Here is a 57,456-nt window from a genome sequence, read left to right on the forward strand (position 1 = left end):
GCTCAGGCTGACGATGGAATGCCAGTGTGCGACATGGCCGCGCAGACGCTGGCTGACGGCGTCCTGGATGGCGTGATTGGAATAGGCGTGCAGCGACAATGAGGTATTCGAGGCCAGCTTTTCCAGCACCGGTTCGAGGAACGAGGCGACCGCGTGATTGCGCAGATCGCCGGAGACCAGGCCGACTTGCAGGCGGCGCTCGGGATCGCGCGGATTGCTGTGCAGCGGCCAATGCTCTCGCAGCGGCGCTTCGAACTGCTCGGCGAAGCGCAGGTGTTCGGCAAATAGTGCGGCCGGGGCGATATCGGCGTTATTGCTGGCGCAGAACAGCAGGTTGCTGTAGGCGGCGGCATAGTCGGGGGTAATCTGCAGTGCCTGGCGGAAGCAGCCCTGTGCGTCGGAAAATTTTCCCAGTTCTAACAGAGCGCTGCCTAGATTGACATATACCGCCGCAATGTTCGGTCGCAGCTCTAGTGAGCGGCGATAGCTGGCTTCTGCCTCTGTCAGGCAACCCTTGGCGCGCAAGGTATTGCCGAGGTTGTTATAGATGTTGCCGTGCAAATCAGGTTGGCTGGCATAATCCTGCTTGCGTTCCAAGGCGCTGCGGTAAAGCGCTTCTACTTCGTCCAGCCGTTCCAGTTGCTGCAGAGCGCTGCCCAGTATCATGCGGATTTCGGCGGATGCCGGCGCCAGCCTGAGGGCTTCACGCAGGCTCACTTCCGCGTCGTCGAAGCGAAACAATTCTATCAGAGCCACGCCGAGATTTTTGTGCGCTTCGGCATCCGTGGGCAGCAGCGCGACCGCTTTCTGCATCGGTTGCAGCGCATCCGCGGGGCGCTGCTGGCTCCATAGCGCCACCCCCAGCAATTTCCAGCAAAATCCATCGCGCGGAAAGCGTGCAAGTAGCGAGCGGATAGCTTGTTCCGCTTCGGCGAAGCGCTGGCGGGCAAGCAGCAGTTGGACTTTGTCGATTTGCTTACTGGACGGGCCGGCGCCGATGATGCGACCAGGCTTGCGGTGCGACGTATCGGCTGAATGCTGTGCGGCTGAATGCTGTAACGTGGAAGACGCAGTCATAGTGTCCAGGTAGTTCCAAATAAGAGTTGATCCGCCGGCAAGGAGTTGAAACCTTGCCAAGCGCGGAATGCAAAAAGCCATGGGATTCCCCCATGGCTTTGGATACTCTCACCTGCAACTGCTATTCAATCGCTTGAAAATACGCCCTAAGAAAGCTTACTTCGAGCAATAGGACCGGCCTTCCCAGTACTTACATAGGGACTTATTGCAGCCTTATTGCACTTTGCCCTGGGCAACATCCATGATCAGCCGCGCCGATAAATACAGGCGCGGGACAATCGATGTCAAGACCACGTACTCCGCGTCATTCGAATGCGCGCCATAGCCGGTCAAGCCCATCCCTTCGATCACGGCTCCCTTGGATTTCAATGCAGCGAACGCCGCATCGGTGCCGCCACCGCTGGCGACGTCCACTACCGTCAACGGCAGATCGAGTTCCTGATAGATTTTTTTGCCATAGCCAGCGATGGTGCGGGAAGCGGCGTTGGTTTCCAGCGGTGGCCGCCGCATTTCAAATTTCAGATGGACCTTGGCGTCGGGGATCAGTTGTTTCTTGATACGCTCTTGCAACTGCGTCTGCAACTGCTCGAAGTCGCTCATCTTCAAGGCGCGGGCATCGGCTTGTGCGCTGGCGCTGGCAGGAATCACGTTGCGGTTGCTGCCGGCTTGGGCCACGGTCCAGTTCAATTTCAAGCCGCGTTCCGGTTGCGACAAGGAATCCAGTTGCAGCAGCTGGTGCGACAATTCATACAAGGCGTTGACGCCTTTTTCCGGCGCCGCCCCGGCATGCGAAGATTTGCCGTCAACCGTCAGATAAGCGGCTGCGATGCCACTGGTGGACAGCCGCAACTGGCCCTGAGCGCCGCCGCCTTCGTAGGAAAACACAGCATCCTGTTCCGCGCCCAGTTTGGTATGCAGGCTGCGGCCGCCGGGCGAACTGATTTCTTCATCGCCGTTGATCAAGACGGTCAAAGTGTCGTAATCCTTGAAGCCGATTTTTTGCAGGATGGCGATGGTATGCAGGATGGTGGCGATACCCTGTTTGTCATCGGCAATGCCGAGGCCGTAGGCCTTGTCGCCGTCAACCCGGAATTGCTGGTCCTTCAGCATGCCGCGCAGGTATACCGTGTCCATATGCGCGATCAGCATGATCTTGCGCTTGCCGTTGCCCTTGAAAACCGCATGGACGATCTGCCCAATCTTTTCCGGCGTGTCGCCCATCCGATAAATTTCCGGCGCATCCAGCAGTTCGGCCTTGCCGCCCAGCTGTGTCAGGCGATCGCGAATCAGGCTGGCGATTTTGGCCAGGCCTTCAAGGTCTTGGCTGCCGGATTCGATATTCACCAGGTCGCGCATGGTGTCCAGCATCGCTGGTTTTTCTTTTTGCGCGAGGTCGTATACCGGCGCCACCGGTTCTGCCAGCGCCAAGCTCGCGCTTAATGCCAGCGTTGCGAAAACCAGGCGATTGAGCAGATTTTTTTTCAGGGAAAGGGATGTTTGTTTCAACTTCTGTCTCCGTTATGTTATTTGAATAATGTGTCGTGTTTGTGTTGCTAGACCTGCTGCAGATCAGCGTGACGTGTCTCTCGCATGCAGAGCACCGCGATCAGGCTCAGCGCCGCTGCCGCCGATACGTAGGCACCGACATAGGCCAGGCCGCCACGCTGCGCCAGCAATTGGGCGATGTAGGGCGCCACCGATGCGCCGAGAATACCGCCGATGTTATAGGCCACCCCGGCGCCGGTATAACGCACGCTGGTGGGAAACAGCTCAGGCAGCAACGCTCCCATAGGCGCAAATGTGACGCCCATCAAGAACAGGAAGATGATCAGGAACAAGGCAATCGCCAGCGTGTTGCCGCTGCCGAACAGCGGTTGCATGGTAAAGCCTGCCGCGATAGCCGCCAGGGTACCGGCGATCAGTACCGGGCGGCGGCCGAAACGGTCGCTGGCAACGGCAGACAGCGGTGTCGCCAGGGCCATGAACACGACCGCCAGGCACAGCAGCGCGAGGAATTCCTGACGCGGGATATGCAGAGTGCTGACGCCATAAGACAGCGAAAACACGGTCGCAATATAGAACAGCGTGTAGCAGACGATCATCGCTACCGCGCCCAGCATCACTGGCCGCCAATGATGCTTGAACAGCGTGACAGCCGGCACTTTGACGCGCTCGCGCTTCTCCAGCGCCGCTGCAAACACCGGTGTTTCGGCAATCTTCATTCGCACATACAGTCCCAGCACCACCAGCGCTGCACTGAAAATAAACGGCACACGCCAGCCCCAGCTCTTGAACTGTTCATCCGAAAGACCTAAGGCCAACGCCAGGAACAGACCGTTCGCCATCAAAAAACCGACGGAGGGGCCGAGTTGTGGAAACATGCCATACCTGCCGCGTTTTCCCGGCGGAGCGTATTCGGTTGCGAGCAATGCCGCGCCGCCCCATTCGCCGCCAAGGCCGATGCCCTGGGCGAAGCGCAGCACGCATAGCAGGAAGGGCGCGAGGGCGCCAATGCTGGCGTAACCAGGTAAAAATCCGATCAGCGTGGTGGCGACGCCCATCACCAGCAGTGAAATCACCAGCGTCGATTTGCGTCCGATCCGGTCACCGAAATGGCCAAATAGAAAGGCCCCGATCGGCCGCGCAATAAACGCGATGCCGAAGGTGACAAAGGCCGATAGTGCTTGCGCCGTTGGTGAATCGTGGGGGAAAAATATCGGGCCGATTACCAGTGCTGCCGCAGTTGCGTAAACATAGAAATCGTAGAATTCAATCGCGGTGCCGATGAAACTGGCAAAGATCACTCGTCTTGCGCTGTTTTGCGACGGGATGCTGGCTGTGATTTGCGGCGACGCTGCACTCATCGTTTCTCCTCTTTTTTTGGTTTGAGGTCCAAGCATAGCTGAGATGCGCTGGAAGCGACACTGCCGCTTAATCAGATCAGATCAGACCAGCGGCACGGGCAGGCGCTCCAGCACGCGCACTTCGGAACTGAATATGATCCAGGCTTGCACCACGAACCCTGCCAGCGCCAGCACCAGGCAAGCGGGTTCGCCCCAGCGCGCGCCTACCATGCCGCCAAGTGCGGCGCCAATCGGCCGCGCTCCCGTATTGACGGTGAGAAAAATCGCCGATACGCGTCCCAGCATAGCGCCGGGCGTGACAGTCTGGCGTAGCGTGGTCGAGGTGATGACCCAGATGATCGGGCCGACGCCGAACAGGAAGAAGGCCAAGCCCGCCAGCACGCCGCTCGGCGCCACCAATGTTGCCACCATGGTAAGCGCCGCCAGTACCGAGACCGCCGGGCCAAGCTGAATCGCCCTGCCAAACGGCAGCTTCGCCACCACGCGCGGCGTCAGCAGCGCGCCCGTCATCATGCCGACGCCATACGCGGCAAGTGTCATACCGACCGCGCCGGCGCTAAGTCCGAGCGTTCGCACCGCGTAAGGCACATAAGCCGCCTGTAACACGAACCAGGAGATGTTCCAGGCCACGGCGGTCAACAGAATCGGCCGCAGCAAGTTGTCGCGCCAGACCATGTGCGCGCCGTCGCGCAGTTCCAGAAGAGGATGACGCGGTGCTGCGGGCGCGCGTTGCGGCTCACGCAGTTGCAACAGCAACGCTACGGCCGAACCGGACAGGATGGCTGCCAGCACGAACGCAGTCGGGGCGCCGGCCCATGAAGTCAGCGCGCCGCCGAGAGCGGGGCCGGCGGCAAAGGCGGCGCTGCGCGCCAGTTCCAGCCGGCCATTGGCTTTCGCCAGCAGCTCGCGTCCTACCAGCGCCGGCACGATGGCAGGAGCGGCGACGCTGAAACCGACAGTGCCGACGGCGCCGATGAAACCGAGCACCGCCAGCAATCCGATCGACAGATGGTTGGACAGAAGCGCCGCCAGCACACCCAGCAAAGCCAGCATGCGCAGCGCCTCGGCGCTCACCATCAGGCGCTTGCGCGAGGTGCGGTCGGCCAGCAGACCGAACGGAATCGACAAAAGAAGGAACGGCAGCGACTGCACCGCGGCCAGCGTACCGATCTCGCCCGGCCCTGCACCCAGCAACAGCACCGCCATGATGGGCGTAGCCGCCAGGCTGAGTTGCTCGGCCGATTGCGCTGCAAGATTGGACCAGGTGAGGGCGACCAAAGAAGGGGGAAGGGCGCGCGGAAGTTTTGAAGTCATGGCATTCTTTGATTTTCTTGGAAAACGGAAGTGTCGCGCCGTTGCCGGCAGCTGACACTCCGTTTCTTGGTGCGCAATTCGCCGGGCTATCGGCGCTGCGGCGTCAGCACGGTGGGTAAAGCTTTGGCCAAGGTCTCTGGATAATCCTGGCTGTAGTGCAAACCGCGGCTTTCATGGCGCGACAGTGCGCTTTCGACGATCAGCGACGCCACCTGCACCAGGTTGCGCAGCTCCAGCAAATCGCGGCTGATGCGGAAGTGGGCGTAGTATTCGTCGATTTCCTCCTTCAGCAAACGGATCCGGTGCTGAGCGCGTTCCAGGCGTTTATTGGTGCGCACGATGCCGACGTAATTCCACATGAAACGGCGCAGCTCGTCCCAGTTGTGGGAGATCACGACTTCTTCGTCGGCGTCGGTCACACGGCTTTCATCCCAGGCCGGCAGCGGGATCGCTTTCGGTTTGTCTTGCTGGGCGATGTACTTGGCGGCAGCGCGGCCGATCACCACGCATTCCAGCAGCGAATTGCTGGCCAGGCGATTGGCGCCGTGCAAGCCGGTATAGGCGGTTTCGCCGACCGCGTACAAACCGGGCAAGTCGGTGCGGCCGTTCAGATCGGTGACGATGCCGCCGCAGGTGAAGTGGACTGCCGGCACCACCGGGATCGCCTGTTTGGTGATGTCGATGCCCAATTCCAGGCAGCGGGCGTAGATGGTCGGGAAATGCTCTTTCAGGAATTCCGGCGACTTATGGGTGATGTCCAGATCGACATGATCGAGGCCGCGTTTTTTCATCTCGAAGTCAATCGCCCGCGCCACCACGTCGCGCGGCGCCAGTTCGGCCCGTTCGTCATGCGCCGGCATGAAGCGCATACCGGCGTCGGCGCCTTCGGTGTCCGGCAACTTGAGCACGCCGCCTTCGCCGCGGATGGCTTCGGTAATCAGGAAGGACTTGGCGTAAGGATGGTACAAGCAGGTCGGATGAAACTGGATGAATTCCATATTCGCGACCCGGCAACCGGCGCGCCAGGCCATGGCGATGCCGTCGCCGGTGGCGCTGTCGGGATTGGTGGTGTACAGATAGACCTTGCCGGCGCCGCCGGTTGCCAGCACCGTGTGGTTGGCGGCCAGGGTCAGTACCTTGCCGGTCTTGACGTTCTTGGCGTAGAGGCCGAGGCAGCGCAGTGAAGTATCGCCAGTTTCGCCGGCCGCCACCTTTTTCGAGGTGATCAGGTCGATCGCATAATGATCTTCCAGTAGTGTGATGTTGGGGTGGGCGCGCACTTTTTGTTCCAGCGTCACCTGCACTGCATGGCCGGTGGCGTCGGCGGCGTGGATGATCCGGCGCTGGCTGTGACCGCCTTCGCGGGTCAGATGAAAGCCCAGCTCGGCGCTGGCGTCGGGAGTAAAGGGCACCCCTTGTTCGATCAGCCACTCAATCGCGGCGCGGCCGTTTTCAACGATGAAGCGGGTCGCACTTTCATCGCATAAACCGGCGCCTGCGATCAGGGTGTCATTGATATGCTGTTCATGGCTGTCACCGGAATCCAGCACGGCAGCGATGCCGCCTTGGGCCCAGTTGCTGGCGCCGTCGAGCAGCGCGCGTTTGGAGATGACTGCGACCTTGTTAGTCTCAGCAAGGTGCAGTGCGACCGACAGGCCGGCCAGTCCGCTACCGATAATGGCGACATCGAATTTCATGATGAATTGGTGGTTATTGTTTTAATCCGGATCGCCCCGCACCGAGGTAAGGGGCGATGTCTCTACTACTCGTTGTTACTGTGCCGCGGTACAGCGATGCAGCAATCCAATTATTCGACGATCACCGGCTTGACCTTGGCCGCGGCCTGTTTAGCCCGTATCCGTGCGGTCTCGACATCATCGGCTGTGGCCAGCGCCACTCCCATGCGACGCCGCTGGAACGATTCCGGCTTGCCGAACAGGCGAATATCCGCGCCTGGCACGCGCAATGCGTCCGCAACGCCTTCAAAGGCAATCCCCTTGGCATCGTGCTGGCCGTAGATGACGGCTGACGCTGCCGGGCTGCGCAGGGCGACATTGACCGGCAAGCCGAGGATAGCCTTGGCGTGCAGCTCGAATTCGCTTTGCTGCTGGCTGGCCATGGTCACCATGCCGGTATCGTGCGGGCGCGGGCTGACTTCGGAGAACCAGACCATCTCGTTCTTGACGAACAATTCGACGCCGAACAGACCCAGGCCGCCCAGATTGTCAGTGACTTTCTTGGCGATATCGCGCGCCTTGTGCAATGCTTCCGGATGCATAGCATGCGGCTGCCAGGATTCGACGTAATCACCTTGCACCTGGATGTGGCCGATCGGCTCGCAGAAATGGGTGGCGATGCTGCCATCCGCTTGCAGCGCTCGGACCGTCAACAGCGTAATTTCATAATCGAAATCGATGAAACCTTCAACGATGACTCGCCCGGAATCGACCCGGCCGCCGGCTGCGGCATAGGCCCAGGCAGCTTCTATTTCATCGGCGCTGTCGAGCTTCGACTGGCCTTTGCCGGACGACGACATGACCGGCTTGATCACGCAAGGAAAACCGATGGCTGAGCAAGCGGCTTTCAATTCTTCCAGGTTGTTGGCGAAGCGGTAGGGCGAGGTCGCCAGCGCCAGCGTCTCGCCGGCCAGGCGGCGGATGCCTTCGCGGTTCATGGTCAGCCAGGCGGCGCGCGCGGTGGGGATCACGGTGATCTTGCCGGCGGCTTCCAGCGCGACCAGGGTTTCGGTAGCAATCGCTTCGATTTCCGGCACTACCAGATCAGGTTGTTCCTGCGCAATCAGCGCTTCCAGCGCCGCGCCATCGGCCATGTTGATCACATGCGAACGGTGCGCGAGCTGATGGCCGGGGGCATTCGGATAACGGTCGACGGCAATCACTTCGACGCCCAACCGTTGCAGCGAGATGATGACTTCCTTGCCGAGTTCGCCGGAGCCCAGCAACATGACTTTGGTGGCGGAGGGGGAGAGCGGGGTACCGAGTCTGATAGGTGTCTTCATATTGGAAAGGAGCGGCGACGCATGAGGCGTCGCAATAATCGTTGAAAGGTGAGGAAAATGATGGCAGTGAAAATTCGCAAAGAGGATGTTTATTTCTTAAAGCAGGCCCTAAAGCTCGGCGTTATCGTTTACCAACCGTTTGCCAACGCCTGACAATACCAAATATCGGGGCGCAAGGACAGTTGGCAAAATGAAAAAAGCCGCCAGTATTATCCGGCGGCTTGGTTTGCGCTGCTCAGGCATAGCCGTAAGGATATGCCATATCTTTCATTAGCGCTCGGCTTGGTAAATATCGTAGTCCTTGGTTTCCTTGATAAACAGCATGCCAATCACGAAGGTCGCCGCGGCGATGATGATCGGATACCACAGGCCGTAGTAGATATCACCCTTGAACGCCACCAGGGCAAAGGCGGTGGTAGGCAGCAAACCGCCGAACCAGCCATTGCCGATATGGTAGGGCATGGACATCGAGGTGTAGCGGATGCGGGTCGGGAACATTTCCACCAGCATCGCCGCTATCGGACCGTAAACCATGGTCACGTAAATCACCAGGATGAACAGCAGCAACAGCACCATCGGTTTATTCATCTGATCCGGATCGGCCTTGCTTGGATAACCTGCGCCTTTGATATCGCCGGCCAGCTCGGTCGAGAATGCCTTGTCCTTGGCGGCCGCATCTTCTTTCGACAAGCCCTTAGCGTCATACGAAGTCAGGATCTTTTCGCCGATCTTGATGGTGGCAACTGAACCCGGCTCGCCGACCACGTTCTCATAGTTCACCGAAGCCGCCGACAGCTTGGCTTTGGCGATGTCGCAAGACGATGTGAATTTCTTGGTGCCGGTTGGGTTGAACTGGAACTGGCAGGTGGCTGGATCGGCAGTGACGATCACCGGAGCGCTTTTAAGTGCAGCTTCCAGGGCCGGATTGGCGTAGTGTGTCAGGCCGGAAAAGATCGGGAAGTAGGTCAGCGCTGCAATCAGGCAGCCAGCCATGATGATAGGCTTGCGGCCGATCTTGTCGGACAGTGTGCCGAAGATCACAAAGAACGGCGTGCCCAGCAACAGGGACAGCGCGATCAGGATGTTGGCGGTGGACAAGTCCACTTTCAGCGACTGGGTCAGGAAGAACAGGGCATAGAACTGACCGGTATACCAGACTACGGCTTGACCGGCAGTCAGGCCGATCAGCGCCAGAATCACCAGCTTCAGGTTTTTCCATTGGCCGAAAGCTTCGGTCAACGGTGCTTTGGAGGTCTTGCCTTCCGCCTTCATCTTGGCAAAGGCGGGCGATTCATTCATCGACAAACGAATCCAGACCGAGACCGCCAGCAGGATCACCGAGACCAGGAAAGGAATGCGCCAGCCCCAAGAAGCAAAAGCTTCTTCGCCGACCGCGCTACGCACACCCAGGATCACCAGCAGCGACAGGAACAGGCCCAGCGTTGCAGTGGTTTGAATCCATGAGGTGAAGGCGCCGCGTTTGTCGTCCGGTGCGTGTTCGGCGACATAGGTAGCTGCGCCGCCATATTCGCCGCCCAGCGCCAGGCCTTGCAGGATGCGCAGGGAAATCAGGATGATAGGAGCGGCAATCCCGATACTTGCGTAATTCGGCAGGATGCCGACGATAAAGGTTGACGCCCCCATGATCAGGATCGTCACCAGGAAGGTGAATTTACGGCCGATCATGTCGCCCAGGCGGCCAAACACCAGCGCGCCAAACGGGCGCACGATGAAACCGGCGGCAAACGCCAGCAATGCAAAAATGAAACCGGTATTGGGATCGGTGCCGGAAAAGAACTGCTTGGCGATGATAGCCGCCAGCGAGCCGTACAGATAAAAGTCATACCATTCGAATACGGTGCCCAGGGACGAGGCAAAAATAACTTTGCGCTCCTCTGGAGTGATGCCGCGCGCAGGTTTGATCCCGCCTACGGTTGGTTGCAATGTAGCCATGCCGGTCTCCTTGATTATTTATATATGGTGCAGCTAGTTTGGAGTGTGCAGGCGAAACCTTACGCGGGACTTGCTTGAAACTTACGAGAAACTTACATAAGGGGAATGGTGGTGGCCTCGGTTTGTTGGGCGCCCCCTGTGTTGTCTGAATCTATAAATGATAAAACAGCTTCATATAACGCGAAACGGGCCTTTTCCAGATGCATAACATGCGTTCCGTTCTCTATAACGACGTACTTTTTATATGATGCATTCTTTAATGCGTTGAGCAACTGCTTAAAATCATCGTTAGAAGGGTATTTATCCCATTCCCCACGCACTAGTAGTGTAGGAGCGATAATTTGACTTGGATCATAGTAGGGCAAGTTATGCAATAGATCGTCAATGTCCTGGCTGGGGCCAGAAGGGAAGCGAACGGTTTTCCTGGAATCAGCATTATAAGCAGCGTCAGAAATTAGCCATTCAGATCCCCATTTGTTAAACACATCTGCTGCCAATAGTCTTTCCGAATTTGCTGGCGCCAGACTGTTCATCCCGGAAATTCTCTCAGTTGGCGTCATTTCATCATACGGTCCCTCAACTAAATCGCGCTCCGAATTTTCATTTCTGTTAGTAATGGCGGAAAATAAAATCAACTTGCTTATCTTGTCTTTAAATTTTCCTGCATATAGTGCGGCCACAGTGCCACCCCACGAATGTGCAATCAGTACGACGCGACCCCGTCCCGTCTTTTTCAGTATAAATTCGACTGCCATATCAACGTCTTCTACCGCACTAGCGGCTCTTCCAACAACCTTGTGGCTTCCATTCAGCATTTCTGGATATCGATCAGAATGTCCGTACCCAAGAAAATCCAACGCATAAACATCATGTCGATGGGCTGCTAGTTGATCCATCCATGAAATATTGCCCATCTTAAAATCTGAGGCTAGTGCGGAAGGAAAGCTTGAACCATGAAGTATGAGTATTGGATCAGCGTCGAATTTTTCGGACGATTTGTGTAACAGCCGAATTTCAAGACCTTGTATGTGACTTGCTGTGCTTAAGATTTCAACCGTGTTCATCGTTGTCATATTTTGATTCTTTGAAATTATGTTTTGAGCCTGCGAACTTTCCAGAGAATAAAAGAAAGCTAGTAGAAAAATGGAATTTTTTATCATGAAATACCCTTTGCTTTGGATATCAAATATTGTGTGAGGTTGGAGTAAGTGTGCTCCTTGATATCGAGGAACAATTCGCTTACCATCAAACTATGGATGCTAATTTCGTTGATGCTTATTTGTCGGGGGTTGCTGGGGCTATTGCAGAACCAGCGAGGACCAGGATGCTGTGCTGCCTAATGGATGGTCGTGCCAGAACCAGTACCGAATTGGCTGTAGTCGCAGGAGTCAGCCCTTCAACAGCAAGTGTCCATTTAACAAAACTGAAAGTACAAAACCTGGTTCAAGTGCTGGCGCAAGGAAAACATCGATATTACCAATTGGCGAGCGCGGAGGTTGCCACTGCGCTGGAAGCTTTGATGCGCGTTGCGAATGTACCTCAGGCACGCTTTATACCAAATACGCCAGACAGATTGCGCAAGGCGCGCACGTGTTACGACCACATGGCTGGCGTGGTTGCGGTTGGGGTACACGACCACATGGAAAGCCAAGGCTGGCTGACGAAAATCTCTTCTGATCATACTGCCTATGAACTAAGCGCTGATGGGACTGCCGCACTGGAGCGATTTGGGCTGGATATCAGTGCCGTGCGCAAGGCGCGTCGTCGCTTTGCCTGTTCGTGCCTTGACTGGAGTGAGCGTAGACCTCATATCGGTGGCGCACTGGGAGCAGCACTGCTTGCGTTGATGTTTCGTCGTGCATGGGTTGAACGGGATCTTGATAGTCGTGCGCTGAGCATCACCCGCGAAGGACAGCGTCAGTTCACCAGGCTGTTTGGCATTACCGCATAGGTTTGTACCTCCGTTCCAATAAGGCATTTAACCAAACTCAGTCAAAGTTCGGTCGATAATCTATTTTTCCAAAACGTGACGCCTTAGTTCATGTGTGGCGGACGGAATGGCGTGAGATCAAGTTCGACAGGTTCCCCGATCCATTGAGCCAAACTTGTATGGTCAGCCAGATCGTCATCAGTGAGCGGGTGCACAAGTGCAGTTAATCCCGATGACTCGATGATGGGGAGAACGGTCTCAAAATTTTCTTTTGTGATGTGAATTACAAAATGGGGAATTGGATGCGGCGCCACTTTGCTGTCTCGCAGTTGTCCGACAAAATGAATCAAGGAAATGCTCCCGGATTCTTTTAATTTGCTCAGGCGAGAATGTAGCGCTTCTGCGACTGCGCGAATTTCGGGCTCGTAGTAAATATGTACATGGTAAAGCGCGTTTTTGTTGTTCATGTCGTTTTTATTTTGTGGATTGTAAAGACAGAGAACATGTTAACGGCGCAATAGCCTTGCCGACAAACGCATACTTTGTGTGTTATTTGTGAATTCAATTCACAAATGTTCATTGTCGCGCATGTCTGCTCGTTGCTGGAAATGCTTAAATGACGCTGCCTCGGTGATCAGCCAATTGCGGAACATCGTTACTTCTTCAGATAAGGTACCGTGTGGCGTCAAGACCCAATAACCGATGCCGTTCATCGGTATTGCCGGCCCCAGTGGTTCGATCAAGCGGCCGCTTTGCAGGTGCTCGGCGATCAACGCGCCTCTGCCCATCGCAACGCCTTGCCCCGCGAGCGCGGCCTGCAGGACGATGTTGTAATCACGCAGCGGCGTTATGCGCGCAGAAGCAAGGTTGACGCCGGTCATGCGTGACCATGCCCGCCACTCGTATTCCATTTTTGCATTTGCCATCAACAGATTGACAGCGGCCACATCTGAAAACTCGCGTAACTGCGGGTGTTGCCTGAGAAAAGCAGGGCTGCAGACCGGCGCTAGATGTTCCAACATAAGGCATCTTGCCTCGACTTCCGGCCAGCCGCCTCGACCGTACCGAATCGCAAGCTGGTTGTCGCTAGCAGAGAAATTGGTCAATTCCACACTCGGGTCGAGTCGAAAATCGATAGCTGGATATGCCTCTGTGAAACTATCCAGGCGCGGCATCAGCCAGTTGGAAGCGAATGAGGCAAGCAGACTGATGCGCAACGATGTTCTTGTCGATTGCCGTATATGCCTGCTGCCCTCTGTAAGCAGAGCGAAAGCCTGTTTGACCGTCTGCAGGTAAGTTTCACCGGCGTCGGTCAGCGTAATCGTTCGCGTACTGCGGCGAAATAAGGCAGTGCCAAGCTCATCTTCCAGTTTACGTATCTGATGACTGATGGCACTGGGAGTGACCGACAATTCGCATGCCGCCTGGCTGAAGCTAGAAAGGCGACCTGCGGCTTCAAAGGCGCGCAGGCCAAGTAAAGAGGGAAAACGTTGCATATAAGAGTACGGTAAGGATTGTTTCGGAAATGAGTAACGGATCATGCCGACAAATCTCGACACTTCTTGTCATGGGGAAACAGTCACCGTATCCTACACGCTAAAATAGTTAATGTATCGTTAGCTTGTTCCAAGTCTGCGCCCTTGGCGCTGTCAATTTCCATAAAGCGGCCGTTGCTATCGACGCCGCACCGATCGATGCACCTCCGGTGCGTCTGCCGCATTCATCTTCTGGATCACCAACCCGATGAACGCCGATACCGCGAGCGGCAGGTGGCGGCGGCTCGGATACAGCACGCTCATGCCGTGACCGGTGCGCCGGTATTGAGGCAGCACCGGGACGAGCACGCCGGCCTGAACGTCGAGCTTGGCCATCGCGGGCGCCAGCAGAGCGATGCCGAGTCCGGCCACGGTAGCCTTGCGCAGTGCCCGCGCGGTATTGCCGCTGAAGCGCCCGGTGACTTGCACTTCTTTCTCGCCATTCGGGCCTGCAAAACGCCATGTGGCGTGGCCGCTGGGACGCGCGGAGATCACACAGTCGTGGCTCACCAGGTCCTGCAGCGTGCTGGGCGAGCCGCGCGCGGCGATGTGAGCGGGGCTTGCCACCATGGCGTCGCTGAGGGGGGCGAGGATCTGACGGCCGACATAGCCTGAATCCATGCTGTTTGATGGAAAGCGGATGATGGATGATATATGGTGGGTTTGTGGTGGGTTTGAGATGATGGTTGATCTCGAAGGATGCTAAAAGGAGGCGCAACGTGAGCGTGCAGCTAAACCATACTATCGTCTGGTGCCGCGACAAGCAGAAATCAGCAACATTCTTCACGGAAGTTCTGGGCCTGCAATCCGCCACCCGATTCGGACCGATGCTGGTGGTTCAACTCAGCAACAAGGTTTCACTCGACTTCTATGAGAACAATGGCAAGATTTCCTCCCAGCATTATGCCTTCTTGATAGGCGAAGACGACTTTGATCAAACCTTCGCCCGCATCCATGATCGAGGGCTTCAGTATTGGGCAGACCCTGGTAAGCACCGGACTGGAGAAATCAACCGGAACGACGGTGGCCGCGGGGTGTATTTTGAGGATCCCGACGGCCATCTCCTTGAGGTCATTACTCGACCATATGGGAGCGGCGGGTAGATGGGGTGCAGGGTAAGGTGGACGTGAGTATTGAATGCCGGCTTCCTGGTGATGCGGCCGGCAGCATTGCCCTGAGTGGGGTGAATTGCAACTCTCGTGTCACTTTATGCCTGTCAATACTGACAGCTGTGTCGATTTCATGAGGGAGCTACAATGACTCCGTCTTCTACAACTCTCCCCGAGTTTGGATTCGACCCGTGACCGCAAGGTATCACGGGTCTTTTTTTTTCGGCTGTCCTGTATAGATGGAACAGGCGGTCGTCATGCGGCAGTCATACCATTGTCATGTTGGGTCGGTAAGATACGGGGTGTTGATTTAGTGCTCACTCATAAAGTCCAACCCAGTCGGGCAGGCGCTTTTCGAAGAGTGTTTTGCCATCAACAGGTTGGCCGGTAGCCTCGATCACCGGCACCAGTTTTGCTGTGTCCAAATCAACCCGCTCCCGTAAGGTGTGCGGGTTTTTGTTTTACTGTTAACAGCGTGTTAACGGCGCTTGCCGGCCGCTATAATGCTTGCTGCCTGCCGCGCGGCAGGTCGTTCCCGGACTTGTCCGGGGATTCGCTTAATTCCACACGCACCCACATGCACATTCCAGCCGATGTTATGAGCAAGACTGTTTTGCCCGCAATGCCTGAATCCATTTGCCAGGCCAGCTTGCGTTATACGGTCGACGCCGGACAACTGGCGCGCCTGACAGGCAATGGCATTGTTTTGCCCGAGAGCTTGGCAAACGCAGTGTTAAAACGTCAGGTGGAGTTTGCCGCAGGCAGGTTTTGCGCTCGCGAGGCGCTGCAAAAACTTGGCTGCGATAGCCAGGCAACGCTCGCCATCGGCCAGCATCGGGCGCCGCTCTGGCCGGCCGGCTACCTGGGCTCGATCAGCCACGGCGATGGTTTGGCGATTGCAGTGGCGGCGGTGGCTCGGGAATGGCGCGGTTTGGGAATTGATATTGAGCGCATCCTTAGCAATGAAGCGGCGCAGCCTTTGGTCGAGCATTTGATGACGGCGTCAGAACTGGCTATAGGCAGCAGCGCCGGCCTGACTCTCGAACATTGGCTGAGCCTGGTTTTCTCGGCCAAGGAGAGCCTGTTCAAAGCGCTTTATCCCTTTGTCGGCCGCTATTTCGATTTTCTGGATGCCGAGGTTTGCGAATTGCAAGAACAGCAATCCTGTCTCATGCTGAGACTGGTGACGAACTTGTCACCTTCATGTGTCAAAGGAAGTCTGTATTGCATTCGCTATAGTTGTTTCTCGAACAATGTAGCGACCTTATGCCTGCTCTGAAGGCTGATCTACACCTTGCGCAGGGCTGGATATTTGCGCGGCGGCATCTATAATAAAAGGTCTTCAGGAGGGTTTTATGAAGGCTGCGAAAATCATCGAGATGTGGGGTAGGGCAAGTCGCCAGGTACCGCTCACCAGCGACGACGATATCGTACAGATGTTTGCCAACGAAATCGCAAAATTGTCTTACAAGCTTACTGAGGAAGAGTTATATCGGCTGATAGCGGTCGGCGCGCTGGTTTATCAGCGAGGTTTCCGCGAGTTCGATGGAAATGTCATGGCTGATCTGCTGATCAGAACTCTGCGCGAAGGTGGACGAGCGTAGGGGGATTCCAATTCAATCCTGCTGGTCCAAAAAAAGCCTGCGTCCTCACGGTTCGCAGGCTTTCATAATGTTGACCAAAGCGCACGTCTAAAGCAACTTAAACCCGCACGATTTTTTCGCCAGTCTGGTCAATTACAAATTTTCCTTCCGCATACGGAGTCAGTGCTCGTCCATCCGCCAGCTTGTAGATTTCCCGGCCGGGCAGGGAAGCGACGGTGCCGTTTGCGGTCGCTCTTTCAATCGAGTCTTTATAGCACTCGACATGGTAGGCGTTCCCTGTTTCTTTGCCTTTGGCGTCAAATTTTTCTGCTAAATCCATAAATGTCTCCTTGTGCGCGAGGTTGGAATACCTGCGGTAACGATACCAGATTTTATTTAACGATTGTAGCAATCAATGCGTTGATCCGGCATCGCGCCCGCCCGCTTGGCTGCTATCCATTGCTGCTATCCGTTGCGGCGCGTACCATGAGGGTCGCAGCATGGCAAATTCTACAGAGGAAGCAGTAATGAACGACGGTTTGACAAGAGATGAATACGACGCACTGGAACAGATCCGCAAGGGCACACACGGCAGGGTGAGTGCTTGTGTGGCAAGGAATACCAAGCGCCTAACCGGGCTGAAGTACATTGCGTATGAAAAAAACGGCAGCCTGTCGTTGACCGACAAAGGGCAGCAGACCTTGTTTATCAGGAATTGCATAGACGGCCTGCGTGCCGTAGCCAGCGATCCTGGCGCCAAGCTTGCTGCTGACGTTGCCATGTTCCTCGGCAAAAAAGGACATGTCAGCGCCAGGCCTGCTGGCGACGGTTACGACATCACTGAAAAAGGGCGCGAATCCCTGGCAGATATTGATTCTTCGGCCACTTGAAGCACCGCATGAGTCACCGCTTGCGCTGCCGTTTTGAAGCTGTAAAACAGCAACGCAAGTTATGCCCGGAGTATTAAGCTTGTGCGTTCAGTAAAAAATCATATAAATCAAAGACTTGATTAAAATTCTTGATGGTTATCCACAGGACTGTCCACAATTTCTGTGGGTAACTTTCAGAGATGACTTATTTGGTCCTCCGTGGCTGAATCGATCAAGTAATCCACAGGAAAACCCATGTCCATGTTGAAAATAGGTCTTTTAGGCTACGGCTACGCTGGTGCGACTTTTCATGCACCACTGATCGGACACTCGGGCCGTACCGTGGTCAGCGCGATTGCCAGCAGTCAAGCCGAGGCTGCTGCGAAAGCATGGCCGGAGGCGCGCATCGTCGCCGATCTCGATGCCTTGCTGGCTGACGCCTCGATTGAATGCGTTGTGATCGCGACGCCCAACGACACCCATTTTAAGTTTGCTCTTAGTGCACTGGCGGCCGGCAAGCACGTGGTGGTCGATAAGCCGATCACGCTGAGCGCTGCCGAGGCCCGCATCCTGGCGCGCACGGCCGCCGACAGCAAGCTGTTGCTGGCGCCGTTTCATAACCGTCGCTGGGATGGCGATTTCCGCACCGTGCAGGCGTTGATCGCCAGCGGCCGGCTTGGTCAGGTCACGCATTTCGAGTCGCATTTCGATCGTTTCCGGCCCGAGGTGCGGCAGCGCTGGCGCGAGAATGCCTTGACCGGCGGCGGCCTGCTGTACGACCTGGGGCCGCATTTGATCGATCAGGCGCTGACATTGTTTGGCGCCCCGCAAAGTGTCAATGCGACCATCGGCGCTTATCGCGAGCATGCCCAGGCGGAGGATTATGTCCATCTGCAACTGGCTTACCCGGACAAGCAGGTGGTGTTGCATGCCAGCGCCCTGAGCGCGCTGGAGGCGCCGCGTTTTATGATCCACGGCCGGCGCGGCAGTTATCTGAAAGCCGGACTCGACAGCCAGGAAGATCAACTCAAGGCCGGTTTGCGTCCGGGGCAGGCGGGCTGGGCCAAGAACCCGCCTGGCTCGATCAGGGAAGTCGAGGGCGAGCTTGATCTGCGTGGTGAATTGGCGACCTTGGATGGTGCTTACGTGGAGTTTTATCGTGCACTGGCAGCGTCGATCCAGGATGGTTTGCCATTCCCGGTCAGCGCGGATGCTGCCGTCAGCGTCTCGGAAATCCTGGAACTGGCGCGCCGAAGCGCTGAAGAGGGCCGTCGTCTGCCTTATGTTGCGACTGGATGGTAACGCTATCATCTGTATGAATAACTGATATGCGTTAAATAAATTGGCGGCCGCCTGATCGCGTCTATATAGTTACACCTGTCTCCTCCAACACCTCCTAAGGTTTGGATTCAAGCCCGCACCGAAAGGTCTAGCGGGCTTTTTTTTTTGCCTGGCGGGTTGCGGTATAAATGGGTATATAGGCAGCATTGGCCCGCTAGCTTGCCTTATTAGAAAAATCTGTGTATAATTCAAAAATTGCCTGTCGCGTATAACGTCATTTCAAAGCGCTTTTTCAACGTGATTCGGGCCAATACAAGAGTAGATTCGTTACACGTCGGAGCCACTTTCCAGATAGGACTGGGTTTCGGGAATCTTCTCCTGTATTGAAAAATATAAAACCTGCTTACCTTACGGTCGCAGGTTTTTTTGCATTTGATACCGTATTTTTACTATGTTGCAATGCGCCATATTTCATCTTATAGTTATTCCGTCTCCTCCAACCCCCTATGGTTTGGATTCAGCCCGCGCCGCAAGGCCCAGCGGGCTTTTTTTTGCCTGTCGGAAAGGAAGAACCCAGCCAGCTGCCATATGGCCGCGCCTGGCTGCGATTTTTTGTCAGGAAATATGGCGCGCGTCCGCAGTGCCGGCAACGGTTTATTGGTGCGGCTTGATCGTCCGGCTTCGCAACCTGGCGTCGGAGCGGGCGTTGCGGTTGTACGTTGACAGAAAACCGCGTGTCTTGAACTCTTTGCGCAGCAGGAAAAGAGCAAGAAGAGCGGCAAAAGTGATGGAGGCAAGAATGATTAACATTTTTCGGCCGTTTGTTGGAGTGGTATCAGATAGCAGCAAAATTCGCGCCAGATGCCGTTCGTCTACTGATTCGCTGCAAGACACCTATTTATCGCGCCATCAGGGTATCCAGCAGCCAGCTGCCGGCCGGTCCCAATCCGCGTTGCCGCGACCAGACCGCATCGACCTGAATGCTTTTCGGCCAGCCGAGCACCTGCAGCTCGAGCAAGCTGTTGGCGGCAAAACGCTTGGCCAGCCAGTATGGCAACTCGGCCCAGCCAAAACCCAGTTCCGTCATTTCCAGCAGTAGCAGGTAACTCGATGCAGTCCAGACTTTGCCGCGCCGCCGCTGCACAGCATCGCCCGCTTCGTCGGCATAGGTGCTCAGGCGCAACTCGCGTGCGCCATGCAACATCTCGCTAGAGATGTGCTTAGCCTTGGCCAGCGGGTGCTGCTTGCCAACATACAAGCCGATGGCGGAACGATCAGGCACGGATTCAAAGCCGATATCCGGCGGGTAATCCGGCTGCGCCGCCACCAGCCCAAGATTGGCGCGCCCTTCCTGCACCAAAGAGACCACATCGTTACGCTCTGCAATCATGCATTCCAGCTCCAGTTCCGGGTAACGTTGCTCGAAACTGGTGAGGATATGTTCGAAGCGGTCCGACTGGTAAGTATCGGACAGCACCAAGGTCAGTTGCGGCTCTAGCCCGTCAGCCAGCCGATGCGCGGATCGTTGCAAGCGGTCGGTGGCTTCCATCACTTGCTGCGCATGGACCAGCATCGCCCGCCCTTGCTCGGTCAGTGTCGGGCGGCGAGTGCTGCGGTCGAACAGCATCAGTCCCAGGTCGATTTCCAGGTTGGCGATTGCCTCGCTGACCGTGGATTGTTGCTTGCCCAGCTTGCGCGCCGCCGCGGAAAACGATCCCAGCGTGGCCGCCTCGACAAACATGAACAGTGTTTCCAGGGATTGGCGCATGGCGTAGTGACTCCTATCAGGCGATGCCAACATATCGGTTTTTCCGATGGTTATCAGTTTTATAGTATCAGGTAAATCGAAGAAAATAGCCTCATCAGATTTTTGAAGCAACGGAGGCAATATGAATACGAATAAGACCTGGACTGAGCGCGCTACTCACGCACTGATATTTGAAGTGCTGGCAGTAGCTTTGACGGCGCCGATTTTGGCGTGGGTGATGAAAGTGCCGATGGCGCACGCGGGTTTGCTGACGCTGATGATTTCGTTGGTGGCGATGACCTGGAATATGATTTTTAATAGCCTGTTTGACCGTATCGAACGGCATTGGCGGCTGGCCCGCACCACGGCCATGCGGGTAGTGCACGCAACCGCATTTGAAGCCGGGCTGGTAGCAATCGTGGTGCCGCTGGTTGCGTGGTGGCTGGAGATGAGTTTGCTCGATGCACTGATTCTCGACATCGGCTTGCTGCTTTTCTTCCTGCCTTACACCTTCGTTTTCAACCTGGTGTACGACAAGCTGCGCGCATCCTTGCTAAAGAAACGCGCGTTTGCCGACTCGTGAAAATCCATCGCATGCGCAGGCCGCATGCGATGGATTGAAACGATCAGGCTAGCCTTGAAACTATAGGAAATAACCAGTGCCGATAACCAGCGGCTTGCCGACAATGCCGGCGCCGATCAAGCGTCGCGCGACGCCTTCGATTTTTGTCTGGAAAGCGCGGTAAGTGCCGAGCAAGTCGAGTTTTGGGTCTTTCGAATGCGACAGATCTGAGAGTGTGGTTGCTGGCACCAGGCACTGATACTGTTGAAATTCGACCATTACCGTAAACAGGATGCCGGCGTTGGTCAGGCGAGGTGCAGCAAGTACGTTGTCCATCATGGTCTCCACGATAATACGGTTGCGCAGAGTCAGACGGGATCGGTAAGGCAGGCTATCTGGCTGCTCTCCCCATGGTGCACGCAAACTGTCCGGCTGGCAAGGACAATACTGCGCCGAGAGGGGCCGCAGATTTGTTATATGCCTGTCGAATATCAGGTATGCGAACTCTAAAGCATACAAATGCGGGCCGCATAGTTATAGTCACGCCTGTCTCCTCCAATACCTCCTAGGTTTGGATTCAGCCCGCAACCGCAAGGTCTGCGGGTTTTTTTTGCCGCTCTCGGCCAGGCGTAAAAAAACCGCCGGGCCTGGTTGGCGCGGCGGTTGTGTGCGGTGTCGGAAATGCGGTTAACGAAATTAATGCGCCATGCAATAACCGTCCAGCTCCAGCAGCAATTGCTGCTTCGCCGCTGCCGGTAAAAATGTCGCTTCAAATGCATTCCGCGCCAGCATCACCAATTCAGTGCGGCTCAAGCGCAGGGCGGTTGCCACCGCCAGGAAATTGGCGTTCATATAGCCGCCGAAATAGGCCGGATCGTCAGAATTGACGGTGACCGCCAGCCCCGCGTGCAGCATGCGCGCCAGATTGTGCTTACGCATATCGTCGACCACGCATAGCTTGAGGTTGGACAACGGGCATACCGTCAGCGGAATCCGTTGCTGCGCCAGCCGTTTCATCAGGACCGGATCTTCCTCGCTGCGCACGCCGTGGTCGATGCGCTCTACATGCAGTACATCGAGTGCATCCTTGACGTATTGCGGCGGACCCTCTTCGCCGGCGTGAGCAACCAGATGAAACCCAAGTTCGCGGCAGCGCGCGAAAACCCGAGCAAATTTTTCCGGCGGGTTGCCGCGTTCGGCCGAATCCAGGCCTATGCCTATCCACAGGTCGCGATATTGGGCACGCAAAGGCAGCGCTTCCTCCAGGGTGGCGAAGGCCTCTTCTTCCGATAAATGGCGCAGAAACGACATGATCATGGCGCTGCTGAAGCCGTGTTTGTCACGCGCTTCACGCAAGGCGCGGGCAATCCCTGAAAACACCACGTCGATGGCGATGCCGCGTTCGGTATGGGTTTGCGGATCGAAGAAAATTTCAGCGTGGCGCACGTTGTCGGCGCGCGAGCGGACAATGTACGCCATCGTCATTTCATAAAAATCCTGTTCGGTCTGCAATACAGCGGCACCGGCGTAGTACAAATCCAGAAACGATTGCAGATCGGTGAAGGCGTAAGCGGCGCGCAGTTCTTCCACTGAGGCGTACTGCAGTTGGATGTTGTTGCGTTGTGCCAGTGCAAACAGCAATTCAGGTTCCAGCGTGCCTTCGATATGCAGGTGCAATTCCGCCTTCGGCAAACCTTCAATGAAGGAGATCAGATCGGCAGCGAGCGGCGGGGTGGTACGGATTGAATTCATGTGTACTTCCATGGTTAACAGGAGCTGATCCGCAATTTTACAGAATTGCAAAGCAGCTCCCCCGTTTGCCGATTTTACTGTTGGTTGGCGTTCAGTCGTTGCTTAGTCGAAGTTTAATTTGCCGCGCCCAGAAACTGCTGCAGTTCGACGGTTTTCGGATGAGCGAAAATCTCTTCCGGCGGCCCGATTTCATGCACCTTGCCTTGATGCATGAACACCACGCGATCGCAGACTTCGCGGGCAAAACGCATTTCATGCGTCACCATCAGCAAAGTCATGCCTTCTTCCGCCAGCCCGCGCACCACCGCCAATACTTCGTTCACCAGTTCAGGGTCAAGCGCCGAGGTAATTTCATCGCACAGCAGGGCTTGCGGCTGCATCGTCAGCGCGCGTGCAATCGCCACCCGCTGTTGCTGGCCGCCTGACAACTGATCGGGATAGGCATCGAATTTTTCAGCAAGACCAACCCGCGCCAGATTTTCCTGAGCCGATTTGCGCGCCTCGCTCTCTGTGGTTCCCTTGACGATCATCGGCGACAGCATCACGTTGCGGCCGACAGTCAGATGCGGAAACAGATTGAATTGCTGGAAAATCATGCCGACCTTGAGGCGCAGCGCCCGCAATTCCAGCTCGGATTTTCCCAGATGCGCGCCGGCGACGCTGATATTGCCCTCGTCTATGCTTTCCAAACCGTTGATACAGCGCAGCAAGGTGCTCTTGCCGGAGCCGCTTTTGCCGATGATGGCAATCACTTCGCCGGGTTCGACATCGAGTCGGATGCCTTTCAGCACCTGGTTATCGCCGAAGCTTTTCTTTACGTTATCAATGGCGATGAGCGGCATTGAATTTCCTTTCCAGAAACTGACTGTATTTGGACAGCGGCCAGCACAACGCAAAATACATCAGCGCCACCAGTGCATATACGGTGAACGGCTGAAACGTGGCGTTGGTGATCATGGTGCCGGCTTTCGACAGTTCGACGAAGCCGATGATGGAGGTCACTGCGGTGCCTTTGACGATTTGCACGCTAAAGCCGACGGTGGGCGGAATCGCGATGCGCAAGGCTTGCGGCAGGATCACGTGGCGCATTTGCTGCATGTAGCTCATCGCCAGGCAAGACGATGCTTCCCACTGGCCGCGCGGGATGGCGTCAACGCAGCCGCGCCAGATTTCGGCCAGATAGGCGCTGCTCCAGCAAGTCAGCGCCAGGCCGGCGGCGAGCCAGGCCGGCACTTCCAGGCCAAACAAAGCCAGGCCGAAAAACGCCAGGAACAATTGCATCAGCAAGGGCGTGCCTTGAAACAGCTCGATGTACATCTTGGTCAGGCGCCGCAGCCAGGCTTGCTTAGAGCTGCGCAGGAACAAGACGATCAATCCCAGCATGCCGCCCAGGGCGAACGACGCCAGCGACAGCAATACGGTCCAGCGCAGCGCCAGCAACAGGTTGCGGACGATATCCCATACCGAAAACGAAATCATGCGGCCTCCCTGGCGACGGGCCGGCCAAACAGCCGGTTGCCAATCAAGCGCAACAACTGCCGCAAGCCGATCGCCAGCAGCAGATAGATCGCAGTCGACAGCAGATACGATTCAAATGAACGGAAATTGCGGCCCTGGATGAAGTTGGCGGCGTACGCCAGTTCTTCCACCGCAATTTGCGAACATACGGCGGAACCCAGCATCACGATGACCACCTGGCTCGACAATGCCGGCCAGATTTTTTGCAGGGCAGGCGGCAGGATGATATGACGGAATATCTGCATTCTGCTCATCGCCAGGCTCAATCCGGCTTCGATCTGGCCGCGCGCCACGGCGGCGATGCCGGCGCGGATGATTTCGCAGCTATACGCGCCGAGATTGATCACCATAGCCAATAGCGCCGCCTCCATCTCGCTGATTTGCAAGCCTATCCCCGGCAGCCCGAAGAAAATGAAAAACAGCTGGATCAGGAACGGTGTGTTGCGGATCAGCTCAACGTAGGCGCTGACCAAGGGCCGCAGCCAGCGCGGGCCCTGGGTCCGCGCCCAGGCGCCAAAGATGCCGACCGCTATACCCAGCAGACCGCCGATGACGATCAGTTCGATCGTCACCAGCACACCTTTGATGAGCACGGCGGGATAGTCGAACGGCGCCAGAAAATCGAATTGGTAACTCATGTCTCGGCCTAAGCTTGCAAGCGGCGCTTACAGATTGGCCGGCAACGGCAGTCCCAGCCACTTCACGCTCAAGGCATTCAATTCGCCGTCTTTCTTGGTTTGCGCCAGGATCGCATTGACCTTGTCGAGCAATTTCGGTTCATCCTTGTTGAGACCGATCGAGCATGGCGAATTCTTGATCAGGAACTTTGTTTCCGGCTTCTTGGGCGGATTCTTGGCGATGATCGCCGCCGCCACCACGTTGCCGGTAGCCACCAGTTGCACCTGGCCGGACAGGAAAGCACTGATAGTGCCGTTATTGTCTTCGTAGCGCTTGATGGTGGCGCTGGCCGGAGCGATCTTGGACAGTTCCAGGTCTTCCACAGCACCGCGGGTCACGCCCACGGTTTTGCCAGCCAGGTCGGCCGCATTGCTGACTTTTTGATCGGCGCTGCCGAAGACACCGTTATAAAAAGGTGCATAAGCATCGCTGAAGGCGATGACTTTTTCCCGTTCCGGATTCTTGCCCAGGCTGGAAATGATCAGGTCGACTTTTTTGGTTTGCAGGTAAGGCACGCGATTGGCGCTGGTGACCGGCACCAGTTCGATCTTGACGCCCATTTTCTTGGCAATCAAGGTGGCGACATCGATGTCCAGGCCCTGTGGTTTGAGATCGCTGGTGACCGAACCGAATGGCGGGAAATCCTGCGGCACCGCGACTTTCAGGACGCCGTTCTTGACGATTTGATCAAGCGCATCGGCCCTTGCGGCGCTGCTGAACAGGGCGGTCGCGGCCATCGTGACCATCGCGGCCAGCAAGATCTTTGGAAATTTCATGTTAAAACTCCTTCAGCTGAGGTGATGTTGCAAAGTCGGTATTCTGTGTAAGCGGCGCCAGTGCCTGTCCTAGCGGCGACAAGGGATCGCTGCGCAGCGATTGTGCCAGGCCAGCTTCAACATTGCACAAATGATCGTGCATCAATTGTTCTGCCAGCGCCAGATCGCCATCTTCCAGCGCGGCGACGATGCCGACGTGTTCGGCGCAGGATTGCCTGGCGTGATGCGAGGACTGGTACTGCATGGCGGTCAGCGTGGTGCGGGTGGTGAGGTCGCGCAGGGTATCGGCCAGCAAGCTGTTGCCGAACGATTCGCACAGGCAGACATGGAAATCGCCCAGCAGGAAACTGCGGGTGGCGACATCTTCCCCCTCTAGCGCGGCTTGCTCGCGCTCGACGTGCTGGCGCAATGTGCGGATCGCGTCCTTGCTGAGCGGCCGCGCATGACGTAGCAGCCCCAGCTCAAGCACCCGGCGCGCTTCGAAGGCGTCGCGCGCGTCTGCCGGCGTCGGTTCGATCACATACCAGCCGCGGCGGGCGCTGACGGTGACGATGCCACGTGTCACCAGGCGTGTCAGGGCCTCGCGAATCTGGGTTCGGCTGACGCCAAACAATTCTGCCAGTTGCTGCTCGCCCAGCCGGGTGCCCGGCGCCAGTTTACGCGCCAGCATCGCTTCGGTAATCCGTGCGGCGATCTGGGTTGATGATTTGGCGGTGGCGGTCATGCTGTCGTACCAGCAAGTCGTATGCCAGGCCGTTATTGCTAGCTGATGCACCAATCTGATATACAAGATTGGTGTATCAGTTCACCAAATTGGTAAGCGCTGCCGATAATTGTCACTAAAAAGGGGAGTGGTTGCTCTTTTTTGGCACCGTTTTTGGCTCCGCCTTTGGGTCCGTCTGTGGCACCCATCAGGTCTTGCCAGGCGCTGATATAAAATCGCTGTCAGAGATACATCAATCACATCAATCGATATGCGACCAGGATCCAGGACATGACTCAGATAGTGAACGCCGACTTCTCCAATGCGCGCCATGCAAGCGCGATTGTCCAACTCTTGAATGGCTACGCCACGGATCCCATGGGCGGCGGACAACAGCTTACCGATTTCGTTAAAAGTAATCTGATCGCCACCATCAGCAAGAGAAGCGATGTGCATGTGGTGCTGGCTTTTGTTGACGACGAGCCTGCCGGCGTGGCGATTTGCATCGAAGGGTTTTCCACCTTTGCTTGCCAGCCGCTGCTGAATATCCATGATCTGGGGGTTGCCGAAAAATTTCGTGGCCAGGGAATTTCGAAGAAACTGATCCGGCAGGTGGAGCAGGTAGCACTCGGATTGGGATGCTGCAAGATTACGCTGGAGGTGTTGGAGGGCAATCAGCTTGCTCAGGGCTTGTACAAATCAAGCGGCTTTGCCGGTTACGAACTGGATCCGAAAATGGGGAAAGCCCTGTTGTGGCAGAAGAAGCTATAGTGCCCAAGCTTTGACAGCTTGCAGCGGGGGAGCAGGCCTGATTCGCGGATTCGACTTTAGATAAAAGAAATCGTAAAAAAATGCCCTTGTGTGGACAAGGGCTAAACAACGGGTAAGGATCCACGTTGCTAGGGAAGAAATTTAGCGTTGATGGAGGAGAGATAGTCGGGATTGCGCGAGAATGCGGTTAACTATCTTTTTTGAGATCGCGCTTTAGATCGCCATAGTCTGCTTGGACCTGGCCTATGGTTTTTTCAATATTGCCCTTTTGTTCCAGATTCTTGTTGCCGACGATCTTGCCGGTAACTTCTTTCACTTTGCCTTCTGCCTCTTTAACACGGCCTTTGACTTGATCTTTGTTCATGTCTAGCTCCTGGTAATTTTCTGACTCATGGATCGAAGCGTCCCACCGGGTTTGTGGCACACGCTAAGGCAAGCATGCGCGCACGCATAAGTACCGTCTGTGCGTCGGTACACATTAGAAAAATAAATTTTTGAGAATTGCGGACCCGGATTCGATTTTTTTCTATGTCTCCTAGCGTACAGACCCAACTCTGTTTCCGCGTTCAGATATGGACTCCATATCAATCATCGCAGGAAATCCAAATGTATATAGGCCTAGGTACCATTGTGATCGTCCTTATCTTGTTTCTCATTTTGAGATAGGCGCAGCGCAGATTTTTATAGTTGGGGGGGCACGGTTTCCGGCTCACCGCGCAAGCGATGAATTGCGCCGGACTGTGCGCTTGAGGCGCATGCCGCCTCGCTCGGCCTGCTATTCTATGAGGGAAAACTATTGCTTACGAGCCTGGATCGGCTGCAGGGCAACGATCTGGTGATGACGCAAGAATTGATCGCCAACATGCTCGGCGTACGCTGTGAAGGCGTGACCGAGGCTGCCGGCAGTTTGCAGAGCGCGGGATTGATCCGCTACGTGCGTGGCCACATCATGGTGCTGGACCGGCCGGGGCTGGAGCAGCGCACTTTTTCATAAATCGCCTTACTGGTTTTCACCTAAGAGCAAATCACTATTTAAATGCCAAGCGCTTTGCCTAGTGCTGCTGTTGCTTTAGCAATATTCCCTTCTTGGCAATCGTAGGCGGCCAGTTGTCCCGCTTTAATTAGTGCAATGCCCTCTGGCGTTCTTGCCATCCTGTCCAAGACACTGAAAGTCATTGCTCCGTCTTGATGAGGCAAGCCTGTGATTTCGACAAAAAAAACCTCAAATGCGTCAATGCATTCATCGTCAGAAAGCCCGACTGCCAAACCGCAATATTTAACGAAACCTCTAAAAAAAATCATGATGTCGTTAACGTTTTCATGGAACAACTTTGGTGATATGGAGTGGACTGACATTCCGAAAATAGTGGCCGCATACTCGGCAACTCTGGCGTAGTCTTTATTCTTCTTCGGCGCCCCTTGCAAACCTCGTAACAAAGCGCCTGCTAGATCACTTAACTCAGATTGTTCGTTCATCTCATTCTCCTAGAAAAACACGCGCGTAGCACATATCTGGCGGCCTCGACGTCGAAGTCTAGGCAATAATTCTGATGTCAAAATAGTCTCGCTGAAATAAAGCTTAAAACGTGAGTTGGCCGACGTCTGTTCGTTATCACACGCAGGAACGCTGGTATCGGTCAGCTGCTCATGTCAAACGTTGAACGTCCGGTTTTTTCGATGCTCGACAGACGGCAAGGGGGCGGATCTTGCCTCCCAAGGTTTAGAAATCGGCCATTCAAAAATCTAGAAAGCCAATGACCGCAACCGCATGCCTGCCGTTGGAGCCGCGAGCCGTGACAGGCAGTTCAGGGGTTGTACAATTCAACCGGCTTTACCGGTTTCGTACTGGATCCGAAAATGGGAAAAGCCCTGTTGTGGCAGAAGAAACTATAGTGCCCAAGCTTTGACAGCTTGCAGCGGGGGAGCAGGCCGGATTCGCGGATTCGATTAAATTACAGGAGTCCTTGGATGAATTTGCGCATTTTCCCTGAGTTGCAATATCTGGAGTTTGACCTCTATGTACTTGGCGTTGCCCTTCTGGCGGCGTTGCTGGCCGGCGTGCTGCACCATGTGGGTGTCAGGCTGCTGCGCCGGCTGATCGGCAATCGGCCTTACCTCGCCAACCTCAGTTTTATCGCTTATCACGCCAGCCAGGTGTGCCTGATTCTGTTCGCGGTGCGCCTGGTGCTGACCGGGGCGCCGGACGATACTCGCTGGCTGTTGCCGTTGTCCCGCCTGACCTCGGTGGCGCTGATCATCGCCTTGACATGGCTGGCAATGCGCTGCATTCGCGCCTTAAGCGTCACCGTTGTCCAGCTCAACCCCGTCACCGCCGCCGATAACCTGAAAGCGCGCCGCATCGTGACCCAGACCAGGGTGTTGACGCGCAGCGCCTACTTCATCGCGACACTTCTCGGCCTGGGCTTCGCCTTATTGACGTTACCCGGCGCCCGCCAGTTCGGCGCCAGCTTGCTAGCCTCGGCCGGGGTGGCGGGCCTGGTCGCCGGGATTGCGGCGCGGCCGGTGCTAAGCAACTTCATCGCCGGCATGCAGATCGCATTTTCGCAACCGATCCGCATCGACGATGTCTTGATCGTTCACGGCGAATGGGGGCGAGTCGAAGAAATTACCGGCAGCTTCGTGGTGGTGCGGATATGGGATGAAAGGCGGCTGATCGTGCCATTGCAATGGTTTATCGAAAACCCCTTCGAAAACTGGACGCATAAATCCGCGAACATCCTGGGCACGGTTTTCCTATGGCTGGATTTCGCCGTCCCGGTGCCGGCCGTGCGCGCTGAATTCGAGCGCGTGTGCCAGCAATCCTCTTTGTGGGATGGCCGGGTTTGCGTGCTGCACGTGACCGACGCCAACGAGCGCGCCATGCAAGTGCGGCTGCTGGTCAGCGCGAAGGATTCCGGCACCGCGTTCGACCTGCGCTGCGCCATCCGCGAAGCCATGATCGGTTTCATCGCTCGTGATTATCCGGAAAGCCTGCCGCGCTTGCGCGCGGCGCTCGACGCCGAGCCAGCCAAAACAACCGACCTCGGCGTTGAGCAGCCCGGCGCACCGGGCTAGTTGCCTAGTTGCGGCTAGCCGGTATTGCGCAAACCGGCGGCGATGCCATTGATACTCAAATGGATGCCGCGTTTCACCCTTTCCTCCGTGGTCCGGCCGGCCGCGGTCACGCTGCGGTGGCGCTTGATCAGTTCGACCTGCAAGTGATTCAGCGGATCGAGATAGGCGAAGCGGTTTTTGATCGAACGCGCCAGCAAGGGATTGCCCGACAAGCGGTCCTTGGCGCCGGTGATGGCAGACAGGATGCTGCTGGTGCGCTCATGTTCATCGACGATGCGCTTGAAAATGCTGTTGCGCAGCTTGCGGTCGGTGACTAGTCCGGCATAGCGTGAGGCCACCGCCAGGTCGGTCTTCGACAGCACCATGTCCATGTTCGACAACAGGGTGGCGAAGAACGGCCATTCCTTGTACATGGCGCGCAGCGTCGCCAGTTTCTGGGTTCTGAGTTTGCTGTCCTGACCTTCGTCCAGCCAGCTCTCGATGGCGCTGCCGAAGCCATACCAACCCGGCAGCAGCAGACGGCACTGGCCCCAGGAAAAGCCCCAGGGGATCGCCCGTAAATCTTCGATGCGGCGGGTTGCCTTGCGCGAGGCGGGGCGCGAGCCGATGTTCAGTTCGGCGATTTCGGCAATCGGCGTCGCTGCAAAAAAATAGTCGGTGAAGCCGGGGGTTTCATAAACCAGGTTGCGGTAGGACTGGTAAGCCCGTTCCGATAAACCATCCATCAACTGTTCGAATTCGCCCAGCTTTTTGGTCTGTTTGCTATCGGCGTTATTCGGCATCAGGCTGGCTTCCAGCGTCGCTGCCACCAGCAGCTCCAGGTTGCGGCGGCCGATTTCCGGATTGGAAAACTTGGAGGCGATGATCTCGCCTTGCTCGGTCAAACGGATCTGGCCGTTGACCGTGCCCGGCGGTTGCGCCAGGATCGCCTGGTAGCTCGGGCCGCCGCCACGGCCGACGGTGCCGCCGCGGCCATGGAACAGGCGCAGCTTGACGCCGGCTTGATCGAATACGCGCACCAGCTGGATCTCGGCCTTGTACAGTTCCCAGTTGGAAGTCAGGAAGCCGCCATCCTTGTTGGAGTCGGAGTAACCCAGCATCACTTCCTGCAGCTTGCCTTGCTTGGCGATCAGCCGCGCCACTGGCGGCAAGGCCATGAATTGCTCCATGATCGCTGCGGCGCGGCGCAGGTCGGGAATGGTTTCGAACAGCGGAATCACCATCACTTCCAAGGCGTCCGCTGCGGCTTTGCCCTTGCCGCCAGCCGAACTAGTCGACTCGGGACGCAGTAAGCCGGTTTCCTGTTGCAGCAACAAGACTTCCAGCAGATCGGACACGGTCTCGGTGTGCGAAATGATGTAGTTGCGGATCGAACGTGCGCCGTAGCGCTGCCGCATTTCACCGGCGGCGCGCAAGATCGAAAGTTCGGAATTGGTTTCGTCGGAATAGTCGATATATGGTGAGTACAGCAGGCGCGGTTTGGCCAGTTCGGCCAGCAGCAGCTCGATCTTCTGTTCTTCGCTCAGTTTGTCGTAAGCGCTTTCCACCTGGGCTTGGGCAAACAGCTCGGTCAACACCCGCTCATGGACATCGGAACTTTGACGCATGTCGAGCGAGGCCAGATGGAAACCGAAAATCTCGGAGGCGCGCTTGAGCGTTGCCAGCCGTGGTTTGATCAAGGCGCTGCCGTGGTGGGCGCGTAGCGAATCTTCGACGATTTGCAATTCCTGGGTGAATTCCTGCGGCTTGTCATAGTGGGCCGCGGCGCCGACTTCCTGCCGCAGGATGTTGGTGGCGCCGAGTTCGCGCGCAGTCGAGGCCAGCCTTGCGTAAATCCCGATCAGGGCGCGCCGGTAGGGTTCGTCGGCGCGATGGTCCGAAGTGTCGGGCGAATTTTCCGCCAGCATCAGCAATTCCTGATTGACGCTGACCATCAGGGTCGATACCGATAATTCCGCGCCCAGGGCGTGCACTTCTTCCAGGTAGAAATCGAAGATGGTGGTCGATTGCCGCGTCAGGGCGCGCTGCATGGTGCTGGCGTTGACGTTGGGATTGCCGTCGCGGTCGCCACCGATCCAGCTGCCCATCTGCACGAACGGCGCCAGTTCGGTGCTGGTCTGGCGGGCGCGAGTCGGGAACTGGGTAGCGATCTCGCCTTCGATGTCGTCGTACAGCGCCGGCAGTTCGCGCAGGAAAGTGATGCGATAGTAAGACAGGGCGTTTTCGATTTCATCGGCAACGGTCAGCTTGGTATAACGCAGCATGCGGGTTTGCCACAGGGTGGCAATGCGGCCGCGCAGCAGTTCGGTGTTGTCGCGCGATTCTTTGGCGGTCAGCGGGCGGTCGCGCTCGGCCAGCAGGCGGGCGATCTCACGCTCCGCATCCAAAATGCTCTTGCGTTGCACTTCGGTCGGATGGGCGGTCAGGACTGGCGAAATCAGGGCGTCCTTCAAGAAGCTGCGCACCGTTGCGCCCGATACACCGGCGTCATCCAGCTTGCTCAAAGCATGCGCAACACTGCCGGCCTGGGCTGCCGATCCGGCCAGCAGATGGGCGCGGCGGCGGCGATTGTGGTGCTGGTCCTCGGCGATATTGGCCAGGTGCGAAAAATAGGAAAACGCGCGCACCACCGAATTGGTCTGGTCGCGCGTGAGTTTCTTGAGCAGTTTGTCGAGATCGGCGCCGGCTTGCGGATCCGATTCACGGCGGAAGCGCACCGCCGTCTGACGTATGGTTTCTACTACTTCAAATACCGCATCGCCCTCTTGATCGCGCAGCACATCGCCCAGCAAGCGGCCCAGCAGACGGATATCTTCTTTGAGTGGAGCATCTTTATTGGGAGCGGGTTTTTTTACCTGGACAGCAGAATTCAATTGTTTTGCCATAATGGACGAGTGCAATCAGCTTTTCTGGGGTGGGAACGAGGGGATTTGTAACTTGTCAAACGCTTACTGTATATACAATTTGATATAGAGGGTACAACGGAGACAACAGAGAGCGCATGCTAAAATCCAGCGCGAAAATGACGCGTTTTGATAAAGAGCCTTGGCGGTCAATTAACTCTGTTTTGGCTGCGTCGCTCTGTATTTACAGTAACAGTGCCGCATAGCTAAATTTTGAAAGTACCTGTGTCGAAAATATCCTCCCCTTCCAAGTTAGTGATCGCATCGCGTGAAAGCCGGCTGGCCATGTGGCAAGCGGAACACGTGCGCGCCCGGTTATCTGCATTATATCCAGACTGTAATATAGAAATCCTCGGTATGACTACCCGCGGCGATCAAATTCTTGATCGCACCTTGTCCAAGGTCGGCGGTAAGGGTTTGTTCGTCAAGGAGCTGGAAGTGGCGATGGCGGAAGGCCGCGCCGATCTGGCGGTGCATTCGTTGAAGGATATGCCGATGGAGCTGCCGCCCGGTTTTACGCTGGCAGCCGTGCTGGAGCGCGAAGATCCGCGCGACGCTTTCGTCTCGAACGACTACGCCAGCCTGGAGCAACTGCCTGCGGGCGCCATCGTCGGCACCAGCAGCCTGCGCCGTCAGGCTTTGATCGCAGCGCGCTTCCCCTTGCTGCAGATCAAGCCTCTGCGTGGCAATCTCGATACCCGCCTGGCCAAGCTCGATCGCGGTGAATATGCCGCCATCATCCTGGCCGCTGCCGGTCTCAAGCGGCTCGGCCTGGCCGCGCGCATCAAAGCCCAGATCGAGCCTGAACAGAGTTTGCCTGCGCCGGGGCAGGGCGCGATGGCAATCGAGATTCGCGCCGATCGTGCCGATCTGCAAGAAATACTCGCGCCCCTGAATCATCTGCCTACAGAGTTGGCGGTGACTGCGGAGCGCACCTTGTCGCGCGCTTTTGGCGGCAGCTGCCAGATTCCGCTGGCGGCGTTTGCCACCATCAGCGGCGACCAGATGCGCTTGCGGGCGATGATCGCCACGCCGGACGGCCTGCGGGTGGCAATTGCCGACGCCAGCGGCGCCGCCGATGCGCCTGAGGTTTTGGGAGAGCAGATTGCCGCAGCGCTGGAGGCGCAGGATGCGGCGGCGATTCTGGCGCTGTGCAAGGAGGCCTAGTGTTACGGCGCAGTGATTTTCCCCGATGCCGGCAAGTAGATGGCTGCCATGCAGCCTAGCCCATCCTTGCACCCGATCATCATCACCCGGCCGGCGGCGCAAGCCAGCGCCCTGGCGCAGCAGATCACGGCGCGCGGCCGTCAGCCGATAATTTTCCCCTTGCTGGAAATCCTGCCATTGAGCGATAGCGCGCCTTTGCAGGCAGTCCTTGATCAGCTCGATACTTTTGCATTGGTGGTGTTTGTCAGCCCGAATGCGATCGACGCCGCTTTTCGCCATATAGCAAGCTGGCCACCGCAGCTGCCGATCGGGATTGTCGGCGAGGGCAGCAGGGCTGCTCTGGCGCGGCATGGCGTGACGGCGCAAAATGCCACCATCTTCAGCCCGCCGGATCCCGCCAGGACCGATTCTGAAGGGCTGTTGCAGGCACTAGACCTGGCTACCTTGCGCGGCTTGCAAGTGTTGCTGGTGCGCGGCGAAAGCGGCCGTGAGTTCTTTGCCGACAGCTTGCTGGCGGCGGGTATCAAGGTGCAAGCCGTGGCCGCCTACCGGCGCCAGGCGCCGGTCCTCGATGCGGCCTTGAAAAGCCGGCTGCAACTATTGCTGAATACCGAAAACGACTGGATACTGACCAGCTCGGAAGCGCTCAGGCATCTGATGGACCTGGTGCAAGCGGTCGCAGGCAGCGCCGGTGTTGCAAAAATCCAACAGCAGAAACTCCTTGTCCCGCATGCCCGCATTGCCGAAACGGCATATGCACTGGGATTTAGCGATGTGACTCTCACCGGCTCAGGCGACGAACGGCTACTCGACGCGTTACAATTCCCGCTATGAACGAATCGATACCCACTCCAGAATCGAAGCAGCCTGCTGGTCCTGCCGTCAATGCGACGACAGTGCCATCGCCGCCGCCCGTGCTGCAACCTTTTGCGGTCAACCAAGATAAGAGCTCAAAACGGTCGCTCGGCCTGATTTACGCCGTCTTGCTGCTGCTTGCCGTGCTGCTGGCAGGGCAATGGTGGACGATGCGTAGCGAGAACAACAAGCTGCGCCAGGAAATAGCGCACCGTTTGCAAGTCGGCGACAGCAGCAATACGGAAACCAAGGTGCTGGTCAAGTCGGTGCAGGACGAGACCAAGGATTTGCAAGGCAAGGTCAGCGTGCTCGAAAGCAAGCAGGTCGAGTCGCAAAGCCAGCAACTGGCGCTGGAGCAGCTGTATAAAGACCTGTCCCGCAACAGCGATGACTGGACCCTGGCCCAGGTTGAAGACGTGCTGTCGACCGCCAGCCAGCAATTGCAACTGGCCGGCAACGTCCAGGGTGCGTTGATCGCACTGCAAAATGCCGACAAAAATCTGTCGCGTTCCGACAAGCCGCAATTCATCATCGTGCGGCGCGCCATCGCCAGCGATATCGAAAAACTGAAAGCCTTGCCAACGCTGGATGTCACCGGCATCGCAGTGCGCCTTGACAGCGTTATCGGCCAGATCGATGGCATGCCGCTGTTGTCCGACGAGAAGCCGATCGTCGGCGTCAGCAAGCCGAGCAATCAGCCCGTACAGCCCGTAGCCAGCAGCAAGGCAAAACCGTCCGCCAGCGCCAATGTCGCCAAATCGCAAGTTGCGGCCGATACCGTGGTAACTGACTGGAAGAACGGTCTGAAGGACAAATGGCAAAGCTGGAGTGCCGAGATGTGGACCGAAATCAGCCAGTTGATCAGGGTCCGCACGGTTGCCACGCCTGACGCCTTGCTGTTGTCGCCGACCCAGGCCTATTACGCCAGAGAGAACCTGAAGCTGCGTTTGCTGAACGCCCGTCTCGGTCTGCTGTCGCGTAACGAATCGGCGTTCCGCAGCGACCTGATCGCGGCCCAGGAAACCATCACCAAGTATTTCGACACCCGCGCCAAACAGACCCAGACCGTACAGACCATGCTGAAACAGGTCCAGAGCAGTAATCTCTCGATCACCATGCCGGCGCTGGATAGCCCCGCGGCGATCCGTACTTACAAAGGCAAGCCATAGTCCTATGCGATTCTTTCTCCGGCTTGTTGCTCTGTTTGCAGTCGCCATCGGCCTGGCCGTACTGGCGCGTTACAACCCCGGTAACGTGGTGCTGTTTTTCCCACCTTACCGGATTGACCTGTCGCTGAATTTTTTCGTCGTATCGCTGGCGATTTTATTCATCATCCTGTACGTAGTGATCAGGACGATCCGGGTTACCCAGAAGTTGCCGGCGCGGGTCATCGGCTATCGCCGTCACAAGCGTGAAACCACTTCCAATAACGCCTTGCGCGACGCCCTCAAGTCTTTGTTCGAGGGCCGTTTCGGCCAGGCAGAGAAAGCTGCCACGCGCGCCGCCGAACTGCCTGACAACCTCGGCGTAGCGGCCCTGATCGGCGCCCGTGCCGCCCATCGCATGGGGCAAGCCGAGCGCCGCGATATCTGGCTGGCAAGCATAGAAGAAGATGAGCCGCTGAAAACGGCGCGCCTGATTACCACCCTGGATTTGCTGGTGGACGAACACAAATCGCAGGCGGCGTTACACACCGTCAGCGAATTGAACGCCCGCGGCACGCGTCATATCCACGCCTTGCGACTGGCCCTGAAAGCCAACCAGCAAGCCAAGAACTGGACCGAAGTGCTGCGTCTGGTACGGACCCTGAACAAACACGACGCCTTGCACCCGGCCTTGTCGACGCGCTTGCGCGAACTGGCTTACGACGGTTTGTTGTCGGACGATGCACACGATGCCGAATCGATTACCCGGTTGTGGGCCACGGTGCATAGCGAAGACCGGATCAAGCCGTTTATCGCCATGCGCGGCGCCCAAGCTTTCAACAAATCCGGTTTGCATGCCGAGGCCCGCGCGATTGTCGAAAAATCCCTGGCGGCAGAATGGGACCAGCGTCTGCTGGCAGTCTATCGCGAGGCTGCCGCGGCTGAGGCTAGTCCCGAGCTGCTAGCACAAATCGAGCATTGCGAACATTGGGCCATCAAGGCGCCGAATGACGCGGAGCTGGAATTGACCTTGGGCAGCTTCTGCCTCAAGCAAAAATTATGGGGCAAGGCCCAGCGTCATCTGGAGCATGCTTTGTCGGATGCGGTGGCGCCGGCCACGGTGCGCGAAGCGCATCTGAAACTGGGACAATTACACGAGGCGATTGATCAGCAGGCACTGGCAGCCGAGCATTATCGCCAGTGTGCGATGGCGACCACGCTGTAGTTGGCAAGAGTCGCAGCAGCCTCCCGAAATGGGGCAGAGTTATACGCGGTTTGATCGTGTAAAACTCTGCCTCATTTTTCTTGGCCGCTACAGTTTGAAACACCTTGGCAGAGGTGTAATCGCGGGCATTTTGTTAAAAGCACAATCGTCGCCTATACTTGTCGTCCGTCTTTATTCATGAAAGAGATTCATTGAACAACCTGTTATTGGTTATCGCAGCATTATTTCTGGTAGCACTCAACGGTTTTTTTGTGGCTGCCGAATTCGGTCTGGTCAAATTACGCCAGACCCGTATCCGCGCCATCGCTAAGACGCAAGGCTTGCGAGGCCGCATCCTGGCGACAGTGCATCACCAACTGGACGCTTATCTGTCCGCCTGCCAACTCGGTATTACACTGGCCTCGCTAGGCCTGGGCTGGATCGGTGAGCCGGCTTTTGCCAGCTTGTTGCAGCCGCTGTTTGGCTGGATCGGCGTCAGCTCGCCGGAGCTGATACACGGCATTTCTTTTTTCTTCGCCTTCTTCCTGATTTCCTTCCTGCACATCGTGATCGGCGAACTGGCGCCCAAGACCGTGGCGATTCGCAACCCCGAAGTGATAGGACTGTGGTGCGCCTTGCCCCTGTACGGTTTTTACTGGGCCATGTATCCGGCCATCTGGACGCTCAACGCCAGCGCCAACTGGATCTTGCGTATGGCCGGCCTGGCCGCCGCTCACGGCCATGATGCGCAGTATTCGGCAGATGAATTGAAATTGATTCTGCGCGGCAGCCATATCGGTGAAAAATTCAACCGCGAGGAATGGAATGTGCTGGCGCAATCGCTGGATTTCAGTGAACTCGAGGTTTCCGACCTGATGCGGCCCATCAACGAAATCACGGCCCTGCACCAGGCCCGCAGCCTGCAGGAGAACTTGCAGACGATCTATCGTCACCGCTTTAGCCGTTACCCCTACTTCGACCAGAGCGGCGTCAACGTACTCGGCGTGATCCATCTGAAAGATTTGTTTATCGCGCAGCAGGAAGGCAAGTCGATCGAAAGTTTGAACGCGTATTTACGGCCGGTGGAATACGTCTCGCCGCGCATGCCGGCACTGGAACTGTTCCGCCGCTTCCGTACCGGCTCGCCGCATTTTGCCATCATCGGTAAAAAAGGCAGCAAGCCGGAAGGTTTTATCACGCTCGATAATTTGCTGGGCGCGATGGTGGGTGAGATCCGCGACGAATTCCGCCGTAACGACAACGAATGGAGCCGCCTGGACGACGGCACCTTGCTGGGCAAGGGCAGCCTGCCGATCTTCAGCCTGGAACGGATACTCGGCATTGATGTCGCGATCGAAGGCGACGAAGATGTCGACTCGGTGGGCGGCCTGATCATGGCCAAGCTCGGCGATTTGCCGCACGAGGGGCAAAAAATCGAATTCGACGGTTTCGATATCGTGGTCAAGAAGATGAACGGCCCGCGGATTGTGCTGGTCAAGGTGTATCCGGCGCCGCGTGCGCTTGATGCTGGATAACACCATTGACAGGTACACACAGCAGCCGACTCTAGGGGAAAAACGCTCCCAGACGCACTGACCAGCTCGCAATCGGCGTGGCCGACCAGGCATTGCCGTTATACAGGTAAAGACGCTGGCTGCGCAGTTTGCCCGGCCACGGTTGTTCGTCCAGCGACAAGCCAAGGCTAGGCTGGCATTCCGGACGCGGGAAGCGGCCGTCCTGATCCAGGACCTCGCGCATGCGTTGGGCGTCGCCATTCATGCGAAACGCCATCGGCACTATTTCATCGGCCGGCAGATCGGTGAGCCAGGCGTCACCCACGCACCATGAGGCCAACGCCGTGATCGATAAGGCGACGTTAGCGGGCAGGGCGTCGCGGCTGCGTTTGACGACATCTGCCAGGAACGGTTTCTGGCTATGCATGACTTCGAAATCGAGCTGCACCACCTGGCTCGGGCTGCGGGTTGCGGCGGCAGTTACAGCGTTGACGATGATGCGTTTTTGTTTTTCGTTCAACGCCGGTTTATGCGCGTCATCCGCCATGTCGACATGAACGATAGTGAGCAGCGGTATTTTTTGCCGCAGGCCGCTGTGCGCATACCACGCCGGCGGCAGGCGCAGCGCTTGCTGTCGGCGCCGGACATTGGCGCTGCCGTCGCGTAGCAGGATAGTGGTGTCCAGAACCGCAATGCCGATCCGCTGCTCCTGGATTGCGGGTGTCGGATTGTCGGCAGCACTGTTAAGTTTGGCTTGCCTGCTGCTGCCAACGATCCAGCTACGAACGTCATCGGGCCGTTCCCCTACCCACAGCATCAGCGGCGGCAGAGCGGCAAGAGCGGCTTGTCTGCTGGTTGCGGATAAATCCGCTGCCGGCGTCCCGGCTGGCTTGGTTTGCACGGTTTTGGCGAGCAGATTGGCGCTGCTTAGCAGCAATATGCAAGACAAACCAACCAGGCCAAGCCGACGGGCTGGGGCTGACAGAAAATCGGACAGAAAATACCTTGTACTCAAAATGGCTTCTCGAATTGAATGCAGCTGCGGTCGATAAAAAGGGCAAGACTTCTTGCCCTTTTGTGCGTTACGTCAGTGACCGGCAACTGCTAATAGTTATTGCATAAACCAGCCGTGGCTGACCACGATCGATTGCCCGGTCAGTGCGTTGGATTCGAAACCGCCGAGGAAGATCGCAGTTTGCGCCACATCGTGGGTAGTGGTGAACTCGCCGTCCACGGTATCCTTCAGCATCACGGTCTTGACCACCTGGTCTTCAGTAATGCCGAGTTCCTTGGCTTGTTCCGGAATCTGCTTTTCCACCAGCGGCGTGCGAACGAAACCAGGGCAGATGACGTTGGCGCGGATCTTGTTTTTCGCGCCTTCCTTGGCGACCACCTTGGCCAGGCCGATCAAGCCGTGCTTGGCGGTGACATACGGCGCTTTCAGCGGTGAGCCTTCATGTGAGTGTACCGATCCCATGTAGATGATGGCGCCGCCGTTGCCCTGCTTGATCATTTCACGCATCGCCGCGCGCGTGGTCAGGTAGGCGCCGTCGAGGTGGATCGCCAGCATTTTTTTCCAGTTATCCAGGGTCGAGTCGACGATCGGGGCGATGATCTGGATTCCGGCATTGCTGATCAGGACGTCGATGCTGCCAAACGCGGCGACGGCGTCGGCGATGCCTTTGTCGACCTGCGCTTCATCGGTGACATTCATGGCGACTGCCATCGCGACGCCGCCCGACTGGGTGATTTCGGTGGCGGTGGCGGTGGCGGCGTCGAGCGCCAGGTCGGCGATCACGACCTTGGCGCCGGCGCGCGCGTATTCGATGGCGATTTCCTTGCCGATGCCGCTGGCGGAACCGGTAATCAGTGCAACTTTATCTTTGAGTGACATGGCATTCCTTTATTTGGTTACTTGGTTACTTGCTGTGTGCTTGCTTACTTGGCCAGATAATCATGGACGACTTTGCCCAGAGGCAGCGTCAGGTCGGTCAAAATGTGTACCGCCGATATTACTTCAAGTACCGGCAAATCGGCCACCGGCGCTAGCGCGTGGGCGTACAGTTCGAGTGCGCCGGGACCGGTCCAGGCGCCTTTTACGGTGATGTCGGTCAGGCTGTACTGTACCAGTTCGCAGATGCGCGGAGTACCGTCGACATGGGGAATGATTTTCAGCAAAAAGGCTGGTGCTTCGAGCGATTTCCTGGCCGCTTCCTTATCCATCGGGCGGTGCTTGAATCCCATGGTGCCGGTAGCGACCCGCAAGTCACTGTAGTCGAGTGTGCCGACCAGCGTGTCTTTATGTACCTGCAGCGCCGGTTCGCCCAGCTTTTTCGGGAAGCCCCATAACTCACGGCCGCCGGCGGTCGGCGGGTGATCGTTCAGATACATGCTGTGAGAGTAGCCGCCGGCAACCCCGTTCAGCGTGACCGGAATCACTTGACCCGATTCGCAGTAGTGGCCAAAACCGGTTGAATCCGGCATGTTGATGAATTCGAATTTGACGATAGGTTCGACGAATTGCAGAGGCGCCGGCAGGATTGCCCGGAGTGCATCCGGATCGGTGCGATAGGTGATGATCAGGAATTCGCGGTCGACGAAGCGATAAGGTCCGGGAGGGTAGGCCGGATTATGGATAGGCATCGCAAAGGCGTTTTTGAGGACTTCGTTTTCAGTCATGGTTCTTCCTTGTTATGAAAAGAATTGCTTGCGACGCGACTTGTTTGAGACAGACCAGACAAGCGAAAGGTTGCCATTACTTTCCATGTTTTGTGTAAAGAGTCTGTTTCGGTTCAGGTGCAAGGGTTCAGGTACAAGACATGTCGTTATTAATGATGCAACATAAAACATACGCCGCCACAAAACAGAATACACAAGCATTGTGACAAGACCATCTCAAGTCTTTCTTAATACGTACTAATACGTATTGCTAGTTACGGATTGCTTGATAGAGTCTTGCTGGCTAAATATCTCATGCAGGAATTTACTTAAAGGACAATACAGAACAGAATGCATTCCTATGCAAGATTGCCAATCAAGGTTGCCAATTCAGGAGATTGCGGCAAACGTACCCTGCGATGATTGCACAAAAAGCAATTTTTCGCCGGTGAGTGCAAATAACTTGAGTGATGGTAGCGTTATCAGCTAAAGTGGCGCACTTTTTTCAGTCTTTTCCTGTTCCTGCATTCAGGGAAGAAGACCGGATTGATGGGTAAAAAGCAGGCAGTATGATCAGCGCCGGCCGTAGTGCCAGATATGGGTACGTAAGCGGGTATATAAGTGGTCAGTGGTGATAATCTAAAAAAAACGTAGTCTAATTGGAGAGGACAAATGGCAAAACCAGCGCTCTACAAATCGCTTTATGTGCAAGTATTGACCGCCATCGTAATCGGCGTCGTGCTTGGGCATCTGTATCCGGAAACCGGCGCTGCAATGAAGCCGCTCGGCGACGGCTTCATCAAACTGATCAAAATGATCATTGCGCCGGTGATTTTCTGCACCGTGGTAATCGGCATCGCCGGCATGGAAGACATGAAGAAAGTCGGCAAGACCGGCGGCCTGGCCCTGCTGTACTTCGAAATCATGAGCACCCTGGCCTTGATTCTCGGCCTGGTGGTGGTCAACGTCTGGCATCCGGGCACCGGCATGCACGTTGATCTTAGCGCGCTGGACGCCAAGAGCATTGCCGCCTATACCGGCCCGGGCAAGATGGAGTCGACTAGCGAATTCCTGTTCCATATCATCCCAAGCAGTTTTGTCGACGCCTTTGCCAAAAACGAAATCCTGCAAGTATTGTTGATCGCGATACTGTTCGGTTTTGCGCTGCATAAATTCGGCGGCCGCGGCACGCTGGTGTTCGATTTTGTTGAAAAATTCTCGCATGTGCTGTTTGGCATGGTTGGCCTGATCATGAAAGTCGCACCTATCGGCGCTTTTGGCGCGATGGCTTTCACCATCGGCAAATACGGCCTGGGTTCGCTGCTGTCGCTGGGCCAGCTGATGGGCGCGTTTTATCTGACCTGCCTGCTGTTCATCTTTGGCGTGCTGGGGATAGTCGCCAAGGTACACGGCTTCAGCGTCTGGAAGTTCGTCAAATACATCAAGGAAGAATTGCTGATCGTACTCGGCACCTCGTCGTCGGAGTCGGTGTTGCCGCGCCTGATGGGCAAGATGGAAAACTTGGGCGCCAAGAAATCGGTGGTCGGCCTGGTGATTCCAACCGGTTACTCATTCAATCTGGACGGCACTTCGATCTACCTGACGATGGCAGCGGTATTCATCGCCCAGGCCACCGATACGCCGATGACGCTGATGCAGCAACTGACCTTGCTGGCGGTCCTGCTGCTGACTTCCAAAGGCGCTGCAGGCGTTACCGGCAGCGGTTTCATCGTGCTGGCGGCGACTTTGTCGGCAGTCGGCCATGTGCCGGTCGCCGGGCTGGCGCTGATCCTTGGCATCGACCGTTTCATGTCGGAAGCGCGCGCCCTGACCAATACCATCGGCAATGGCGTCGCGACTATCGTCGTGGCGAAATGGACCGGCGAGCTGGATGAACAGCAATTGCACCGTCAGCTGGATGGCAAGGGCGTCGACGCCGAGCAGGAACTGGCGATGCGCGAAGCTGCGCTTGCGAAAGCTGATCAGCGCGAGCATTCGTAAATCTGGAAAGCAGGGTGAGACACCCTGAAATGAAAAAAGGAGATGCGATTGCATCTCCTTTTTTTACGTCTGCAGCTTGCCGCTTCAGTTCAGCTTGACCGCATGCTCCCGCGTTTCATGGAACACCACTTGCGGCCAGCGCTCTTGCGTCAGGCGCAGGTTGACGCCCGAGGTCGCCAGATAGGCCATGTTGCCGGCCGCATCGTAAGCGACGTTATGACCGGCCGAGGATTTCTCGAAATCGGCCAGCATCTTCTTGTCGTCGCAAGTGATCCAGCGCGCGCTGCTGATACTGGTGCCTTCGAATACCGCATCGACGCCGTATTCGTTGAGCAGGCGGCTGGCCACCACTTCAAACTGCAGCACGCCGACTCCGCCCAATATCAGGTCACTGCTGGTGACCGGTTTGAAGACCTGGATCGCACCTTCTTCGCCGAGCTGCTGCAAGCCCTTGTGCAATTGCTTGATCTTGAGCGGATTGCGAATCCGCACCGAGCGGAAAAAATCCGGCGCAAAGTAGGGGATGCCGGTGAACTGCAGCAATTCGCCTTCGGAGAAACTGTCGCCGATCTGCATATTGCCGTGGTTAGGCAGACCGATGATGTCGCCAGCATAGGCTTCTTCCACCTGCTCGCGGCTGGAGGCCATGAAGGTCACCACGTTCGATACCTTGATCTCGCGGTTCAGGCGCAGATGCTTGATCTTCATGCCGCGCTGGAAATGGCCGGAGCAGACGCGCAGGAAAGCAATCCGGTCGCGATGCGCCGGATCCATATTGGCCTGGATCTTGAACACGAAGCCGGAGAAGCTGGCTTCCTTCGGCTCGACGGTGCGCACGGTAGCATCGCGCGAGCCTGGCGGTTGCGCCCAGTCGATCAGCGCATTGAGGATTTCGCGGATACCGAAATTGTTGATGGCGGAACCGAAGAATACCGGGGTTTGCACGCCGGCCAGGAAAGCTTCCTGGTCGAACGGATGCGAAGCGCCGTGCACCAGTTCGACTTCCATCCGCAATTGCTCGATTTCGCGTGGGAACATTTCATCCAGGCGCGGATTGTCGATGCCCTTGATGACTTCGAAAGTCTGGTCGGCCTTGTCGTTGCCGGCCGCGAACAGCAGGATCTCGTCGCGCAGCAGGTGATACACGCCGCGGAAAGTCTTGCCCATGCCGATCGGCCAGGTCACCGGCGCGCACTGGATCTTCAGCACCGATTCCAGCTCATCCAGCAATTCCAGCGGATCGCGGGTTTCGCGGTCCATCTTGTTCATCAGCGTGATGATTGGCGTATTGCGCATGCGGCAAACGTTGAGCAGTTTGATGGTCTGGGTTTCAACGCCCTTGGCGGCGTCGATCACCATCAGCGCCGAGTCGACCGCCGTCAGCACCCGATAGGTATCTTCCGAGAAATCCTGGTGGCCCGGGGTGTCGAGCAGGTTGACCACGTGGTCGCGGTATTCGAACTGCATGACCGAGCTGGCGACGGAAATGCCGCGCTGCTTTTCGATGTCCATCCAGTCCGAGGTCGCATGGCGGCCGCTTTTACGGCCCTTGACGGTGCCCGCCAGCTGGATCGCGCCGGAAAACAGCAGCAGTTTTTCAGTCAGCGTGGTTTTGCCGGCGTCCGGGTGGGAAATGATGCCGAAGGTACGGCGCCGCGCCACTTCGCTGGCGATTTGTTCGACGGAGACATTGTGGGCGACGATGTCGGCAGTATCGGCCGCGGCGTCGGCTGCGCCATTGATGTCCGTTTGCTCGGAGACGGGTTCTTGCATGATGCGTGGTTCAGGCGATCTCGGCCGCCTGCCTTGAGAAAATGATGGATGCGAGAGAAAAATGGAAAACCTGACCTGCCAGTCGCTGTTGCGCTTGCATATAGGCAGTTTCGATAACCCGCGATTATAACGTATGTCGGGTAGTGGAGCAGGGTTGGCAAAACGATCATCTATGACTTGTTCCATTTGGCAGCGGTAATTGCTCGGATGTTGACAATTGATGCTCTGGAAGGCCACGTTGGACTTCCGAAGCAGGCCGCCGAGCTTCTGAAGCAAGTTATCGAGCTTCGGAAGTTCGACATCGAAGCTCCGAAGCAGGGCGTTGAACCTCAAGAAGCAGCCCGTCTAGCTTCCGAAGCAGGGCATCGAACCCCCGAAGCAGGTGATCGAGCTTCGGAAGTTCGACGTCGAAGCTCCGAAGCAGGGTGTCGAACCTCCGGAGGCAGGCGATCGAGCTTCCGAAGCAGAACCTCGAACGTCGGAAGCAGGGTACCGAGCTTTCGACGCAGGATGCGGGGCTTTTGCGGTGCGATAGCCAAGTGCCATGCTAGTGCCGATGTGCTGATACTTGCACGGGAAGTAAAAAGAGGGATGTGCCGCTAGGCACATCCCTCTTTTCTAGACGCTGGCCGGACTTAGCTAACCGGCGGTTGCTGCGGCGCGGCGCGGAGGTTAAACCGTTTGCCCAGTTCTTCGGCGATGACCTTGGCGTCGGGCACATTGTTTTTGGCTGCCAGTTTGACACTGTTATAGAACAGCAGTGCCTGGTTATACGCCTCCGAGCCGCATTGCATATTGGTGTCGGCAACGTTGGAGCCGAGCTCGGCCAGGACATAGTGCATGTCGGTCAGTTGCTTGCGGCCGGCGCTGTCTTTTTTCCATTCAGCAAGGTTGAGGAAGCTTGGCAACAGATTGGGATTGCGCTGTGCATATTCCAAAGATTTGTCGACAAAGGGCTGGGAGCGGTCTCCCATTTTGAGAATCGCTTGCCGCTGTTGCGGCGTCAACGCAATCAGATACGGCGCCAATAATCCTTTCAACTCGGTGAGTTTTGTCAGCACCTGCTTCTGCACGGCGTCGGGAATCGCGATCGAGATTTTGTTGTCCATACGAACATTCTCCATTCAGATAGTTGTCAAACGAGCAGCTATCCTAGCAGCCAACTACCCCCTATCCGCAAGCAACTTCAGCGCTTTTAAGTCATAACTTATTGTCGATTGCACATCTTTGCAGTAATAATCAAATTTATTGCCAATTAATTAACTGTGCCGCATTCATCCCTTACCTTGCCTTTTTGATGTCAATTAACCACAGATGTGTCAAAGATTGCAAAGTGACACATGTTTTAGGAGATTTCCGTAGGAAAACATGATGCTCTTTTGTAAAATCGCGCCTCGGGGAAATAATAATAAAGAAGGCAACACATGAGGAAGTACACCTTATCCAACCAAGGTGGCGGGAGCTTATCGACCTTTGCAAGGGGAGTGGCCGTCAGTCTGCTATTGGCGACCGTCATGCACGATGGCTTGGCGCAAGCGATCCAGCCGCCTGACCTTGAGGAATTGCGTCGTCGTGACCCCAGTGTGCAAACGCCTGCGAGCGAAGAGCAGCGGCGGCGCAGCCAGAGCGACTTACAGGAGCGCCAGCGGCAATTGCAAGCGCCTAACGTTAGTCTGCAAGACAAGGCAGCGGCAGAAGCGCTCGATGGCCTGAGCCTGCCCAGCGAATCCCCTTGCTTTCCGATTCACCAATTTGTCCTCGATGTCCCGCCCCAATTGCCACCGGCGATCCGTGCTGCCGGCGCGAGCGACTTGCCATTCGATCAGTTCCGTTTTGCCCAAGATTACCTGCGACAGTACAACGGCGCCTGCATCGGCAAGGGCGGCCTGGACCTGATCGTCAAGCGCCTGACCAATCTGATTTTGAAGCGCGGCTACAGCACTACGCGGATCGGCATTCCCGAACAAGACCTGGCCAGCGGCGTCTTAAAACTGGTCCTGGTTCCTGGCGTAATCCGCGCGATTCGTTTTGCCGATCCGAGCCTCTACGGCACATGGCGCAATGCTTTCCCCACCGGCCCCGGCAACTTGCTCAACCTGCGCGATCTGGAGCAGGGCTTGGAGCAGATGAAACGCGTCCCCAGCCAGGACGTCAACATGGAAATCGTCCCCGGCGAGCTACCCGGTGAGAGCGACGTGGTCATCACGGCTAAACGTAGCAAACCGTGGAAGTTGACCGGCACTCTCGACGACACCGGCGCCAAAGGCACCGGCAAGCTGCAGGCCGGCCTCAATCTGGCCGTGGATAATCCACTCGGTTTGAACGACCTGTTCAACCTCGGCGTCAGTACCGATGCCGATCGCAAGGCCGGTCAGCGCGGCACCAGCGGCAACAATGTGTATTACGCCGTGCCTGCCGGTTATTGGAATTTTGCGGTCTCGGGCAGCAGCTATGACTATCACCAGGAAATTGCAGGAGCCAACCAGACGTTTGTTTCCAGCGGCAAATCGCGCAACCTGGAACTCAAAATTGCCCAGCTGTTCCAGCGCGACCAGGCGCAAAAGAATAGCTGGCAATTCAGGGTAGGCAAGCGCTGGAACCATGCCTATGTCGCCGATACCGAAATCGCGGTACAGGAGCGCAATACCACCTTTGCCGAGCTGGCCTGGGTGCATACGCATTACATCGGCAGCGCTCAACTTGATCTGACGGTCGCCAATAAATGGGGCGTCAATTGGTTCAATGGGCAGACGCATGCCAAGAATGTGCTGGGCCAGGAAGACCCCAGCACCAACAATCTGCATTACACCTTGCAGACTATTGACGCCACTTTGAGCGTGCCGTTTCAGATCGCCAGTCAAGCGCTGACTTATATCGGCAGCTTCCGTGGGCAGACAACGCGTTCGCCGCTATATCTGGCGGACCAGTTCAGCATTGGCAATCGCTACACAGTGCGCGGCTTTGACGGCGAGCTGACGCTGGCCGCCGAGCGCGGCTTTTATCTGCGCAATGAATTGAGCCTGCCGCTTGCCAGCAGCGGCCAGTCGGCTTATGTCGGCTTGGACTATGGACAGGTGTACGGCCCCAGCGTAGCAAACCTCCTCGGCAACAAGCTGGCTGGCGCCACGCTCGGCCTGCGCGGCGGTTTTTTCGGTTTGACCTACGACGTGTTTTCCAGCTGGTCGCTGGTCAAACCACAAGGTTTTAAAACTGCGACGCCGGCAGTTGGTTTCAACCTGACTTACCAATATTAACCACTAAAAATAGAGAATAAAAATGCAAATGGTCTATCAAAAGAAAATCACCTCCCAGTTGGCAAACATTATCGGTTTGATGTGCCTGGGGGCGTTGACCGCATGTGGTGGTGGTGGCGGCGGAGATAACAACAGCGCAGCTAATACCGGTAACACTGCGCCAGCTGTCGCTGCGCCAGTGACAACGCCGGTGGTCACGCCTGTGGTCAATACGTTGCCCTTCAAACGCATGGGAATCGACTTCAGCACTAAAGGGGTGACAGAAGGTGTGGACCTAGGGGCGACGATTGATACGTCTGCCAATATCACATTCGCGCATCAGCCATCGGGCACGCAGGATACCGGGCCTAGTATCAACTTCACATTCGCATCCGGGTTACCGGGTGGCAGTGTAGTAGCGAGCCACATCTTTTCGATCAGCAATGGCGCCGCCAACAAGAGCATCAGGATACTGGCGCCGAATGCCACCAAGATGGTGCAAAACGTCGCCTGGCGCAATATCGACGATCCAACCGTACTGGGTTTCGACCTGGCAGGTTATCCGACCGATCTCACAGCAGTGACGTGGCCGGCTACGGGTACAGCGACTTACACCGGCACGGCTTTCCAATACACGATGGAAACCAGCAACACTCCGGGAGTAACAAGTAGCGGCCGCGCGCTGTACACGTCGGATGTTGTCGCCACGGTGGATTATGCCGCCCAAACAATCACTATCGCCGTTTCTGGCAATCCCGTCCTAATTGAGAGCAGTGGCACACCATCCGTTGTTGATCCAAGTAAATTCGCCAGCACATTGACGTACACCGGGGTCAGTTATTACGCATTGAGCCACTCGTTTGACAGTCCGGCGCTGAGGAGTGGATTAGGACTCGGGGGCGGCAGCAACATGCTGCGCTTTTTCGGCCCCAATGCGGAAGAGTTTGGCGCCATTTTTCAATTCGGCGGCTATCTGAATTCCAATATGGCGACGCAATTCATTGCCGTGGCGCTGCGCAAACAATAACCCCGCATTTCCGCCATACCCGGTTCCTCGTCAACGTCTGATGTTGTTGACGATGGAATCTGAGATGACTTCTTTCCCTACTTTGGATTCACTATGAACAAGCAAGCGTATCGCGTCATCTTCAATAAAAATCGCGGGATGTTGGTCGCGGTTGCAGAAAATGTTCCGAGTCAGGGTAAAGGCAGTCAATCGGGTAGCTCATCCGCCGCGTCCTATTCGCCACTGATGCGCTTAGTGCATCTGGCCGTTGCGGTTGCAGCGCTGTTCGGCGGCGTGACTTTCGTACAAGCGCAGATCGTGGCCGATCCGAATGCCGGGAGTCGCCGGCCGGCCGTCACGCAAACCGCCAGCGGCATTCCTCTGGTGAACATCGTCGCGCCGAGCGGCGCGGGCGTATCGCATAATCAGTACAACCAGTTTTCGGTCGGCAGCGCCGGCGCCATCCTCAATAATTCACCGACGATAGTCACCACCCAGCAAGCGGGGTATGTTCCTGGAAATCCCAACCTCGCGCCAGGCGGCGCGGCGCGGATTATCTTGAATGAAGTGACCGGCTCCAGTCGCTCCCAATTGAACGGTTATGTCGAAGTGGCCGGCCAGCGGGCGGAGGTGATTATTGCCAATCCGAACGGATTGAGCGTCAATGGGCTGGGCTTCATCAACACCTCACGCGGGGTTCTCACGACCGGCACGCCGGTCTTCGGCGGCGACGGCAGCCTAAATGCTTTTCGTGTCACGCGTGGCGATATCCAGATCGGTGCAAACGGCCTCAACGGCAGCAATCTGGACCAGCTCGACTTGATTTCCCGCAGTGTTGCGATCAACGGTCAGTTGTGGGCGAGTAATAATCTGAATGTCGTCACGGGCGCAAATCTGGTGAATTATGCTGACCTTGGCGTGCAGGTGATCCAGGGTGAAGGCGGTAAGCCCACCGTGGGGATAGATTCGTCCGCGTTGGGCGGCATGTATGCCAACAAGATACGTCTTGTGGGGACAGAGGCCGGTGTCGGCGTGGTCAGTCTCGGCAATATCGCGGCGCAAGCAGGCGACCTGAATATCGACAACCAGGGACAAGTAACGCTGAATGGAAGAACTACGGCCAGCGGCCAGGTCCGCATTGTCGGCAATGATGGGATTGCAAATACCGGTACCTTGTACGGCCAGCAGGCGGTGCAGCTGTATAGTGCCGGCCAGATCGCCAATAGCGGCACGGTTGCGGCGCAAGGCGACCTGTCACTGTTCAGTGGTTCGATCAATTCGACCGGTGTGTTGGGAGCAGGGATAGACGCTAGCAGCCACGCCACGCAGCCGGGCAGTCTCAGCATGACGGCCGCCGGGGTGATCAGCGCCACTGGCCAGAATGCGGCCGGCGCGAATATCGACATCAACGGCGCCAGCTTGAATCTGGCCCACGCGCAAACCAACGCAGGCGGCCATATCGGCTTGCTTGCCCGTGCCGGCGACGTCGACCTGAGCGGCGCTACGCTGCAAGCGACCGGCACCGCGAGTATCAGCGCCACTGGCGCAATGATCAACGATGCCGGCAACATCAACGCTGCGCAACTGACGACCAAATCCGCCAGTCTTTCCAACCTTGGCGGCACTCTCACCCAATCAGGGACAGGCGACACCAGCATCTCCACCAGCGGTCTGTTGAACAACAGTACAGGCGCCATTACCAGCAACGCCCGCAATCTCACTATTACGTCTGGCAGTCTCAATAACAGCGGCGGTCAAATCAATCATGCCGGTTCCGGCGTGGCCTCGATCCAGAGCGGCGCTGTCAGCAACGTGCAAGGATCGATCGCCAGCAATGGACAAGTCAAACTCAATGCCGCCAGTCTGAATAATCAGAGCGGGTCGTTGACGTCGGTGCAGCAAACGGTGGTGTCGGTGAGCGGCGATGTCGCCAACGCGCACGGTACGATCCAATCCGGCGCCGGGCTCACACTGACCGGCGGTAATGTCGACAATACCGCCGGCAGCATCAAATCCTTAAATGCGGATGGCTTGACCTTAACCGCCAATGGCCAGCTCACCAACGCCGCCGGCGGCGTCATCGGCGGCAACGGCAACGTCGATGTCGCCGCAGGATCAATCGTCAACAGCAGCAGCATCAGCGCGGCGCAAAATCTGAGCGTTGCGACCACGCAGGCGCTGGACAATTCTTCCGGTACCCTGGCTGCCGGCGCCGTCCTCAACAGTTCCGCCGGATCGACGCTGAGCAACAATGCGGGAACCATTGCCGCTACGCAGGTGAGTCTTCACGCTCACGACATCGTCAACCAGGCCGGTCTTATCTCGCAAAGCGGAACCGCCGCGATGACAGTGCAGGCTGCTGGCGCCGTCGACAATACGCACGGCACGATACAGGGCAATGCGAATAATTTAACCATCACGTCCGCTACATTAAGCAACGATAGCGGCACAATTTCTCAGGCGGCGGCCGGCGCCTTAACCATCGGAACGGGCACGCTGTCGAATCAGCACGGCTCTGTTTCGACCAACGGTGCGGCCAGCATCACGGCCGGTGCGGCCACTAATACGAATGGCGGCGCCATCAGCGCCCAACAAACGCTGAATCTGACGGCCGCCTCGCTCAACAATAATGGCGGAACCCTGGGGTCGAACGGCGCCATGACGGTCAACGCCGGCTCGCAGTTGACCAATAGCGGCGGCACGATTCAGGCTGGATCGACCGCCAGCCCGACCAACGTCACGATTACCGCCGCCACACTCGACAATAGCAACGGCGCCCTGGGCGCCGGCACGATCGATCTGGAAGCCGGCAATCTCAAGAATGCCGCCGGTAAAATCATTCAGAACGATAGCAACGGCACTGCAACCATCAACGTGTCGCAACTGCTCGATAACAGCCAAGGCACGATTGGTGTCGTGGCCCGTGATCTGACATTGGCGCCGGCGGCATTGCACAACGACGGCGGCACTATCGCTCACATGGGAAGCGGTGCGTTGACGGTGCAGACCGGCGCCTTGTCGAATAACGGCGGCGTGTTGGGCACCAATGGCGCGGCGACCATCACGGCCAGTTCCATCGTGAACCAGGGTGGCAAGCTGACGGCGGTCGGCAACCAGTCCGTTACCGGCACGGCCGGCATCGACAACAGCCTGGGCGGTTATATTGGCGGCGCGGCAGTGGCCGTCAACGCAAGCGTCGGGCAAGTCAATAATCAGGGTGGCACCATCGAGGGCGCGACAGCCGGCGCCACGGTGAACGCACAATCGGTCAACAACGCCGCCGGTAAAATCCAGAGCCTGGGCAGCGGTGCGGTGGCAGTGAATGTTGCTCAGGCACTGAACAATTCAGCGGGCAGTATCAGCGGCAAGGGGGCTGTCACAGCGACGGCCGGCAGTATCAACAATACCGCCGGCGCACTCGGCGCGCTGGGTGACCTGAGCGTCTCATCGGGCAGCACGCTCGACAACACCGACGGCGCCATGGAAGCCATGGGCAACGTCGCCGCCAGCGCCCAGGGCGCTTTGAGGAATGTCGGCGGCAAGATCGAGGCGCTTGGCAGCAGCGGTCAATTGCAGGTCTCCGGCGGCACGCTCGACAACACGGGCGGCAAGATCATCAATGTCGGGACCGGTCAGACCACCGTTGCCGGTTCCACCTCAATCACCAATGCCAATCCATCCGGCGGTAGCGGAACCGGCCTGATCGGCGGCGCCGGGGATGTCACGATTGCCGCCCCGGTACTGTCCAACGTGCAAGGCGGCCACATCATCGCCGGCGGCGGATTGAACCTGAACACCGCCAGCAGTCTCAACAACAACGGCGGTCAATTGATTGCCGCCAACGCATTGACACTGAATCAAGCCGGCGCAACGCTGAGCAATGTCGGCGGCGGCATCAGCGGCGGCAGCGTCGCCTTGACGGCGGCTAGCATCGACAACAGCAGCGGCCGCATTGCCAACCCGGCAGGCAGCGGCGGTGGCATTACGATCAATACCGGCACGCTGACCAACGCCAGTGGCGCCATCGGCAGCGATCTGGATCTGCAAGCCACGGCGACAACGTTAAGCGGCGACGGCAAGATCATCGCCGGCCGCGATGGGGCGGTCAGCCTGCAAGGGAACTATACCTATGCCGCGACCAACCAGATTACCGCCAACCGTAATTTGACCTTGTCCACCACCGGCTCCCTGGTCAATACCGGCACACTGGCGGCGGCGGGCAATCTCACTATCAATGCGGCGAGTCTGTTTAACGTCGCGGGCGCCGATATTGCGTCTGGCAATCCGGGCGATCCCAGCACCGGCGTGACCACGGTGAATGCCGGCGGTGGCATTATCCTCAATGCAGGACGCATCGAGGGCAATAGCGTCAATACCACCAGCAACACCCTTGGCAATACCGGCACCGTGATCGGTAATACCGTCACCGTCAACGCCAGCACGCTCACTAATGACGGTGCAGCGGCGATTATTGCGGGTGCCAATCAGGTCAATCTGTGGGTCAGCGGCACGGTCAATAACCAGAACGGTGCGACACTGTACAGCCTGGGTGATTTGAACATGGCCGCCAATGGGGCCAAGGACGGCAACGGCTATCTGTTCAACCAAACTGGCACGATCAATAATTTGTCGTCCACGATGGAAGCTGACGGCACGCTGAATGTAGCTGCCAACCAGATCAACAATGTGCGGCAGAACGTGCAGACCAATACGGTGACGGTCTCGGACACGACGAGCACGATGACACAATCGCCATGGTGGTCGCCATTGACCCCGGGTAAAGCCACACCCACGCATAACGCGAATACGCAAATGCATGATGCCTATTATCTGAATCCGGCCTCCATCGTCTCGGTCACACCGATAGTGACGCCGGACGGCTATCTGATCTACAAGGCGGTGGTGAACCTGTCGCCCAACGATTCGGCGTTTGAAATCATGACGGGCGGCGCGGTCTTTCCTTTACCCAACGGCGGGGGTGATATCCAATACATGAGCCAGTCACGGGTGGCGACGACGGCCGGCACGCAGGTGATTTATTTTACGAAGCGGTCCGACAATCAGGTCAATCCGGACCAGGTCGCAGGTAACGGTGCCTGGTCGGACTACAACGGTAATACATTTCGCAATGTTTTAGGATCCATTACCTATTCAAACCAGTACGGCAACTGCACGACCAATTGCGTGCGTCTGATTTCGATTCCCGCCTATACCGACCCGACTGCGACTTTCCAGAACGATACACAGATCCGTCATGCCTATTTTCCGGGCAGTTATCCGGTCGAGGTCGAACGCATTGGGCATCAGGTCGTGACAGAAACGCAACTGGCGTCAAGCAGCGGCGCGCCGGCCAAGATCACCTCTGGCGGCGATACGCATATGGCCGTCGGCACGCAATTGAACAATAACAATGGGCAAATCGCCGCCGGCGGCAATCTGACCATTGACGGTGTGGCGTCAGCAGATGGCAGTAACAATACCAAGATCGTCAACACCGCCACGCAGTTGACCCGTACCTATACGTCGACCAATCAATCGGGGTTCGGTACTTCTGATAGTTCGGTGTCACCCCCGATGGAATGGACCACCTGGAGCAACACGCCGATTACGCAGACCATAGGCACAGTCGGCGGCACCATTACCAGTAATCAGGCGGTGTCGATCACGGGTGGCAGCATTACCAATACCAGCGTCGGCGCATCGACCCGTCCGATCGGCGCCAGCGCCGCCTCGCTGGGCCTGGGCGACGGCATTGCCCCGCTGGGCCTGGCGACCAACGGCGCCATCGGCGGCGTCTCCACCAACGTGCAGGCCAGCGTCGGCGGCGCTAATCCGGTCAGGGGAATTGGCAGCACCGCCACACCGGGTGCTGCGCGTGTTGTCGACGGCGCCCGTGCAGGGCTGGTCAATACCGTGTTGCCGACCAACGGCCTCTATCATGTGCAGCCGCAGCCGAATCAGCCGTACCTGATCCAGACTGATCCGCGTTTTACGCAATACGGCAATTTCATTTCCAGCGATTACATGCTGAGCCTGTTGGGTATTAACCCAGCGGCTACGCAAAAGCGCCTGGGCGATGGTTTCTATGAAGAAAAACTGGTGACGGATCAGGTCACCAACCTGACCGGGAAACGCTATCTGGGTGGTTACACCAGTGCCGAAAACGAATACAAGGCGCTGATGACCAGCGGCGTCGCGTTCGCCCAGCAATTCAACATGCGCCCGGGTATCGCGCTGTCGGATGCGCAAATGGCGGCGCTGACCACCGATATCGTCTGGCTGGTAAGTCAAACCGTGACCCTGCCAGACGGCAGCCAGCAAACGGTGCTGGTGCCGCAGGTGTATCTGGCCAAGAATATGGACCTGACACCGACCGGCGCCTTGATCGCCGGCGATTCGGTCGGCATCAAGGGCACCAACATCGTCAACACCGGCGGCACGATCTCCGGCGCCAAGCAATTGCTGCTGGCGGCAGATCACGACATCAGCAACATCGGCGGCGCTTTATCGGGCGGCAATATCGGCCTGTTTGCCGGCAACAATATTCTCGATCAGTCGGTCACCAACACGACGATCAACAATTTCGGCAATAACTCGTCAACGATTACCGCGGTGGGTGCGGTCGGCAAGATTGCAGCGACGCAGAACCTGATCATGTCGGCTGGGCAGAATCTGACCTTGCAAGGTGCGCAGGTCAGTGCCGGCGGCAATGCAATGCTGACCGCAGGGAACGCCATCAATGTCGAGACCGTATCGACCGGTACCCATTATGTGACGCCGACAGGGAATTCCCATACCGACACGCAATCGACCCATGCGGTCGGCAGCACAGTGGCCGTCGGCGGCAGTCTCGGCGTCGTGAGCAAGGGTGACCTGACGGTGACCGGCAGCGCTCTGTCGTCAGGCAAGGACATGCTGGTGGCCGCAGGCGGCAACGTTACCATTCAGAGCGTAACCGATAACAGCAGCTACCACACGGACGGCAGTAGCAAGGATGGATCGGATGTCGTTGACCGGCATAACCAGACGGCTGTCGGCAGCAGCTTGTCCGCAGGTGGTAATGCGACGGTACTGGCTGGCGCCCAGCAAGACGCCTTCGGCAATGTGGTGCTGGTCAAAGGTGCGCCTGCCAAAGATTTAACGCTCACGGCTAGCACGATCACCGCCGGCAACAATCCGGATAGTACTAGCCAAGGCACGGCGGCCCTGGGTGCTACAGGCAATGTGACCATTGGCGAAACCATGCTGCACAATGATTTCAGACAAGAGGACAAGAGCAGTCATAAAGGCTTCATGTCGAGCAGCAGTAGCCATGACTTGAATACCATGACCGGTAACGTCGCCCAGGGTAGTACGGTGGCCGGTAATCAAGTGAGCGTGACGGCAGGTAATGATGTCACCGTGCGCGGCAGCAACGTCATCGGCCTGAATGATGTTTCGCTGACGGCAACCGACGGCAAGGTGGCGATCGTCTCGGTACAAAATACCAGCGAGACGACATCGAGCCACGAGCAAAAAAAATCCGGCTTCACAGGGGGCTTCTCTGCCGGGGTGGCCAGCATCGGGTATAGCAAAGCCAGTGGCAATAGTCAGGATAGCGTCGAGACGGTAACGCAGCAAGGCTCCAGCGTTGCCTCGATCAATGGCAATACGCGGATTCAAGCCGGGCAGGCGTTGAGTGTGGTGGCCTCCGACATCAGCGCCGGTCAAAATCTCACCCTGATCGGCAAAAGCGTGGACCTCAGCGCCGCGCAAAACACCAGCGTCGAACACGGCGCGCAACAATCCAGCTCCAGCGGCCTATCGGTCGGGGTGACGTTTAACCCGCTGGCTGCCTTCAAGAGCGCCTATCAACAAAGCGCCAGCGGCAATCCGAGTACT

47 protein-coding genes and 1 pseudogene are annotated in these 57,456 nt (G+C 57.1%); 19 read left to right on the top strand and 29 right to left on the bottom strand.

Annotation, left to right across the window (positions count from 1 at the left end; translation table 11 throughout):
- The 8 genes from VNZ60_RS04260 to VNZ60_RS04295 all read right to left on the bottom strand — a co-directional run.
- A partial coding sequence (locus VNZ60_RS04260) for a tetratricopeptide repeat protein (protein WP_325657184.1) occupies positions 1-1,077 on the bottom strand: 1,077 nt, incomplete at its 3' end.
- A gap of 213 nt (positions 1,078-1,290) precedes the next feature.
- Complete coding sequence (locus VNZ60_RS04265; RefSeq protein ID WP_414648771.1) at positions 1,291-2,538, bottom strand: M20/M25/M40 family metallo-hydrolase; 1,248 nt, start codon at positions 2,536-2,538, stop codon at positions 1,291-1,293.
- Positions 2,539-2,630: 92 nt separating this feature from the next.
- On the bottom strand, positions 2,631-3,941 hold the full coding sequence (locus VNZ60_RS04270) for an MFS transporter (RefSeq protein ID WP_325657185.1): 1,311 nt from the start codon (positions 3,939-3,941) through the stop codon (positions 2,631-2,633).
- An 81-nt stretch (positions 3,942-4,022) separates the two neighbouring features.
- On the bottom strand, positions 4,023-5,255 hold the full coding sequence (locus tag VNZ60_RS04275) for an MFS transporter (RefSeq protein WP_325657186.1): 1,233 nt from the start codon (positions 5,253-5,255) through the stop codon (positions 4,023-4,025).
- A gap of 86 nt (positions 5,256-5,341) precedes the next feature.
- The gene (gene nadB / locus VNZ60_RS04280) at positions 5,342-6,952 is read right to left on the bottom strand and encodes an L-aspartate oxidase (protein WP_325657187.1); all 1,611 of its coding nucleotides are present in this window, start codon (positions 6,950-6,952) and stop codon (positions 5,342-5,344) included.
- A 110-nt stretch (positions 6,953-7,062) separates the two neighbouring features.
- Complete coding sequence (purT, locus tag VNZ60_RS04285; protein WP_325657188.1) at positions 7,063-8,274, bottom strand: formate-dependent phosphoribosylglycinamide formyltransferase; 1,212 nt, start codon at positions 8,272-8,274, stop codon at positions 7,063-7,065.
- Positions 8,275-8,544: 270 nt separating this feature from the next.
- A complete protein-coding gene (locus VNZ60_RS04290; RefSeq protein WP_325657189.1) occupies positions 8,545-10,227 on the bottom strand; it encodes an MFS transporter in 1,683 nt (560 codons plus the stop codon).
- A gap of 92 nt (positions 10,228-10,319) precedes the next feature.
- On the bottom strand, positions 10,320-11,387 hold the full coding sequence (locus tag VNZ60_RS04295) for an alpha/beta hydrolase (RefSeq protein ID WP_325657190.1): 1,068 nt from the start codon (positions 11,385-11,387) through the stop codon (positions 10,320-10,322).
- A 92-nt stretch (positions 11,388-11,479) separates the two neighbouring features.
- On the opposite strand from VNZ60_RS04295, the gene VNZ60_RS04300 reads away from it, so the two are divergent.
- The gene (locus VNZ60_RS04300; protein ID WP_414648772.1) at positions 11,480-12,178 is read left to right on the top strand and encodes an ArsR/SmtB family transcription factor; all 699 of its coding nucleotides are present in this window, start codon (positions 11,480-11,482) and stop codon (positions 12,176-12,178) included.
- An 83-nt stretch (positions 12,179-12,261) separates the two neighbouring features.
- Here VNZ60_RS04300 and VNZ60_RS04305 read toward each other — a convergent pair whose 3' ends face one another.
- The 3 genes from VNZ60_RS04305 to VNZ60_RS04315 form a co-directional block, all read right to left on the bottom strand.
- Complete coding sequence (locus tag VNZ60_RS04305) at positions 12,262-12,624, bottom strand: DOPA 4,5-dioxygenase family protein (protein WP_325657192.1); 363 nt, start codon at positions 12,622-12,624, stop codon at positions 12,262-12,264.
- Positions 12,625-12,723: 99 nt separating this feature from the next.
- On the bottom strand, positions 12,724-13,698 hold the full coding sequence (gene gcvA, locus VNZ60_RS04310; protein WP_325657193.1) for a transcriptional regulator GcvA: 975 nt from the start codon (positions 13,696-13,698) through the stop codon (positions 12,724-12,726).
- 132 nt (positions 13,699-13,830) lie between these two features.
- A complete protein-coding gene (locus tag VNZ60_RS04315) occupies positions 13,831-14,313 on the bottom strand; it encodes a substrate binding domain-containing protein (RefSeq protein ID WP_325657194.1) in 483 nt (160 codons plus the stop codon).
- Positions 14,314-14,411: 98 nt separating this feature from the next.
- Here VNZ60_RS04315 and VNZ60_RS04320 point away from each other — a divergent pair, with 98 nt between their 5' ends.
- The 3 genes from VNZ60_RS04320 (at position 14,412) to VNZ60_RS04330 (ending at position 16,405) form a co-directional block, all read left to right on the top strand.
- Positions 14,412-14,795 (top strand): VOC family protein, encoded by a 384-nt coding sequence (locus VNZ60_RS04320; protein ID WP_325657195.1) that lies wholly within the window; start codon positions 14,412-14,414, stop codon positions 14,793-14,795.
- A gap of 604 nt (positions 14,796-15,399) precedes the next feature.
- Positions 15,400-16,080 carry a 4'-phosphopantetheinyl transferase family protein gene (locus tag VNZ60_RS04325; RefSeq protein ID WP_325657196.1) on the top strand — a complete coding sequence of 227 codons (681 nt, stop codon included), beginning with the start codon at positions 15,400-15,402 and terminating at the stop codon, positions 16,078-16,080.
- Positions 16,081-16,156: 76 nt separating this feature from the next.
- On the top strand, positions 16,157-16,405 hold the full coding sequence (locus VNZ60_RS04330) for a hypothetical protein (RefSeq protein ID WP_211443726.1): 249 nt from the start codon (positions 16,157-16,159) through the stop codon (positions 16,403-16,405).
- A 97-nt stretch (positions 16,406-16,502) separates the two neighbouring features.
- Here the strand turns inward: VNZ60_RS04330 and VNZ60_RS04335 are convergent, their stop codons facing one another.
- Positions 16,503-16,724 (bottom strand): hypothetical protein, encoded by a 222-nt coding sequence (locus tag VNZ60_RS04335; protein ID WP_325657197.1) that lies wholly within the window; start codon positions 16,722-16,724, stop codon positions 16,503-16,505.
- Between the two features lie 187 nt (positions 16,725-16,911).
- On the opposite strand from VNZ60_RS04335, the gene VNZ60_RS04340 reads away from it, so the two are divergent.
- Together VNZ60_RS04340 and VNZ60_RS04345 are read left to right on the top strand one after the other, a co-directional pair.
- Entirely contained in the window at positions 16,912-17,274 is a 363-nt protein-coding gene (locus VNZ60_RS04340; protein WP_414648773.1) for a hypothetical protein, read from the top strand.
- Positions 17,275-17,508: 234 nt separating this feature from the next.
- Positions 17,509-18,555 (top strand): oxidoreductase, encoded by a 1,047-nt coding sequence (locus VNZ60_RS04345; RefSeq protein ID WP_325657199.1) that lies wholly within the window; start codon positions 17,509-17,511, stop codon positions 18,553-18,555.
- A gap of 633 nt (positions 18,556-19,188) precedes the next feature.
- Here VNZ60_RS04345 and VNZ60_RS04350 read toward each other — a convergent pair.
- Positions 19,189-19,344, bottom strand: coding sequence for a hypothetical protein (locus VNZ60_RS04350; RefSeq protein WP_325657200.1), 156 nt, complete (start codon positions 19,342-19,344; stop codon positions 19,189-19,191).
- Between the two features lie 88 nt (positions 19,345-19,432).
- On the bottom strand, positions 19,433-20,302 hold the full coding sequence (locus tag VNZ60_RS04355; protein ID WP_325657201.1) for a LysR family transcriptional regulator: 870 nt from the start codon (positions 20,300-20,302) through the stop codon (positions 19,433-19,435).
- Positions 20,303-20,423: 121 nt separating this feature from the next.
- On the opposite strand from VNZ60_RS04355, the gene VNZ60_RS04360 reads away from it, so the two are divergent.
- Entirely contained in the window at positions 20,424-20,864 is a 441-nt protein-coding gene (locus tag VNZ60_RS04360; protein WP_325657202.1) for a multidrug/biocide efflux PACE transporter, read from the top strand.
- A 60-nt stretch (positions 20,865-20,924) separates the two neighbouring features.
- Here VNZ60_RS04360 and VNZ60_RS04365 read toward each other — a convergent pair whose 3' ends face one another.
- The 7 genes from VNZ60_RS04365 to VNZ60_RS04395 form a co-directional block, all read right to left on the bottom strand.
- Entirely contained in the window at positions 20,925-21,182 is a 258-nt protein-coding gene (locus VNZ60_RS04365; RefSeq protein ID WP_325657203.1) for a DUF1488 family protein, read from the bottom strand.
- Positions 21,183-21,539: 357 nt separating this feature from the next.
- A complete protein-coding gene (locus tag VNZ60_RS04370; protein ID WP_325657204.1) occupies positions 21,540-22,595 on the bottom strand; it encodes an adenosine deaminase in 1,056 nt (351 codons plus the stop codon).
- 113 nt (positions 22,596-22,708) lie between these two features.
- Entirely contained in the window at positions 22,709-23,437 is a 729-nt protein-coding gene (locus VNZ60_RS04375; RefSeq protein WP_325657205.1) for an amino acid ABC transporter ATP-binding protein, read from the bottom strand.
- Complete coding sequence (locus VNZ60_RS04380; RefSeq protein WP_325657206.1) at positions 23,418-24,074, bottom strand: amino acid ABC transporter permease; 657 nt, start codon at positions 24,072-24,074, stop codon at positions 23,418-23,420. Before VNZ60_RS04380 ends, VNZ60_RS04375 begins: the two co-directional genes overlap by 20 nt.
- Positions 24,071-24,751, bottom strand: coding sequence for an amino acid ABC transporter permease (locus tag VNZ60_RS04385; RefSeq protein ID WP_325657207.1), 681 nt, complete (start codon positions 24,749-24,751; stop codon positions 24,071-24,073). The genes VNZ60_RS04380 and VNZ60_RS04385 overlap by 4 nt, the downstream gene beginning before the upstream one ends.
- Before the next feature lie 27 nt (positions 24,752-24,778).
- The gene (locus VNZ60_RS04390; protein WP_325657208.1) at positions 24,779-25,567 is read right to left on the bottom strand and encodes a transporter substrate-binding domain-containing protein; all 789 of its coding nucleotides are present in this window, start codon (positions 25,565-25,567) and stop codon (positions 24,779-24,781) included.
- A 1-nt stretch (position 25,568) separates the two neighbouring features.
- A complete protein-coding gene (locus tag VNZ60_RS04395) occupies positions 25,569-26,291 on the bottom strand; it encodes a GntR family transcriptional regulator (protein WP_325657209.1) in 723 nt (240 codons plus the stop codon).
- A 270-nt stretch (positions 26,292-26,561) separates the two neighbouring features.
- Here VNZ60_RS04395 and VNZ60_RS04400 point away from each other — a divergent pair, with 270 nt between their 5' ends.
- On the top strand, positions 26,562-27,041 hold the full coding sequence (locus tag VNZ60_RS04400; RefSeq protein ID WP_325657210.1) for a GNAT family N-acetyltransferase: 480 nt from the start codon (positions 26,562-26,564) through the stop codon (positions 27,039-27,041).
- Positions 27,042-27,228: 187 nt separating this feature from the next.
- Here the strand turns inward: VNZ60_RS04400 and VNZ60_RS04405 are convergent, their stop codons facing one another.
- The gene (locus VNZ60_RS04405; RefSeq protein WP_325657211.1) at positions 27,229-27,405 is read right to left on the bottom strand and encodes a CsbD family protein; all 177 of its coding nucleotides are present in this window, start codon (positions 27,403-27,405) and stop codon (positions 27,229-27,231) included.
- A gap of 432 nt (positions 27,406-27,837) precedes the next feature.
- Between VNZ60_RS04405 and VNZ60_RS04410 the strand changes: the two are divergent.
- A pseudogene (locus tag VNZ60_RS04410) lies at positions 27,838-28,026 on the top strand (Crp/Fnr family transcriptional regulator); the annotation flags it as partial.
- 47 nt (positions 28,027-28,073) lie between these two features.
- Here the strand turns inward: VNZ60_RS04410 and VNZ60_RS04415 are convergent.
- A complete protein-coding gene (locus tag VNZ60_RS04415; RefSeq protein WP_325657212.1) occupies positions 28,074-28,517 on the bottom strand; it encodes a hypothetical protein in 444 nt (147 codons plus the stop codon).
- Between the two features lie 492 nt (positions 28,518-29,009).
- On the opposite strand from VNZ60_RS04415, the gene VNZ60_RS04420 reads away from it, so the two are divergent.
- The gene (locus VNZ60_RS04420; protein ID WP_325657213.1) at positions 29,010-30,116 is read left to right on the top strand and encodes a mechanosensitive ion channel family protein; all 1,107 of its coding nucleotides are present in this window, start codon (positions 29,010-29,012) and stop codon (positions 30,114-30,116) included.
- 14 nt (positions 30,117-30,130) lie between these two features.
- Here VNZ60_RS04420 and ppc read toward each other — a convergent pair whose 3' ends face one another.
- On the bottom strand, positions 30,131-33,001 hold the full coding sequence (ppc, locus tag VNZ60_RS04425) for a phosphoenolpyruvate carboxylase (RefSeq protein ID WP_325657229.1): 2,871 nt from the start codon (positions 32,999-33,001) through the stop codon (positions 30,131-30,133).
- Positions 33,002-33,244: 243 nt separating this feature from the next.
- Here ppc and hemC point away from each other — a divergent pair, with 243 nt between their 5' ends.
- The 5 genes from hemC (at position 33,245) to VNZ60_RS04450 (ending at position 38,925) form a co-directional block, all read left to right on the top strand.
- Positions 33,245-34,186, top strand: coding sequence for a hydroxymethylbilane synthase (gene hemC / locus VNZ60_RS04430; RefSeq protein ID WP_325657214.1), 942 nt, complete (start codon positions 33,245-33,247; stop codon positions 34,184-34,186).
- A 39-nt stretch (positions 34,187-34,225) separates the two neighbouring features.
- Positions 34,226-35,020, top strand: a complete 795-nt coding sequence (locus VNZ60_RS04435; protein ID WP_325657215.1) for a uroporphyrinogen-III synthase — start codon at positions 34,226-34,228, stop codon at positions 35,018-35,020.
- Positions 35,017-36,210: a uroporphyrinogen-III C-methyltransferase gene (locus VNZ60_RS04440; protein ID WP_325657216.1), complete on the top strand. Its 1,194-nt coding sequence runs from the start codon at positions 35,017-35,019 to the stop codon at positions 36,208-36,210. The genes VNZ60_RS04435 and VNZ60_RS04440 overlap by 4 nt, the downstream gene beginning before the upstream one ends.
- A 4-nt stretch (positions 36,211-36,214) precedes the next feature.
- Positions 36,215-37,411: a heme biosynthesis protein HemY gene (locus tag VNZ60_RS04445; RefSeq protein WP_325657217.1), complete on the top strand. Its 1,197-nt coding sequence runs from the start codon at positions 36,215-36,217 to the stop codon at positions 37,409-37,411.
- Between the two features lie 191 nt (positions 37,412-37,602).
- Complete coding sequence (locus VNZ60_RS04450) at positions 37,603-38,925, top strand: hemolysin family protein (RefSeq protein ID WP_325657218.1); 1,323 nt, start codon at positions 37,603-37,605, stop codon at positions 38,923-38,925.
- A gap of 31 nt (positions 38,926-38,956) precedes the next feature.
- Here the strand turns inward: VNZ60_RS04450 and VNZ60_RS04455 are convergent, their stop codons facing one another.
- From VNZ60_RS04455 to VNZ60_RS04465, 3 genes are all read right to left on the bottom strand, one after another.
- Positions 38,957-39,919 (bottom strand): hypothetical protein, encoded by a 963-nt coding sequence (locus tag VNZ60_RS04455; RefSeq protein WP_325657219.1) that lies wholly within the window; start codon positions 39,917-39,919, stop codon positions 38,957-38,959.
- A 96-nt stretch (positions 39,920-40,015) separates the two neighbouring features.
- Complete coding sequence (locus tag VNZ60_RS04460) at positions 40,016-40,798, bottom strand: 3-hydroxybutyrate dehydrogenase (RefSeq protein ID WP_325657220.1); 783 nt, start codon at positions 40,796-40,798, stop codon at positions 40,016-40,018.
- Positions 40,799-40,842: 44 nt separating this feature from the next.
- Positions 40,843-41,583, bottom strand: a complete 741-nt coding sequence (locus VNZ60_RS04465) for an acetoacetate decarboxylase (RefSeq protein ID WP_325657221.1) — start codon at positions 41,581-41,583, stop codon at positions 40,843-40,845.
- 651 nt (positions 41,584-42,234) lie between these two features.
- On the opposite strand from VNZ60_RS04465, the gene VNZ60_RS04470 reads away from it, so the two are divergent.
- Positions 42,235-43,563, top strand: coding sequence for a dicarboxylate/amino acid:cation symporter (locus VNZ60_RS04470; protein ID WP_325657222.1), 1,329 nt, complete (start codon positions 42,235-42,237; stop codon positions 43,561-43,563).
- An 84-nt stretch (positions 43,564-43,647) separates the two neighbouring features.
- Here VNZ60_RS04470 and VNZ60_RS04475 read toward each other — a convergent pair whose 3' ends face one another.
- Entirely contained in the window at positions 43,648-45,336 is a 1,689-nt protein-coding gene (locus tag VNZ60_RS04475) for a peptide chain release factor 3 (protein ID WP_325657223.1), read from the bottom strand.
- A 635-nt stretch (positions 45,337-45,971) separates the two neighbouring features.
- Positions 45,972-46,445 (bottom strand): hypothetical protein, encoded by a 474-nt coding sequence (locus tag VNZ60_RS04480; RefSeq protein WP_325657224.1) that lies wholly within the window; start codon positions 46,443-46,445, stop codon positions 45,972-45,974.
- Between the two features lie 315 nt (positions 46,446-46,760).
- Between VNZ60_RS04480 and VNZ60_RS04485 the strand changes: the two genes are divergently transcribed.
- From VNZ60_RS04485 to VNZ60_RS04495, 3 genes are all read left to right on the top strand, one after another.
- Positions 46,761-48,590, top strand: a complete 1,830-nt coding sequence (locus VNZ60_RS04485; protein ID WP_325657225.1) for a ShlB/FhaC/HecB family hemolysin secretion/activation protein — start codon at positions 46,761-46,763, stop codon at positions 48,588-48,590.
- Between the two features lie 22 nt (positions 48,591-48,612).
- Positions 48,613-49,596, top strand: a complete 984-nt coding sequence (locus tag VNZ60_RS04490) for a hypothetical protein (RefSeq protein WP_325657226.1) — start codon at positions 48,613-48,615, stop codon at positions 49,594-49,596.
- A gap of 93 nt (positions 49,597-49,689) precedes the next feature.
- A partial coding sequence (locus VNZ60_RS04495; protein WP_325657227.1) for a two-partner secretion domain-containing protein occupies positions 49,690-57,456 on the top strand: 7,767 nt, incomplete at its 3' end.

This window comes from Collimonas sp., assembly GCF_035566375.1.
Lineage (GTDB): Bacteria > Pseudomonadota > Gammaproteobacteria > Burkholderiales > Burkholderiaceae_D > Collimonas.

Bases quoted from the DNA above. Each gene is read 5' to 3' on its own strand.
- VNZ60_RS04465 (WP_325657221.1), bottom strand. From the start codon at position 41,583: ATGACTGAAAACGAAGTCCTCAAAAACGCCTTTGCGATGCCTATCCAT.
- VNZ60_RS04295 (WP_325657190.1), bottom strand. From the start codon at position 11,387: ATGATAAAAAATTCCATTTTTCTACTAGCTTTCTTTTATTCTCTGGAA.
- VNZ60_RS04355 (WP_325657201.1), bottom strand. From the start codon at position 20,302: ATGCGCCAATCCCTGGAAACACTGTTCATGTTTGTCGAGGCGGCCACG.
- VNZ60_RS04415 (WP_325657212.1), bottom strand. From the start codon at position 28,517: ATGAACGAACAATCTGAGTTAAGTGATCTAGCAGGCGCTTTGTTACGA.
- VNZ60_RS04330 (WP_211443726.1), top strand. From the start codon at position 16,157: ATGAAGGCTGCGAAAATCATCGAGATGTGGGGTAGGGCAAGTCGCCAG.
- purT (WP_325657188.1), bottom strand. From the start codon at position 8,274: ATGAAGACACCTATCAGACTCGGTACCCCGCTCTCCCCCTCCGCCACC.
- VNZ60_RS04480 (WP_325657224.1), bottom strand. From the start codon at position 46,445: ATGGACAACAAAATCTCGATCGCGATTCCCGACGCCGTGCAGAAGCAG.
- VNZ60_RS04445 (WP_325657217.1), top strand. From the start codon at position 36,215: ATGCGATTCTTTCTCCGGCTTGTTGCTCTGTTTGCAGTCGCCATCGGC.
- VNZ60_RS04380 (WP_325657206.1), bottom strand. From the start codon at position 24,074: ATGATTTCGTTTTCGGTATGGGATATCGTCCGCAACCTGTTGCTGGCG.
- VNZ60_RS04325 (WP_325657196.1), top strand. From the start codon at position 15,400: ATGAGCAAGACTGTTTTGCCCGCAATGCCTGAATCCATTTGCCAGGCC.
- VNZ60_RS04420 (WP_325657213.1), top strand. From the start codon at position 29,010: ATGAATTTGCGCATTTTCCCTGAGTTGCAATATCTGGAGTTTGACCTC.
- VNZ60_RS04395 (WP_325657209.1), bottom strand. From the start codon at position 26,291: ATGACCGCCACCGCCAAATCATCAACCCAGATCGCCGCACGGATTACC.
- VNZ60_RS04440 (WP_325657216.1), top strand. From the start codon at position 35,017: ATGAACGAATCGATACCCACTCCAGAATCGAAGCAGCCTGCTGGTCCT.
- VNZ60_RS04400 (WP_325657210.1), top strand. From the start codon at position 26,562: ATGACTCAGATAGTGAACGCCGACTTCTCCAATGCGCGCCATGCAAGC.
- VNZ60_RS04460 (WP_325657220.1), bottom strand. From the start codon at position 40,798: ATGTCACTCAAAGATAAAGTTGCACTGATTACCGGTTCCGCCAGCGGC.
- VNZ60_RS04315 (WP_325657194.1), bottom strand. From the start codon at position 14,313: ATGGATTCAGGCTATGTCGGCCGTCAGATCCTCGCCCCCCTCAGCGAC.
- nadB (WP_325657187.1), bottom strand. From the start codon at position 6,952: ATGAAATTCGATGTCGCCATTATCGGTAGCGGACTGGCCGGCCTGTCG.
- VNZ60_RS04475 (WP_325657223.1), bottom strand. From the start codon at position 45,336: ATGCAAGAACCCGTCTCCGAGCAAACGGACATCAATGGCGCAGCCGAC.
- VNZ60_RS04270 (WP_325657185.1), bottom strand. From the start codon at position 3,941: ATGAGTGCAGCGTCGCCGCAAATCACAGCCAGCATCCCGTCGCAAAAC.
- VNZ60_RS04275 (WP_325657186.1), bottom strand. From the start codon at position 5,255: ATGACTTCAAAACTTCCGCGCGCCCTTCCCCCTTCTTTGGTCGCCCTC.
- VNZ60_RS04370 (WP_325657204.1), bottom strand. From the start codon at position 22,595: ATGAATTCAATCCGTACCACCCCGCCGCTCGCTGCCGATCTGATCTCC.
- VNZ60_RS04360 (WP_325657202.1), top strand. From the start codon at position 20,424: ATGAATACGAATAAGACCTGGACTGAGCGCGCTACTCACGCACTGATA.
- VNZ60_RS04405 (WP_325657211.1), bottom strand. From the start codon at position 27,405: ATGAACAAAGATCAAGTCAAAGGCCGTGTTAAAGAGGCAGAAGGCAAA.
- VNZ60_RS04365 (WP_325657203.1), bottom strand. From the start codon at position 21,182: ATGATGGACAACGTACTTGCTGCACCTCGCCTGACCAACGCCGGCATC.
- VNZ60_RS04335 (WP_325657197.1), bottom strand. From the start codon at position 16,724: ATGGATTTAGCAGAAAAATTTGACGCCAAAGGCAAAGAAACAGGGAAC.
- VNZ60_RS04435 (WP_325657215.1), top strand. From the start codon at position 34,226: ATGGCTGCCATGCAGCCTAGCCCATCCTTGCACCCGATCATCATCACC.
- VNZ60_RS04390 (WP_325657208.1), bottom strand. From the start codon at position 25,567: ATGAAATTTCCAAAGATCTTGCTGGCCGCGATGGTCACGATGGCCGCG.
- VNZ60_RS04350 (WP_325657200.1), bottom strand. From the start codon at position 19,344: ATGTTAATCATTCTTGCCTCCATCACTTTTGCCGCTCTTCTTGCTCTT.
- VNZ60_RS04470 (WP_325657222.1), top strand. From the start codon at position 42,235: ATGGCAAAACCAGCGCTCTACAAATCGCTTTATGTGCAAGTATTGACC.
- VNZ60_RS04385 (WP_325657207.1), bottom strand. From the start codon at position 24,751: ATGAGTTACCAATTCGATTTTCTGGCGCCGTTCGACTATCCCGCCGTG.
- VNZ60_RS04290 (WP_325657189.1), bottom strand. From the start codon at position 10,227: ATGGCTACATTGCAACCAACCGTAGGCGGGATCAAACCTGCGCGCGGC.
- VNZ60_RS04375 (WP_325657205.1), bottom strand. From the start codon at position 23,437: ATGCCGCTCATCGCCATTGATAACGTAAAGAAAAGCTTCGGCGATAAC.
- VNZ60_RS04340 (WP_414648773.1), top strand. From the start codon at position 16,912: ATGAACGACGGTTTGACAAGAGATGAATACGACGCACTGGAACAGATC.
- VNZ60_RS04485 (WP_325657225.1), top strand. From the start codon at position 46,761: ATGAGGAAGTACACCTTATCCAACCAAGGTGGCGGGAGCTTATCGACC.
- VNZ60_RS04490 (WP_325657226.1), top strand. From the start codon at position 48,613: ATGCAAATGGTCTATCAAAAGAAAATCACCTCCCAGTTGGCAAACATT.
- VNZ60_RS04305 (WP_325657192.1), bottom strand. From the start codon at position 12,624: ATGAACAACAAAAACGCGCTTTACCATGTACATATTTACTACGAGCCC.
- gcvA (WP_325657193.1), bottom strand. From the start codon at position 13,698: ATGATCCGTTACTCATTTCCGAAACAATCCTTACCGTACTCTTATATG.
- VNZ60_RS04300 (WP_414648772.1), top strand. From the start codon at position 11,480: ATGGATGCTAATTTCGTTGATGCTTATTTGTCGGGGGTTGCTGGGGCT.
- VNZ60_RS04345 (WP_325657199.1), top strand. From the start codon at position 17,509: ATGTCCATGTTGAAAATAGGTCTTTTAGGCTACGGCTACGCTGGTGCG.
- ppc (WP_325657229.1), bottom strand. From the start codon at position 33,001: ATGGCAAAACAATTGAATTCTGCTGTCCAGGTAAAAAAACCCGCTCCC.